We start from the raw sequence: 57032 nt of genomic DNA, 5'->3' as shown, positions 1-57032 counted from the left end.
CGGAGTGGATCGGCCCCGAGAACCCCGAGGCGGAGGCGCGCGGTTTCACCGAGGCGGCGCGCGAGGCGGACCGTACGGCGGTGCTCGTGCTGTACAACATCCCGCACCGCGACTGCGGACAGTTCTCGCGGGGCGGCGCGGCGGACGGCGACGCCTACCGGGCGTGGGTCGCGGCGGTGGCCCGGGGGATCGGGGACCGACGGGCACTGGTGGTGCTGGAACCGGACGCGGTGCCGCACATGGTCGACGGCTGCACACCGCGCGAGCTCCACGAGGAGCGGTACGACCTGCTGAACGGCGCGGTCGCCACGCTGGTGGGGCTGCGGAACACCTCCGTCTACCTCGACGCGGGAAACGCGGGCTGGGGCCGCCCCGACCGCGTCCCCGCCGCGCTGCGCCGGGCCGGGATCGGGCGGGCGGACGGCTTCGCGGTCAACGTCGCCAACTTCTACCGGACGCGGGAGTCGGTGGCGTACGGCAAGGAGCTGTCGGCGAAGGTCGACGGCAAACCGTTCGTCGTCGACACCAGCCGCAACGGCAACGGCCCGTACGAGTCCGGCGCCCCCACCGAACGCTGGTGCAACCCCCCGGGCCGAGCCCTGGGCACACCCCCCACGGTCCGGACGGGCGACCCCTCGGTCACCGCCTACCTCTGGATCAAACACCCCGGCGAATCGGACGGCACCTGCAAGGGCGGCCCGGCGGCAGGCGCCTGGTGGCCGAGCTACGCCTTGTCCTTGGCCCGGGCGACGCCCCGCTAGAGGCGCCCCGTCAGGGGCGGCAGGGGCGAAGAAAACCCCCCAGCCCCCCACGCCCCCAACAACCGCAGCCCCTCCTCGGAAGCCGACCCCGCCCGTGCCCCGTACGCGTACACCCACCGCTCCCCGTCCTCCAACCGCAGCGCCTCCACGTGCAGTTCGAGCGCCCCCACCACCGGATGACGGAACCGCTTCATCCCCCGGCACCGCACCTCCACCTCGTGCTCCGCCCACCACCCCCGGAACTCCGCGCTGGCCAGGGACAGTTCCCCCACGACCTCCCGCAACCGCGCATCCCGCGGATACCGGCCCGCCGCCTCCCGCAGCACCCCCACACTCACCCGCGCGATCACCTCCCACTCGACGAGCAGCTCCCGCGCCGCGGGATCCAGGAACAGCCAGCGCACATGGCTCGACGCCTGCGACGGCATCGGTTCGAGCCCCACCAGCAACGCCCGCCCCAGCCGGTTCATCGCATGCACGTCCCCGCGCGAGTCGATGACCATCGCCGGCATCGGCATGCTGTCGAGCATCATCCGCATCCCCTCGTCCAGGGGCGGCAGCCGGGGCCCGTCGGGCGCGGCCGCCGCGACGGACGACCGCACGAGGCGGTGCAGATGCCGCCGCTCGACGTCGGCCAGCCGCAGCGCGCGGGCGAGCGCGTCGAGGACCTGGTCGGACGGCTGCATCCGGCGCCGCCCCTGTTCGAGGCGGGTGTAGTAGTCCGTGCTCACCCCGGCCAGCATCGCGACCTCCTCGCGCCGCAGCCCCGGCACACGGCGCCGCCCGCCGGTCTCGATCCCGACGTCCTCGGGCCGCACCCGCGCCCGCCGGGTACGCAGGAACTCCCGCAGCTCAGCGTTGTTCGCCATGCCTCCACGGTACGGCCGGGGTGCGGTGGAGAAGGGGGGTCCCCGCGTCCGAGGGTGGGTCTGTGCGTCCCAGGTTGCGGCCACCACTGGTGGGTGCGGCGCCCGCGTCCGACAGTCGAGGCATGAACGAGATCAGCAGGATCAGCCAGACCGCCCCCCTCGGCGACCGCACCGTGCGCCGCGTCGGCTTCGGCGCGATGCAGCTCGCCGGACCCTGGGTCTTCGGCCCGCCGAAGGACCCGGACGCCGCCCGCGCCGTACTGCGCCGCGCGATCGAGCTCGGCGTCAACCACATCGACACCTCGCAGGCCTACGGACCCGACGTCGTCAACGAACTCGTCGCCGAGGTGCTGCACCCCTACCCGGACGACCTCGTCATCGCCACGAAGGTCGGCGGGGTCCGGGACGCGGAGGGCGGCTGGGTGCGCGCCTCCCGCCCGGAGCAGCTGCGCCGGACCGTCGAGCAGGACCTGCGCACCCTGCGGGTGGAGCGGATCGACCTGGTGAACATGCGGTTCGGCGTCGGGGGCGGCGGCCCGGACCCCGTACCGCTCGCCGAGCAGCTCGGCGCCCTGACCGAGCTGCGCGACGAGGGCAAGCTCGACCTCATCGGGCTCTCGACCGTCTCCGCCGAGGTCGTCGAGGCCGCGCTCGCGCTCACCCCGGTCGCCGAGGTGCAGAACGCGTACGGCATCGCCAACCGCACGGACGAGGCGGTCGTCGACCTCTGCCGGGAGCACGGCATCGCCTACGTGCCCTACTACCCGCTCGGCTCGGCGTTCACGGGCGGCCCGAAGGCGCTCGCCGCCGACCCGGCGATCGCGTCGGTCGCCGCACGGCACGGCGCCTCGGCCTCGCAGATCGCGCTCGCCTGGCTGCTCGCCCACTACGACCGCATGCTCCTGATCCCCGGTACCGGCTCGGTGGCCCATCTGGAGGAGAACCTCGCGGTCGACGCCCTCCGGCTGGACGCCGAGGACCTGGCGACGCTGGAGAAGGTGGCCCATGTGAGCGCACCGGGCTTCTGATCCGGCCCCGGCGAGCCGGCCGCCCGGCCATGCCACACGCACGCCCCCCGCTTGCGAAACGGAACATCGTTCCGTAAAGTAATTGGAACAACGTTCCGCTTACTTCCGCCCGAAGGGGTACGCCATGATCCTCGTCACCGGAGGCCTCGGCTTCATCGGATCCCACACCGTGCGCGCGCTGCTCGACCAGGGCGAGAAGTGCCTCGTCGTCCAGCGCAACGCCCGCCCGCTCCCCTCCTTCCTGGACGGGGAGGGGGTGGTCGTGGAGCAGGCCGACGTCACCGACCGCGAGACCCTGCTCGGGCTCGGGGACCGGCACGGGATCACGGGCATCGTGCACCTGGCGGGGTCGTACCCCTGGCAGCCAGCGCCCGAGGCGGCGGTCGAGGCGACCCGGCGGTCGCTCGACGGGCTGCTGAACATCGTGCAGGCCGCGCAGGAGTGGGGCGTCCGGCGCCTCGGCCTGGCCAGCACGATCGGGGTCTACGGCGGCATCCCGCACGACCGCCCGCTGCGCGAGGACGCCCCGCTGACGCTGAGCGCGCCCGTCTCGATCCCCACCTTCAAGAAGGTCGGTGAGATGCTGGGCGGGTACCTCGCCGACGCCGCGGACCTCGACATCGTCAACTACCGGATTTCCGGCACCTGGGGCCCGCTCGGCCACTCCGACCCGTTCTTCGCCGCCCCCGCCCTCGTCCACGCCGCCGCCCGCGGCACCGCGCCGGACCTGTCCGGGCTCATGGGGCCGGCCCACGCCGAGGACGGGCTCGACCTGAACTACGTCAAGGACACCGGCCGGGCGATCGCCCTCCTCCAGCTCGCGGACCGGCTCAACCACCGTACGTACAACGTGGGTTCGGGCCGGGCCACGACCAACGGCGAGATCGCCGCGGCGATCAGGAAGGTGGTCCCGGACGCCCGGGTCGACCTCCCGGCCGGGGGCGGGGCGCCGCACATGGTCTTCGACATCGACCGGCTGCGGCAGGACACCGGCTACCGGCCCGAGTACGACACCGAGCGGGCCGCCGCCGACTACCTCGCCTGGCTGCGGGCGGGCAACGCGCGCTGAGCCGGGGGGCGGGCGTGCGCAGGGGCACGGCATCGGGGTCCGTCACGGCACCCGGACCCACCGTGCCCTCGACGGCGTGCCCAGTGCGTCCGTGGCGAACAGCATGTACCAGCCGGACGGCACCACGTTCCGGCTCCGGGGAACCGTCACCGTCACCCGGTTCCCGGACACCTTGAGGTCCACCGCGACCGACCGCTGGTCCACGTCCGTGACGTGCGTCGACGCGCTCGGGCGGATCAGCCGGGCGGCCCGGACCGCCGACGCGTCGGCGCTGCGGAACGTCCCCGACCCGCCCCGCCGGATCGTCGTCGGCCCGCCGGACAGCTCCGGCCGCGCCCCCTTGCCCCGCCGGTACAGATACGGCGGCGTATAGATCTCGATCCGCTGCTCGAACCTGCCCGGCTTCGTGTTCGCCCGGTCCGCGTACAGCGAGTCCGAGCCGAAGAACATCACCCGCCCGTCCGGCAGCAGGATCGACCCCGAGTGGTAGTTGCGGCCCACCAGGGGGTCGGCCACCCGACGGAAGGAGCGCGTGTCCGGGTCGTAGATCCGGGCCTGGAGGATGTCGGAGCCGCCGCGCCCCCGGTAGTCCTCCGAGCCACCGGAGATCAGCACCGTGTCGTCGGGCAGGATCGAGGACTGCGGATAGCGCGTCCCCTTCTCCAGCGACGGCCCGTCCACGAAGCGCGGATGCCGCGCGCGGAGGTCGACCAACCGGGTCCGCCGGCTGGACCGCTTCGACTCGCCGACCCCGCCACCCCCGACGACCAGGTACTTCTCCTCCTGCGCCGGTGGCAGCAGCACCGTCCCGGAGGTCTCCATCAGCTCCGGATCGCTCAGCCCCGGCACCGGTGTGAAGGTGTTCGAGGCCACGTCCCACAGGCCGGGTTCCCGGCCCACGTCGTCCGGGCCGTACCCCGCGTTGGAACCCGAGTAGAAGATCTGTCCGGTGCGGGTCAGGAACAGCGCCGGGTAGGTCGGGAACTGCCGGGTCCGCCTGGTGTACGTCCACTTCCTGGTGCGCGGGTCGAAGATCTCGTTCTTGCCGGGGACGAGCTGCCCGATGTCGTCGAGCCCGGAGACGCCGAGCACCTTGCCGTCGCTCAGCGTGGTGAGCGTCGGGTACCAGCGGGCCTCGTGCATCGGGTCGACCTTGATATACCTCTCGGCGACCGGGTCGAACTCGTAGGCGTCCCTGATCCCCTGGAAGTCCTTCTTGTCGAGGGCGAGTTTCTGCGCGATCCCATAGGTGTTGCGCGCGTCGGCACCGGTCAGCCCCCGCACCCGGTAGTTGTCCTGCGTGCCGGTCTCGTACTTCGCGCCCTTGTGCGGCGCCTCGACGTAGACGCGGCCGAGCCCGGCGTCGTTGTGCAGGAACGTCCCGGTCCTGCGGTCGAACACCTTCTTCGCGCGGGGCACGAGCACCGGGTCCTTCGAGAGATACGTCTTGTGGTGGGAGCGCCCCGTGAACACCGTTCCGGCGGGCAGGGTGATCGGCCTGTCCGGGTTCTCGTTGTGGACGATCATCAGACCGCCCGCCTTGGTGACGTCCCCCTTCAGCTTCTCGTACCGCTTGGTGCCGCCCGCGATCAGCAGACGGCCGTCGGCGAGCTGGGTGTGACCGGTGCAGAACAGGTCGGTGGGGGTGGGGACCTTTTTGATGGTCCCCTTCACCGGGTCCCACAGCCGGGTGTCGAACCTCTTGGCGTCGAAGTTCTCCTGCTTGTTGCCGGACCCGGCGACGAGCAGCACCTTCCCGGTGTGCAGCAGCGCCGCGTGGATGGTGTCCTGCCGGTACTCCTCGGGGAACTCGACGATGTCCCAGTGCCCGTTCTCGGCCTTGTACGACGACCGGTTGATCGCGTACTCGTGGTAGCGCGCCGTTCCGTACCGGTACAGCCAGGGGCCGTTCATCCCGGCGAGGGCGAGCACCACCACCGCGCCGAACCCCAGCCGGCGGGCGCGCCGGCGGAAGACCGCGTGACCGGTCATGCGCGTGCCCTCCCCTTCTCCCGCCGCAGCGACCAGCGCCAGACGAGGATCGGCGAGGCGGTGATCAGCAGGGCGAGACAGGCCCAGGTCAGCATGGCCGGGTGGGCGTGGCCGCGGACGATCCCCGCGGCGATCGACCCGCCGAAGACGGCGACGAAGAAGAGGTGGATGCGGAAGGTGCCGAACAGCGTGTCCGGGCTCGCCGAGTCGCCCTTCGGCGTCACCACGAACCGGCTGCGCCGGCGCAGCACCGCGTCCGCCAGCGAGCGCGCGTAGACGGGGGCCGACAGCGCCGACATCACCATGCCGGCCACCCCGCCCGACCCCTCCGGCTCGTGCGGCGAGACGTTGTGCCGGCGGTTCCAGACGTACAGCCCGACCTGGAGCGCGGAGGCGTTGCCGTACAGCATCAGCCACACCGTCGGGTCGATGTTCACACCGGAGGCGCCGAGCCCGAGGAACAGAGCGCAGCTCAGCGCCGCCAGAATCCAGTTGAGCGCCGACAGCGGATAGAAGACGATCATCATGGTGTAGTTGAGGAACCGGCCCGGCGGCAGCGAGTAGAAGCCCTTCCAGAACTGCTTGAGAATCGTTTCGTACGTGCCGCGCGACCAGCGCAGCTGCTGGGTGAAGAAGTCCGTCCAGGCGGCCGGGCCCTCGCCGACCGCGAGCACGTCGGGCGTGTAGACCGACCGCCACTTGCGGCCGGTGGCCGGGTTGCGGTGGCGGTGCATCTCGAAACCGGTGGCCATGTCCTCGGTGATGGAGTCGTACAGCCCGCCGATCTGCCGGAGCGCCCGGATGCGTACGGCGTTGGATGTGCCGACGAACATCGGGGCGCCGTAGCGGTTCCCGGCGCGCTGGATCAGGGCGTGGAAGAGGAACTGCTGGGACTCGGCGGCCTTGGTGACGAACGTGTCGTAGTTGCCGTAGACCTGCGGGCCGATGACGAAGCCGACGTCCGGGTCGCGGAAGTAACCGAGCATCCGCTCCAGGTAGTTGGGCAGCGGGACGTGGTCGGTGTCGACGGAGGCGAAGAAGTCGTACTCGGCGCCGTGCGCGTCCAGCCAGGCGTTGTAGTTGCCGTGTTTCGTTCTGGCGCGGTGGGCCCCGGTGGGGCGGTTCCAGCGGGCGACGCCCTTGCGGGTGAAGTGGTGCACGCCCAGGCGTGCGCAGACCTCCTTCACGCCCGGGTCGTCGCCCTCGTCGAGCAGCCAGACGTGCAGCAGGCCGCGGTGCCGCAGCCGGACGGCCGCCTGGAGGGTTCTCGTCACCATCTCCAGCGGCTCCTTGCCGGGCACGAAGCTGGTGAGGAACGCGACGCGGGTGCCGGTCTCGGGGACCACGGGGACGGGATCGCGGGCGACCAGGGTGGCGTGCGCGTTGGACAGCACGTTCAGGCAGCGGAAGAACTCGATCAGGCCGATCGCGACGAGCATCACGACGTCGAGGACCGGCAGGTAGCCGTGGGCGGGATGGTCGCGGCGGGTCCAGTGGGCGGGCTGGAGCAGCCAGCCCAGGAGGACGAGGGAGAGCAGGGGCGCCGCGCCCAGCATCAGCGCGGCGCGCAGACGGTGCGGCTCCTGGGCGAGGAGGGAGCGGTAGCGGACCCGGTAGGGCCGGTCGGGATCCGGCTGGGTCAGGGGGCCGGCGAGTCTGCTGTGGTGCTCGTAGTCGTACTTCGGCAGGGGGGTGGGTGTGGGTGTCCGGGGTTGGATGCGGGCTTGGGTTCGGTCTCGGGTGTGGGTGTGGGTGTGGTGATAGTGCTGCCGGGCGCCTGTCGGCGTCGACGTCATGAGTCATCCCCCTGCACGCACACGGGTGCGTGGTCTCGGTCGTGCACCGGCCGGCGTGCGGGACCCCTCTCCCGCGTGCGGTGACCGGTATCCCCCCAACTGCCGTGCTGAGACAGCCGTTTGGGCCGCCCGTGGGGGGCGGCCGCGTGTCGTGTACAGGGTTCTACGGTGTCCGGCATGAACGCAATACGCGGAACGTAGGGGTTTCCGGTCGTATGTTCGTATTGAGACGTCTATTCGTCTCGCTGCCGGGAAACGTGTCGCCCGGAAACGTGCCGGGCGCGTGGGACTCGTGGGAACGCGGAAAGGCCCCCCGCTCCCACGGGGGGCCTTTCCGGTCGTGCGCCGCCAGGGACTCGAACCCCGGACCCGCTGATTAAGAGTCAGCTGCTCTAACCAACTGAGCTAGCGGCGCCTGCTGACCCCGGAAACCTTACCGGACGCCGCGGGGTGCTCCGGACCACCGGCGAGTGCGTACACCGTTCGCGCGGTGGGCGTGCGGTTTGTCCGGAACGCCGGGAAACTGGCCGTCGTGCGGAGAGGGCACGCCCGTGGCGCGGAGGCTTGGAGGGCATCGATGAGTACGACGACTTCCCGGACGGAGGGGCCGCGGCACGGACGGGTCATCCACGGCGAGTCCACGTGGGAGATCCCCGTTCATCTGCTGTTCCGGGACGAGGCCGGGGGCGCGGGGGCCGGGGGAGTGGCGGAGGTGCCCCGGCCACCGGTGGTGCCGCCACCGCCGGTGGGTGAGGGCGGGGGCGGTGGTGAGCGGTCCGTACGGGTGTTGCCCGGGGCGCTCGGTGTGCTGGCGGGAGTGTGCGGGGCGACGGGGTGTGTGCTCACGTCCTGGTGGGCGGGGGTGCTGCCGCCGCTGGCGGGGCCGGTGTGGCGGGCGGGTTCGGGGCTCGGGCCGGCCCAGTGGGTGGCGTACGGCGGGGCGGGACTGCTGGGCCTCGTCGGGTGCGGGGGGCTCGCGCGCGGGCGCGTGGGGCGCGCGGGGTGGATGCGGGTGCGTTCGTGGGTGCCGCGGCGCCGGGTCGAGGCGCGATTGCGGCACTGGCGGAGTGGCCCGGTGCCGGTGTGCGACGCGAACGGGCTGGAGCTGTCGGTGACGGTGTGGGTGACGTGGCGGGTGCGGGACGCCGCGCGCGCGGTGCGCGGCGTCGAGGACTACCGGCGCTATCTGGAGGAGTGCGTCGAGGCCGCGCTGGCGCGGGTGGTCCCGAGGGTGCCGGTGGGCGGCTCGGCCGTACGGGGCGGGGTGAGCCTGCGGGACGGGGGCGCGGTGGGGGATGCGGTGACCAGGACGGTGGCGGGGGATGCGGAGGCGGTGGGGGTGGAGGTGTGCGCGGTGCGGGTGGTGGGGGTCGCGTATGCGGAGGGGGTCGCGGAGTGGCTGCGGGGGCGGAGGATGGCGGAGCTGGAGGGGTAGGGGGTCCTGACTGCCGGCTTACGAAAGAGGCCCCCCGCTGTGCGAGGGGCCTCTCTTCGGTGCGCCGCCAGGGACTCGAACCCCGGACCCGCTGATTAAGAGTCAGCTGCTCTAACCAACTGAGCTAGCGGCGCATGACTCCCGCCGTCGCGCTTTCGCGTTCCGGCGACGAGAAAAATAGTACCTGGTCCGTGGGGGTGCTGCCGACCACGGGCGGCCCGGCGGCCGGCTCAGAGCGTCAGGGAGAGCAGGACCGGTGCCGCGCTCCGGTTCAGGCGGTCCGCCGCCTGGCGCAGGCGGTGGGCCTGGCGGGCGGGGAGGGACAGGGCCAGGCAGCCCACCGCGGACCCCGCGGTGATCGGCACCGCCGCGCAGACCGTGCCGACGGCGTACTCCTGGAGGTCGAGCACCGGCACCGTCGGCGGCTGGGCGGCCAGCCGGGACAGCAGGGCGCGCTCGCTGGTGATCGTGCGCGAGGTGAGCCGGGCCATCCGGTGCCGGGAGAGGTGGTCGCGCCGGCCGCCCACGTCGAGCTGGCCGAGCAGGCTCTTGCCGATCGCGCTGGCGTGGGCGGCGGAGCGGAAGTCGACCCACTCGTGCACCGCGGGCGCGGCCGGGCTCTGCGCGCACTGGGTGATGCGCACCTCGCCGTCGATGTAGCGGCTGACGTAGATCGCCGCGCCGACCGAGTCGCGCAGCCGGTCCAGGGTGTGCTGGAGCCTGACGCGCACCGCGCGCTCCCGGCCGTGCGCGGTGCCGAGCAGGCCGAGGGCGGCGCCGGTGACGTAGGCGCCGTCGGCGGTGCGGGCGACGTAGGACTCGTCGCGGAGCATGCGCAGCAGCGCGGCCAGCCGGTCGCCGCCCAGGCCGGTGCGGCGGGCCAGTTCCGCGGCGGTGACCCCGGCGGGGCGCCGGGAGACGGACTCCAGGACGCGCAGCGCGTCCTGGGCCGAGCGGTACGGGGCGGTCGGTTCCTGGGTCAGCGCCACGGTCTCCCCCTGCGCTCCGGGCCATTCTCCGGACGGCTTGTGCCCTCCACGATAGGGCCGGAGCGGGGGCGGGGGTGCGGCTGTTGCGGAGATTCGCGAGGGCGTACGGGCCTCTCAGCAGCGGCGCACCACCCTGGCACATGCCGCGGTCATCCCCGGTCGGCCGTGACCTCGGACGACCGCCCTTCCCGCGCGGCCGTCCCCCTGCCGCCCCCGCGCTCGGCCGTCACCGCACCGCGCTGAGGAATTCCCTGGTGCGCACGTGCTCCGGTTCGCCGAAGAGCTTCTCCGGCGGGCCGGACTCGATGACACGACCGGAGTCGAACATCAGCACCTGATCGGAGATGTCCCGGGCGAAGCCCATCTCGTGGGTCACGCACAGCAGGGTGATGTCGGTGGTCCGGGCGATCTCCCGGAGCAGGTCGAGCACGCCCGCCACCAGCTCGGGGTCGAGGGCCGAGGTCACCTCGTCGAGGAGCATGATCTTCGGCCGCATGGCCAGCGCCCGGGCGATCGCCACCCGCTGCTGCTGGCCGCCGGAGAGCTGCGAGGGATGCGCGTCGATCTTGTCGGCGAGCCCGACGAGCTCCAGCAGGCCACGCGCCCGTTCCTCGGCCTCCTCGCGGCCGAGGCCCAGGACGCTGACGGGCGCCTCGGTGATGTTCCGCAGCACGTTCATGTTCGGGAACAGGTTGAACTGCTGGAAGACCATGCCGATCTGCGCGCGCATCCGGCGCAGATGCTTCTCGTTGGCGGGCTTCAGGGTGCCGTCCGACGCCCGCATGTGCGACAGCGGCTCGCCGTCCACCCAGATCACGCCGTCGCTGACGCGCTCCAGGGTCATCAGCAGCCGCAGGATCGTCGTCTTGCCCGAGCCGCTCGGCCCGATCAGCGTGACGTGCTCGCCCTGCTGGACGGCGAAGTCGAGGCGGTCCAGGACGGTGTGGTCCCCGAAGCGCTTGACCACGTGGTCGAAGCGCACGAGGTCGCCGGGGGCGTCCGCCGCGCCGGGAGCGGGCTCGGAGGCCGGAGTCTTCTGCAGGGGGTCAGTGGCCAAGGCGCTTCTCCAGTTTTCTCATCAGAAGCGAGGTCGGATAGCTCGCCGCCAGGAAGATCAGCCCGGCCAGGGTGAACGTCTCGGCGTAGGTGAAGTGGGTGGCGCCGTACTCGCGGGCTCCGGCGACCATCTCCTGGACCGTGATGACGGCCAGGAACGGGGTCTCCTTGAACATGGCGATGGCGTAGTTGCCGAGCGCGGGCAGCACGTTGCGCACGGCCTGCGGCAGGATCACGGCCTGCCAGGTGCGGCGCGGCGACAGGGACAGCGCCCGGCACGCCTCCCACTGCCCCTTCGGCACGGCGTCGATGCCCGCCCGGTACACCTCCGACATGTACGAGGCGTAGTGGATTCCGAGCACCACGATGCCGATGGTCAGCGGCTCGACCGTGTGGAAGACCGCGTAGGCGCCGACCAGTTGCACCAGCAGCGGCGTGGAGCGGACGAACTCGGTGAGCACCCGCACGGGAACGCTCACCAGCCGGGTCGGCGCCCGCCCGGCCATGGCGACCAGCAGCCCCAGCACGGTGGCGACCACGGTGCCGAGCACCGTGGCCAGCAGGGTCGTCTTGAAGCCGTCCCACAGCAGTGGCCAGGAGTCCCCGACGGCCCCCCAGTCCCAGTCGTAGTTCACAGGGAGCCTCCCGCCATCTCGGACGCGCGCGCCGACTCGGCGCTGCGGGTGCGCAGCAGGCCGCGGGCGTCCGGGCGCTGCCCGAGCCGGACCTTGGCGCGCCGCTCCAGGACGTTCATCAACAGGGTCAGCAGATAGGCGAGGACGAAGTACATCACCAGCAGCGTCAGATACGCCCAGGTCGTCGCGCCGGTGCGGTCACGCATCTGCTGGACGACCATCGTCAGATCGGCCGCGGTGATCAGCCACAGCAGCGGCGTCGCCTTCAGCAGCTGGATCAGCAGATTGGTGAACGGCGGGATCATCTGCACCCACGCCTGCGGCAGGATGACCCGGCGCATCCGCTGGACCGGCGTCAGATTGAGTGCCACGGCGGCCTCGAACTGCGCCTTCGGCACGGCCTTCAGCGCACCGCGCACCACCTCGGCCCCGTAGGCGCCGTAGTTCATGCCGAACGCCACGACACCGCAGAACAGCGGTGCGAGCTCATAGCCGAAGAGCAGCGGAAGCGCGTAGTAGAGCCAGAACAGCTGGACGTACAGCGAGGTGCCGCGGAAGAACTCCACGATCACCCGTGCCACCCCCCGCACCAGCACGAGCCGGCTGTCCGCCATGAAACCGAACACGAAGGACAGCACCAGGGCGACGGCCGCCCCGAAGACGGTGGCCTCGACCGTCACCGCCAGCCCCGACCACACGTTCGACAAATGGTCGAAGAAATAAGAGTAGAAGTCACCCATGGGCAGCGGTTCCCGTCAGGCCTTGCAGAGCTGGGCGGTCTTCAGGTTGGCCGGCGGGATCGTCTCCTTGCCGAAGCCGTACTCCCCGATGAGGTCGACGTAGCGGTCCGCGTCGGACGTGATCTTCTTCAGCTGCTCGTTGAACGCGTCCCGCAGCTCCTCGGCGCCCTTGCGGAAGACGGCGCCGCCCGGGCTGTACTGCTTGGTGCCGTCGATCTCCGGGACGAACGCCTCGGTGACCTCCAGGCCGCTGTTGTTCTTGGCCAGCCAGTTCAGCGAGATGCTGGTGAGCAGGAAGGCGTCGATCCGGCCACCCTTGACCGCGTCCGCGCCGTCCTGGGGCTTCTGGAGCGTCTTGATGTCGCCGTCGGAAATCCCGGCGGAGGTGGCGTAGCCCTTCTCCACCGCGCCCGACATCACACCGATGGTGACCCCGGCCTTCTTCGCCGACGCCAGGTCGGTCAGGTTCTTCGGGTTGCCCTTCTTCACCATCATCGCGGTGGGCGAGATGAACTCCGGCTCCGAGAACAGCGCCTTCTCGCAGCGCTCGGGGATGATCGCCATACCGGCGCTGATCACGTCGTACTTGCCGGCCTGGAGACCGGGGATCAGGCCGTCCCACTCCGAGAACGTCGGGCGCAGCTCGTCCACGCCGAGGGCCTTGAATATCTCGCGGTGCAGGGTGGGTGCCTCACCCTTGAGCTTTCCGTCCTCTTTGTAGCCGTAGGGCGCCTCGTTGGCGTAGGCCACCTTCACGTAGCCCTGCTTCTTGAGCTGCTCCAGCTTCGAGCCCTCGCCGTCGCTGCCGGTGTCCGTCTTGCTGCACGCGGTCAGCAGTCCGGGGACGGCGATCAGGCCACCGACGGCAGCGGTTCTGGTGAGAAAACCCCGGCGGGACAGGTTGGGGAACTCCGATGTGGACACTCGGCCTCCTGGGAACGGCTACCACTGGCCTGCCGGACGCAGGCCAGTAGTGGCCCCTGCCCGATCTCCGCGAGGCATGCGGGCCGACCGGGAGATGTGATCCAACGTTGTCCGAAAGGAGACCGTTCCGTTTCGCGCCAAACGGGCAGAGGGCAGGGACGGGCCAGGGACGGGCAGCAGCAGAAAGGTTGGGCATGACCGCACTCGGACTCCTCTATCCGGGCCACTCCGCCGAGGACGACTACCCCCGCATCGAGCAGCTTCTGGGCAGCGACGTCCGGGTCGACCTCGTGCACACGGAGATCGGCGAGGACGCCCACCACGTCGGTGCCCTCCGCGAACTCGGCTCCCCGGAGCACCTCGCCGCCGGCATCGAACGGCTGCGCCTGTCCGGTGCGGAGGCCGTCGTCCTCGCCTCCACCAGCGGCAGCTTCGTGCACGGCTGGGACGGCGCGCGCGACCAGATCCGCGACCTCGCCCGCGCGGCGGGGATGCCGGCCTCCGCGACGTCCTTCGGGTTCGTGCGCGCCGTCCAGGAGGTCGGCGCGCAGCGTGTCGCCGTCGCGGCGACGTACCCCGAGGACGTCGCCGGGCTGTTCGCGGACTTCCTGGGCGCGGCGGGCATCGAGGTCGTCGCCGTACGGGGCGCGGGCGTCGGGACGGCGGCGGAGGTCGCCCGGTGGGGCCCGGAGGACGTCCTGCGGCTGGCCCGCGAGGGCGACCACGCGCAGGCGCAGGCGGTACTCCTGCCGAACACGGCGCTGCACACGGCGGCGTGCGTGGAGGAGCTGGAGCAGGCGCTCGGCAAACCGGTCCTCACGGCGAACCAGGTCACGGTGTGGGAGGCACTGCGCCTGGCCGACCGCCGGGTGAACGCGCCAAGGCTGGGCGCGTTGTTCACACGAGAACCGATCGTGCAGGTGTGAGGGGTGCGGCGCCCCCGTAAGGGGCGCGGGGCTGTACCTTCTGCGCGGCTCCGCCGCGGTGGGCGCGAGTAAGGGCGGCGGGGGCGGAAAGCCCCTGCGGCCGGAATAACCGGGGACCCCCTCCTGTTACGCACACGGTCACAGCGTGACGCGTACGCGTACGAGCAGCAGGAGGTACCCGGTGGCAGACGGCACGGCGGCGGACGGAATCCGCGGCACCGCACACGGCACGGCCCCCGTGCCCCTCTCCGTACTCGACCTGGTCACCGTCGGCGCCGGCCGCACCGCCTCCGACGCACTGCGCACCGGCGTCGCGCTCTCCCGGCTCGCGGAGTCGCGCGGGTTCCACCGCTACTGGGTCGCCGAGCACCACTCCATGCCCGGCGTCGCCTCCTCCTCGCCCGCCGTGATCCTCGCCCACCTCGCCGCCCACACCGAGCGCATCCGCCTCGGCTCCGGCGGCGTCATGCTGCCCAACCACGCCCCGCTGGTCATCGCGGAGCAGTTCGGCACGCTGGAGGCGCTCGCGCCGGGCCGCGTCGACCTCGGCCTCGGCCGCGCCCCCGGCACCGACGGCGCCACCGCCGCCGCCCTGCGCCGCACCGACCGGCTGAACGAGGGCGCCGACGACTTCCCGCAGCAGCTCATGGAGCTGACCCGCTTCCTCGACGACGACTTCCCCGACGGCCACCCCTACCGCCGCATCCACGCCGTGCCCGGCCCCGTCCAGGCGACCTCGCCCGGCGGCGTGCAGTCCCCGCACCGGCCGCCGATCTGGCTGCTCGGCTCCTCCGGCTTCAGCGCCCGGCTCGCCGGCACGCTCGGACTGCCGTTCGCCTTCGCCCACCACTTCTCCGCGCAGAACACCGTCCCCGCGCTGGACCTCTACCGCGAGACGTTCCGGCCGAGCGAGGTGCTGGCCGAGCCGTACGCGCTGATCGGCGTCTCCGCGCTCGCCACGGACGACGAGAAGGAGGCCCGCCGGCAGGTGCTGGCCGCCGCGCTCAACATGGTCCGGCTGCGCACCGGCCGCCCCGGCCTCGTGCCCACGCCGGAGGAGGCGGAGGCGTACGACTTCAGCCCGATGGAGCGGGACTTCCTCGACTCCTGGAACGCCAACGTCGTGCACGGCACCGCCGACGAGGTCGTCTCCGGCCTCAACGACCTCCAGAAGCGCACCGGCGCCGACGAGCTGATGCTCACGGCCAACGCGCACAGCGGCGACGTACGGGTGCGGTCCTACGAACTGATCGCCGACGCGTACGGGTTGCCGACGGCCGGCTGATCGCCGACGCGTACGGACTGCCGACGGCCGGCTGACCAACCCGTGGGCGGCGCCTACGCGTTGCCCACCGCCGCCGTCGCCAGCAGGTCGGAGATGCGGTCCGGCGGGACCGGGCGGGAGTACAGCCAGCCCTGGCCGGTGTCGCAGCCGATGGCGCGCAGACGGGCGGCCTGCGCCGAGGTCTCCACGCACTCGGCGATCACCGTCAGCCCGAGCCGGTGCGCGAGCTGCACCATCGCCTCGACGATCACCTCGTCGGCGGGGCTGGCCGACGGCTCGCCGGGCCCGGGGCCCGGTGTGCCGGTGCCCGCGCCGGGGGCCTCGTACTGGAACCCGCGGACGAAGGAGCCGTCCAGCTTCAGGACGTTCACCGGGAGCCGGCTGAGATAGGCGAGGTTGGAGTAACCGGTGCCGAAGTCGTCGATGGCGATGCGTACGCCCATGTCGCTGAGGGCTTCGAGGGCCTGGAGCGGGCGGCCGGCCGAGCCCGTCAGCGCGGACTCGGTCAGTTCGAGCTGGAGCAGATGCGGGGGCAGGCCCGTCTCGGCGAGCGTCCGGGCCACGTCGGCCACCAGGTCGGAGTCCCAGATCTGGCGCACCGCCACGTTGACGCTGACGAAGAGCGGGGGCGCGTCCGGGTGGTCCAGCTGCCAGCGGCGCGCCTGCCGGCACGCGGTGGTCAGCACCCAGCGGCCGAGCTGGACGATCGAGCCGTCCTCCTCCGCGAGTGAGATGAACCGATTCGGCGCGAGCGCCCCGAACTGCGGGTGGTGCCAGCGCACCAGTGCCTCGACGCCGTGCACGCGGCCGTCCGTCATGCCGACGAGCGGCTGGTACTCCAGCGCGAACTCGCCCTGTTCGATGCCGGGGCGGAGGGTGGAGGCGAGGGCCTGACGGGTCATCCGGTGCGCGTTGCGCTCCGGATCGAACAGCGTCCAGCGCGCCCGGCCGTCGGCCTTCGCCCAGTACAGCGTCGTGTCGGCGTCCTGCATCAGCGCGGTCGCGGTGGTCCCGGCGGCCCGCCGCTCGACGACGCCGATCGAGGCGGACACGGACACCCGGTGCTCCGCGAGCTCGAACGGCGCGCGCAACGCCTCCAGCGCCGACTCGGCGAGCTCGGCGAGCTGATCGGTCCCGGTGGACCCCTCCACGAGCAACGCGAACTCGTCCCCACCGAGCCGGGCGACGAGGGGCGCCCCGCCGGCCACCGGCGCGCCGCCCTCGGCGTTCGCGGTGCCGGCGGCGTCGCCCTGGCGGCCCCGGACCGTCTCCGCCGCGCAGCGGGTGAGGCGGTCGGCGACGGCGGTGAGGAGGCGGTCGCCGAGGCGATGGCCCAGGGTGTCGTTGACCGCCTTGAAGCCGTCCAGGTCCAGGTAGCACAGGCCGATCCGGCCGGTGCCCTCGGCGTAGGACTCCGCCTCCAGCGCGGCCGTCAGGCGTTCGAAGAACAGGGTGCGGTTGGGCAGCCGGGTCACCGGGTCGTGCAGTTGCAAGTGCCGTAGCCGGGCCTGGAGTTCGCGGCGGGCGCTGATGTCCGTGACCGACAGCAGGACCGCCCGCCGGGCCGGCGGCAGCGGGGTGACGGTCACCTGGACCCAGAGCGAATGGCCGTCGGGGTGCTTGAGCCGGCGCGTGCAGCGCAGCCGGGACTGCCGGCCGCGCAGCACCTCCCGGTAGGTGTGCCAGGTACGGGCGTCGGAGGCGAGGTCGACGAGGTCGGCGGCGGCCCGGCCGGTGAGGCCGTCGTCGGCGTCGTCGCCGGCCCAGCGCTCGGCGGCGCTCCCGCCGTCGGCCCTCGTACCCGTGCCGGGCGCGGCCCTGCCCAGCAGGGCGGCCAGCGCCCTGTTGGCGGTGACCACCCGCCCCTCGCGGTCGACGACCGCCATCGCCAGCGGCGCCTCGGCGAACGCGGCGACGGATCCGTTGTCGTCACACTCCGTGACGTCGGTTCGGCCGGGCTCTGCCGCGGGTGCCGGTCCTTCGGACGTTCCGCTCACCGCTCGCTCCCGCAGTGCACTCGTTCATCGTACGGATCTCGCAGGAAAGTGTGCCGATCATAGAGGTTGTACCCCCTGCCTTCCAGCCGCCGTCCGGGGCCTTCCGGGGTCGGCCGAACCTGGGGGATCGTTTCTGCTCGCCGTTGGTCCGGTTCGTTCACATGCCGACCGCATGTGACGTTCCGTGAGCCTTCGGTGCATCGGGGCGCGGGTCGGGCGTGCGTGCGGAGGGGCGCCCGAGCGTCCACCCCGCGCGCCGGGAGGACGAGCGGGGCGCACGCCGTCGCCCGGTCGTACGGCGAGGCCCTGCCGTGCGCCGACGCCCTCTCGTGCGCCGTCGCCTTCGTCGTGCGCCACCACCCCCGCAAGTCGCCTCACTCGTCCGGTGCAGGCAAACAGGCAGAAATACGACTAATCACCCCAGGCTGGGTGCGACTCCCCCCTCGCACCCGGAGGTCGCCTTGCCGCGCCTGCTGCCCCTCGTGGGGCCCCTGAAGGGATTCGTCCGTGACGGGGCGCCCCGTCTGCGCAGCACCGCGGCCGTGTTCACCTCGATGACCGCGCTCGCCGCGACCTCCCTGGTCACCGGCCCCGCGCTCGCCGAGGCCGGCGCCACCCCCTGCGCGTTGCAGCGCACCGAGGCGCACCACTCCGAGGGGCTCGACTCCTGGAACGCCGCCTATCCGCGGCCCACCCGCCCGCTCGACGCCGTCATGGTGTTCCTCTCCTTCCCCGACGCCGGCCCCGAGACCACCCCGAAGGAGCTGACCGACGACTACTTCCCGGCCACGAACCGCTTCTTCGAGCGCGCCTCCTACGGCCGGTTCTCTCTGCGCACGCACCCGCTGCCGCACTGGATCCAGATGCCGCACCCCTCCACCGCGTACGCCATACGGCGGGACTGGAGCCCCGGCCGCCGGGCCGCCTATCTCCGCGACGCGCTCGCCGCGGCCGACCGGCACGTGGACTTCTCGCGCTACGACGTCGTCTACTTCGTCGCCGACCCCGACGCGCCCGGCGTCGACTCCGACGCCACCAAGGTGGTCAACCTGGACCGGCCGCTGCGCGCCGACGGTAAGGACATCCGCCGGGTCGTCACCGTCTTCGAACGGCACCCGCCGGACCGGCTGGTCCTCGCCCACGAGACTGGGCACGTGTTCGACCTGCCCGACCTCTACCACCGGCCGGTCGACGGCAAGGGCGACTGGGACACCTACGTCGGCGACTGGGACCTCATGGGCAGCCAGTTCGGACTCGCCCCGGACCTCTTCGCCTGGCACAAGTGGAAGCTGGGCTGGCTCGACCCCCGCCAGGTCGTCTGCGTGAAGGGCCCGGGCAGCACCCGGCTGACTCTGGAGCCGGTGGACGCGGGACCGTCGACGGGGACCGCCGGGGCGGCGGACGTCTCCACGCTGGCGGACGTCTCCACACCGGCGGGAGCCTTCACGTCGGCCGGGACCCCGGTGGTCTCCGGCGCGATCGGCGCCGCCGGCGCACCCGCGGCGGCGCCCGGCATCGGGGCGCGCCCCCTCGCCGCGGCGGGGCGCGGGACGAAGCTCGCGGTGGTGCGCACCGGCCCCGACCGCGTGCTCGCCATCGAGGCGCGCGACCCGGTCGGCAACGACGCCGCCGCCTGCACCCGCGGCATCCTCGTCTACCGGGTGCGCAACGAGGCCGAGTCCGGCGACGGCCCCGTCCAGGTCGTCGACGCCCACCCGCGCACCGGCGCCTGCTGGGACGAGTCGGTCTACCCGCCGCTCGCGGACGCCCCGGTGTCCCTGGGGGAGACCTTCACCGTGCCGGGGGAGGGCGTACGGGTGGCGGTGGAGGGGCGCACGGCGTCCGGGGAGTGGACGGTGTCCGTCACGGCGGCGCCGGAACAGTGAGCCGGACGATGGTCCCGGGCATGCGAAAGAGGCCCCTCGCCGAGCGAGGAGCCTCTTTCCGTCGTGTGCGCCGCCAGGGACTCGAACCCCGGACCCGCTGATTAAGAGTCAGCTGCTCTAACCAACTGAGCTAGCGGCGCCTGCTGACGTCGTAGACCTTAGCACCCTGATCGACGGGAGGAAAAATCGAAATCCGCACCGCCGCCGAGGCCGCCGCCCGGGCCGCCCGCATCGCCGCCCAGCACACCGCCTCGGCCCCCGGCAGCCACGGATCACGGGTGTCCGGGGCGACCAGCCAGCGCGAGGCCGGCGGCCGCCCGGCACCCGACGCGGGGCGCAGCGCGGGCACGGTGACGGCGTCGCCGGTGCCGTGGCAGAGCAGCGGCGGCACGGCACCGCCGCCGTCCCACTCCTCGGCGTCGAGCAGTGACGGGAGGCGGCGGGCGGTGCCGGGGGCGGTGAACAGGAGCGTGCGCCCGCGGTGGACGGCCACCGGGCCGGAGCCGGGCCCCTCGTCCCACAGCCGGTCGAGCAGGCTCCGGCCGAAGACGGCGGGCACGTTGACGACGTCGAACACCGTGCCGCAGGGCAGGACGAGCGGCGCGTCCGGCCGCTCCTCCCAGAGGGCGAGCGTGCTGCGGGGGTACGGGCCGGCCGAGGCCAGCCAGGCGGCGCCCTCCGCGGTGACGCCCGCGACGTCGGACGGGTCCGGGAACGGGTTGAGACTCATGCCGTCCATCTGTACCCCGCGTGACTCACCCGATCCGGTGAGTTGCGGGAATCGGGGACGGGGGAAGCGGGGGCGGGGTACCGTGCGCCCGGCAATTGCCCCACGAGGGCCGACGGGGCCCGCGCGACGCGCGTGCGGGGTTCGCGCGACGCCCGTGCGAGGGCCCCGCGACGGATCGTCTCTCAGCCCAGGTCCGCCGGGCCGTGGGCCTCGACGCCCCGCAGCAGGTCCTGGCCGAACTCCACCATCTTCTTGGCGTAGTCCTCCGTCCACTGCGCCCGCTCGGCGATGGCCGCCGGTGTCAGCCGGTCGAAGCGGCGCGGGTCCGCCAGCTGTGCCGCCGCGATCGCCTGGTACTCGACCGCACGGTCGGCGGCGGCGCGGAACGCCTGGGACAGCTCGGTGGCCCGGGAGAGCAGGGCGCGCGGGTCGTCCATCGACTCCAGGTCGAAGAAGTGCTCGGGGTCGGCCGTGTCCTCCGCGGGCTCGAAGAGCAGGGGCGCGGGGCGTAGCCGCGATTCGTTCCGGCGCGGCGTGGGCTCCGCCATGACGTCTCCTCCTCGTACGTACGTCCGGTCCCCGCCCGGCAGGGAGAGGGCCACCGTCCATTGTCTCGTGGGCGCGCAAGAGGGCGGGGACCGTCAGGGAGGGCCCCCGCCCACCCCACGTTCAATGCACGGGCGGGCCCGGGTGTTCCCACGCGTCAGGGCCTCCAGGTCACCCGGTGTTCGTGCAGGTGGGACAGGACCGCGTGGTTCGCTTCCCAGCCGTCCGGGGCTGCTTTCGTCTGCCGCCTCCGGCGGCGTGCCGGGCTCCGCCCGGCGGAGGGGTGGGGGTGTGGTGATCGCCTGTTGGTCAGGCCTCCCAGGTCACCCGGTGTTCGTTCAGGTGGGACAGGACCGCGTGGTTCGCTTCCCAGCCGTCCGGGGCTGCTTTCGTCTGCCGCCTCCGGCGGCGTGCCGGGCTCCGCCCGGCGGAGGGGTGGCGGTGTGGTGATCGCCTGTTGGTCAGGCCTCCCAGGTCACCCGGTGTTCGTGCAGGTGGGACAGGACCGCGTGGTTCGCTTCCCACCCGTCCGGGGCTGCTTTCGTCTGCCGCCTCCGGCGGCGTGCCGGGCTCCGCCCGGCGGAGGGGTGGGGGTGTGGTGATCGCCTGTTGGTCAGGCCTCCCAGGTCACCCGGTGTTCGTTCAGGTGGGACAGGACCGCGTGGTTCGCCTCCCACCCGTCGGGGAACTTCACCGTGACGCCGAGCTGGACCGGCTCCGTGGACGGGTGGGCGTCCAGGAGGTCGGGGACGCCGGCGCGGCAGACCACGATGCAGGCGTGCCGGTGGCGGGAGGCGAGGACGCACAGACGGCCCGTCTCCAGGTGGAACGCCGTCGCGTCGGGGCGGCCCGAGAGCGGGTGCAGTACGACCGTCACGTCGAACTCCCGGCCCTGGAGCCGGTTCGCCGTGTCCACGGTGACGTCCGTGACCCCCAGCTCCGCGAGCGCCGCGCGCACGGCCGCCGCCTGGTCGCGGTGGGCGGTGCCGACCGCGATCCGGTCGGCGGTCAGCGGCACCGGCTCCGCCGCCCGCTCCGAGACCGACGCCCCCTCCCGGTCCAGCAGCCGGCGCACGACCAGCGCGAGTGCCCGTACCGCCTCCGGGTCCGTGCGCGGGGTGTGCCGGGGCGGCAGCTCGAGCAGGCCCCAGCCGGAGCGCGCCGCCTCGTCGAGCACCGCGTCCGGGCCCGAACCGTCGGCCGGCACGCCGAACGCGAGCCGCCGGTCACCGGGCCCGGTGCCGCTGCGGAACGGCGTGTACGGGTAGAACGCGTCGGACACCAGCGGCGCCGCCGACGCCGGCAGCCGCCAGGACACCGGGAGCCGGTGCTGCGGCAGCTCCGGGTTGTGCGCGAGCAACGTGCTCACCGCCGACGCCGACGGGTCGTACGACAGCCCCGCCCACTGCTCCGCGCCGACGATCGCGAACGGGTCCAGCTGCCCCGGGTCGCCCACGAACAGCGCGCGTTCGAACAGCCCGGCCACGGCCAGCAACGCGTCGGAGCGCATCTGGTACGCCTCGTCGACGATCGCGTGCCGCCACGGCTCGACGTTCTTCACGTGCGCCCACTTCGCGGCCGTCGACAGCACGATGTCCAGGCCCGCGAGGTCGCCCGCCTTCGCGGACTTGCGGACGCCGGGCAGCGCGTCGAGCGCCTTGTCGTACGGGTCGGCGTCGCTGCTGTGCAGCCGGCCCACCGCCGCGTCGGGGTTCTTCTCGGCGAGCCGGACGACGAGGTCGTCGACCTGGGCGTTGGTCTGCGCGATCACCATGAGCGGGCGCCCGGCGGCGGCCAGTTCGAGCGCGGCGCGGACGACCAGCGTCGACTTGCCCGCACCGGGCGGCGAGTCGACGACGACGCCGCGGTGGGTGCCGTGCAGCGTGTCGCGCAGGATCGCGTCGGTGGCCCGCGCGGCCTCGGCGCCGGGGTCGAAACCGGCGACCGCTTCGTGCACCGTCGTCACAGGACGTCCTCCTCGGTCACCGCGTCCGGGCGCTCCGCCGTCGTGGCCGCGGACTCGCCCGGCGGACCGCCGTGCGTCCACGGCGTGTCCTCCGGGTCCGGCAGCTTGGCGCCGCCGCGCTGCTCGTGTTCGAACAGGGTGAAACAGAGCCGGTCGCCCTTCTCGGGGACGGAACCCTCCTCGGGCTCCCGCCCGCGCCCCATCTTGTCGAGGATGCGCAGGGTCACCGACACGCCCTCTTCCTCCTCCGTGAGCCCCACGAACTCGGCGGTCTGCGGCTTGCCGCCCAGCGAGCGGTACACCTTGGCGCGCTCCCCGAGGTGCGGCCGGTCGTCCGTGCGGACGGTCACCAGGGGGCGGGGGCTCGGCCGCTTGCTCTCGCTGTACGCCATCACCACCTCGACGACCTCCCCGGCGAACGCCTCCCCGGCCAGCCGCCGACCGGCCATGACCAGCGGGTCGTCCAGTGCCTCCTGGGCCTCCAGGCGGGCCTGCTCGCGCTCGCGCGTGGCGAGCTTGTTGGCAGCGGTGACCGCGTCGTCCAGGCGCGGCTGCGGGGGCTCGCCGGCCAGGACGCGGTCGCGGTGGCCGGTGAACGACCAGCGGTCCCGGGTCCAGCGGTCGGCGACGTGCGCCCCTTCCGGGAGGGCGCGCAGGAGGTCGATGCCGTGCCAGACCGCGTCCCAGGTGGGGCGCGTACGGCTCTCCACCAGGGCGCGGATCTCGCGCTCGGCGGCGGTGAGCTCGCCGAGCCGGTCGTCCGCCTCCAGGCCGTCCTCGGCGGCGGCCAGCCGGGTGCGGGCGCGGTCGTAGCGCTCGATGGCGGGGGCGAGCAGTCTGTTGTCGAAGGCGGGGTCGGTGGCGGGGCCGGCGGGCGGGTGCAGGAGCTGTCCGGCGGCGTCCCTCGCCAGCTCCGCGCGCAGGGCGGCCTCGGCGCCGGTCGTGCCGTCCGGCGGGTCGATCCAGGCGAGGAGTGCGCCCAGGTGCTGGTCCTCCAGGTTGCTCTGGCCGGTCGCCCAGTGCCGGGACAGCAGCTCGGTGAGGGCGGGCAGCAGGGAGGAGCCGGGGACGCGGGCCCGCTCCGCGAAGTGCGTGAGCCAGCGGCCGAGCAGCGGCACGCGGGGCGGTGCGGGGTGCGGGGTCTCGGGGTCCTGCTCGGCGGTGCGGCGGAACCGCATGGAGCGGCCGAGCAGCCGTACGAAGTCGACGCCCGCGCGGCTCGGCACGATCAGCTGGGGTGCGTCCGCGCACAGCTCGACCTCGACCTTGACCCGCTTGCCGGTCTCCGGGTCGGCCTCGGTGCGCTCGGCGGGCTCCACGGCGTCCGCGAAGCCGTCGATGTACGGCAGGACGACGTCGGCCAGCTCGGCGAGGAACGCGAAGCGCAGGTCACGGTCGCGGGGCTGCGGCACGACGAGCAGCCGCGGCGCGTCCCGCTCGGTCCCGACGAGCGCCCCGAGCGGAGCCCCCGCCTCACCGGCGGTCGTCAACGGCACGATGACCAACGGCCGAGCGGACACGTACCGGTGCCGCACGGTGGCCAAGGCCTGCGCCCGTCCCTCCCGCACGGCCTCCAGCCGGGCGAGCGTGGAGATCAGAGACATGGGACACCTCGACGGAGTACGAGCCGACCGGCTCCGGGCACGGGGCGGAAAGCCCGCGCCATGCGGGCGTGTCCGGGCGCGGGGCGTGACGCCCGCACCGCGCAGGCGTGGTCGGGTGCGGGGGATGACGCCCGCATCTCCCGCGTCAACATGCCGCACTCCCCGTCGCCGCACCCGCCGCATGGCGCAGTGCCTCTGCCCGCAGGTCCGCCGCACGGCGCAGCGCCGCGACCGCGGGGTCCGCGGGGTCGCCCGCCTCGCCGTGTGCCGCGGCGAGGACCTCGTCGACCGTCGTGAGACCCCCGAGCTCCGCCCGCGCCGCCCGGCCGAGCGCGGTGACCGCACCCGCCGCGCGCGAGCGCTCCCGGCAGTGGAACGCCAGCTCGCACGTGGACAGGCACTCCGGCGCGTACGTCGCCGGAACCGACTCCACGGCGGCCGAGAGCCGCTCCGGCGGCAGGTCGAGGCCGAAGCACGTGCCCTCGGGCAGCGCCCCGGCGATCTCCTCGATGCGGGTGAGCCGGGCGAGCTGCCGCCGCGTCACCGACCGCTGCTTGCGGACGTCGACCGCGGCGGCCGTGGCCAGGTTGGAGAAGTCCTTCGGGCACACCAGCAGGATGCGGTGGCGTACCACGGGCACCGGCTCCAGCCGCGCCGCGATCTCCTCGAGCGCGAGCACGTACACCGCGGACTGCCGCGCCGCCGCCCCCACCTTGGCCGCGTCGGCCGAGCCGTCCAGCATCGGGAAGGACTTGATCTCCACGACCGTCCAGGACCCGTCCGGATGGACGACCACCGCGTCCGGCTCCAGGAACGCGGGGGAGCCGGCCACGTCGAGCGCGAGCATGGGGTGGTCGAGCAGCGTCCAGCCGCCCGCCGCGACGGCCTCCCGCAGCGCCAGCGCCGTACGCGCCGTGCGCCCGGCCGGGCCGACCGCCGTCAGGTCGGGCACGGAGGAGGTCTCGGGCGGCGGGGCGCCCGGATCCAGCCGCTCGTGCACCAGCCGGAGCAGCTCCGCGCCGCCGTCCGCCTTGACCCGCTTCTCGAACGCGTTGCCCCGCGTGAGGGCGAACTGCGACTGGCCGAAGGACGACGGCGCGCCCAGCGCGTCCGCGAGCGCCGCCTTGTCCACCCCCGCGCCGTCGAGCAGCGCGCGCCGGTCGCAGCCCGGGTTGGCGGCCAGCGCGGCGAGCGCCCGGGCGTCGAGCGCCTTGGGCGGCGGCGGGGGCTCACCCGCCCCGGGGGCAGCCGGCCCCCGCAGCTCAGCGAGCAGGTGCCGCAGCGCCGTCCCCGGCGTCCGCGGGGGCGGCACCCGGTTCGGCTCCCGGCCCGTGGCGGGTTTCGCGCTGTCGGGGAATTCGCTCACCCGCCGAAGTCTGGCATCCACCACTGACAACCGGGGAACCGCCACCGCGCGCGGCCGCCAGGACCGGCGCAAGCCGCGCCACCAGTGCCGCCCGCAGCATGGCCGCGACCCGCATCACCGGCCCGGCCAGCAGCAGTCCGACGCCCATCACGGCGACCCCGGCGAGCGCGTCCAGCAGATAGTGGTTGGCGGTGCCCATGACCACGATCGTGGTGAGCAGTGGATAGGCCACACCCGCCACCTTCAGCGTGCGTGTGCGGCCGTAGCGCCACAGCATCACCCCGCACCACAGCGCCCACCCCACGTGCAGGCTCGGCATCGCCGCGTACTGGTTCGTCATGCCGCCCATGCCGCGCGGCGCGCTCGCCTCGCCGCCCCACCAGCCGTACGAGCTGTACTGCGCCATCGTGTCCACGAACCCGTGGGCGGGGTGCAGCAGCCGGGGCGGGCACGTCGGCAGCAGCGTGAAGCCGATCAGACCGAGGAACGTGGACGTCATCAGCCAGGTGCGGACCATGCGGTACTGCTCCGCGTGCGCGCGGAACATCCACACGAGGATCGCGGGGGTGACGACGTAGTGCAGCGACGCGTACCAGAAGTCGGCCGGGACGCCGAGCCAGGCGTGGTCCGTGAACAGCCGGTTGAGCGGGTGCTCGGCGTTGATGTGGAGGAACTTCTCGATCCGCAGGATCGCCAGGCCGTGGTCGACGGCGCCGGGCACGTCCCCGCGCACGATGAGCCGGCCCGCCGAGTACGCGGCGTAGACCACGATGATCAGGGGCAGTTCCGTCCACCAGCGGGCACGGGGCGCGGAGGCGTCCTCCTGGCGCGGCCGGGGCCGCGGGCGCTCCTCGCGCTCCGGCCCGGGCTGCGGACCCGCCTCGATGCCCGGAGACTCGGTCTGCGGCATCCGATCGCCCTCCCCCTTCTCGTCGCTACGGGTGCCCGGTGGCATGACGGTCCACCTTACGGTGCCTGCGCACGTCCCCGTGGGTCCCCCCGGCACTCGAAGACGCAGAGATCCCTTCCCGGGTTGCCCGACCGGTTCCCCGAGGAGGTGCCCGGGGTGCCTCCGACAGGGTGAGCGATGATGGAGGAAACCGCCTCTTCTTTTGTCATCGAACCCTGCGTCGGCCCCGCGTGATTGCGCGTGGACGCATCCTTTGTCATCGAAAGGTCCCTCATGGCACCGCGCATCCTGCTGGCCCGGCACGGACAGACGGAATGGTCCCTGCTCGGGAAGCACACGGGCCGGACGGACATACCACTCCTGGAGGAGGGCCGGCAGGGCGCCAAACTGCTGGGCGAACGACTGCACCGGGCGCCGCTGGACGGCCTGTCCGAGGCCGTGGTGCGCACGAGCCCGCTGCTGCGCGCCCGGGAGACGTGCGAACTGGCCGGCTTCGGCGAGCGCGCCGAGCCCTGGGACGCGCTCCTGGAGTGGCACTACGGGGCCTACGAGGGCATGACGCCGGACGAGATCCAGGGCGTACGGCCGGGGTGGCTGATCTGGCGCGACGGCGTCCCCGAGGGCGAGGCCGCGGCGGAGGTGTCCGCGCGCGCGGACGACGTCGTCTCCTGGGTGCGCGGCCAGGAACGGGACGTACTGCTGTTCGCCCACGGGCACATACTGCGGGCGATCGGGGCGCGGTGGCTGGGGCTGCCGCTGTCGTTCGGAGCCCGGGTGCGGCTGAGCCCCGCGTCGCTGTCCGTCCTGGGATGGGCGTACGGGGAGGCGGCGATCGAGTCGTGGAACGACGTGGGGCACCTGGTGGGGTGACGGCCGAGCCCTGAGGGGCGCGGTACGCCCGGGGTCACCGCGCCGGCCGCGCGACGTCGGCGTGGCGGTCGAGGAACGCCGCGACCTCCGCCGTCCCGCGGTGCGGCAGCAGCAGCCCCGTCGTGGCGGACAGCATGGTGTGCACGCGGGAGGACCGGACCTCGTCCAGCAGGTCCAGGGCGCGGTGGCCCGCCGCCGCGGCCTCGTCGGGGCGGCCGTCCCGGGCCAGGTCGTCGGCCAGTTCCGCCGTGTACAGGACGATGTTGCGCGCGAAGTGCGGGTCCTGGAGGCGCGCCGCCCGCCGCGCGTGCCGGGCCGCCCGCGAGAAGTCCCCCAGCGTCGACCAGCACCGCGCCTCCAGGCTCTCCAGCTCGGCCTCGCCGTAGAAGGACATCCACTCCGGGTCCGCCGGCGCCGGGCCCCGGGCGAACAGCGCCTTGGCCCGGTCCAGCGCCCGCTCGCACTCCGTACGGTCGCCGAGCCCCGCCCGGCCGCCCGCCTCGCGCAGCGCCAGCAGCGACAGCAGCCGGTGCGAGCCCAGCGGCCGGGCCGCCCGCCGGCCCGCCTGCGCCGCCCGTACCGCCTCCCGGGGCCGGCCCGCGTCCCGGGCCAGGAACGAGGTGTTGCAGAACGCGTGCGCCTCCAGGGCCGGGTCCCCGGCCATCCGGGCCGTCGCCAGTGCCTCCGCGTAGTGCGAGCGCGCGTCGTCGAAGCGGCCCGAGTCGTGCGCCAGCCAGCCCACCGAGAGGGCCAGTTCACCCGCCCCCGCGTACAGCCGGTCCGCCGTCGACCGGCGTGCCGTACCGGCGTCCAGCAGGGCGTACGCGGTGCGCAGCGGGGCGGCCGCGTGCCGGTGGAGGCCCTCGGCGCCGTGCCGGTCGTCGAGCAGCCGGATCCGCCGTACGGCCTCCTCCAGGAGGTCCGCCTCGGCGGCGCCCGCCCGGCGGGCCGGGCGTCCGGCGGCGGCCGCGGCGTCGGGGACGAGCCCGAAGGGCCCCAGGGAGACGGCCGCCACGGTCGCGGTGCCGCCTGTCATGAATGCGCGACGTTGCACGTCGCTCTCCTCGTGGTTCGGTCGGTGCGGGCCGTCGTACGCGCGCGTGCCGTACGACGCCGTGTGCGTGGGTGTACTGATGTCCGGTTCAGCGGGCGGGGGCGCCTCGTCGGCCGGGCGCGGGGGCCGGCCGCGTACGGAGGAGCGGGGGGCGAACCCCAGATCGGTCAGCGTCCGGCCGGGGAACATGTGCAGGAACACCCGTTCGTAGGCGTAGTTGGGGCAGCGGATCTCCCCCGCCTCCACCCGTCCGATGTACCGGGCGTCGCAGCCCACCCGCTCGCCGATCTCCCGGGCGGCCCGCCGCACCGCCGCCGCGAACTCGCCCGGCGAGCGCTGCCCGCGCAGCCGCCGGAAGGCGAGGTTCGGCCTCGGTGGCCTGGGGGACTGGGACGAGGTCACCGCTGACGACGCCATGGCCGGGCCCTCTCTCGCACTCCGTCGAACCGTCCGACGGAGCAGGACCGTACCCGTCCGCCGGATCCCGTCATGCGAGGTTTGGCTACAAACCGGATATCTCATCCCTGATCTGCCATGAAGTGCCATCCTTTGCGCGGTGTGTGCGCCGTAGCCGTTGACGGACTCGCGCGTTGAACCCCGTGGACCGGGAGCCGCCCGTGCTCCCGACCGCTCAGCCGTCAGGAGGGGTACGCCGTGTGGGAGGCCGGGATGAAGAGGATCGATCCCCGTAGGTCGCTGTCGTCGCCGGGCGGTCCCGATGTGGTGACCGTTCCCGCGCGGCAGGGACTCGAGGCCGTCGACATCCTGCGCCGCGGCACCGGCGACCGCGTCGGCCCCGTCCTGCACGACGACGACTGCGACACCCTCGGCTTCCTGGTGCCGCCCGGGACGGCGGACGCCTGGGACGTGCCGGGCAGCACCTGTACGCAGACGGACGGCCGGGGCGCGGCCCTGGCCGCCCCCGAACCGGCCGGCGCGGGCGGCGGGTGGCTGCTGCCGCCGGGCGGCACCGAGCCCGCCACGGACCCCGCGGTGCTGCGGGACGCGCTCGGCGAGGCCGCCCGGCTGCTCCGGGCGGCGGACAGCTGCCGGTGACCTGCGCGGACGGTCGCCCCGGGCGGGGGCCCTCCACGCCGAGCCGGCGCGCGCCCCGTCGATAATGGACGGATGGCGAGGAGCGCGAAGGCGGCAGGAACCCCGCGGGCCGACAGGGCCGCGAAGGCCGCGGAACCCGGGCGCGGCGGACGCGGTGAAGGCGGTGGGCGCGGCGGACGCGACGGGGGCCGGGACGGCGGCCGGCGGGCCGGAGCCGAGGTCGAGGAGGCCGTCGACGGCGGGCTCGCCCGGCTGACGCCCGACCGCGACCGCCCCCGCGCCTGGAGCCTGTTCCTCGACGGCGCCCCGCAGTCGCACGTCGACCTCGACGACCCCACCCGCCTCACCTTCGACTACCAACGCCGCCTCGGCCATGTGATCGACCTCGCCGCCCCGCCCGGCCGGCCGCTGCGCGTCGCCCACCTCGGCGGCGGCGCCTTCACCCTCGCCCGCTACACCGCCGCCACCCGGCCCCGCTCCACCCAGCAGGTCGTCGAACGCGACGGCGCCCTGGTGCGGTTCGTGCGCGAGGCGCTGCCGCTGGACCCCCGGGCGCGGATCCGCGTCCGCACCCTCGACGCCCGCGAGGGGCTCGCCAAACTGCCGGACGACTGGGCCGACGTCGTCCTCGCCGACGTGTTCGACGGGGCGCGGACACCGGCCCACCTCACCTCGACGGAGTTCCTCACCGACGTGCGCCGGGTGGTGCGCGCCGGCGGACTGTACGCGGCCAATCTGACGGACGGTCCGCCGCTGGCCCATCTGCGCGGGCAGATCGCCACGGCCGCCGCCGTCTTCCCGGAACTCGCGCTGGTCGCCGAACCGGCCGTGCTGCGCGGCCGGCGCTTCGGCAACGCGATTCTCGTCGCCTCCGGCCTGCCCCTGCCCGTCGCCGAACTCACCCGCCGCGCCGCCTCGGACCCGCACTCCGCGCGGGTCGAACACGGCAGGGCGCTGATCGACTTCACCGGCGGGGCGCGCCCGGTCACGGACGCGGACGCGGTGGCCTCGCCGGCCCCGCCGCCCTCGGTGTTCGATTAAGAGGGTGCAGGCGGGTCAGTAGGTGCCGATGTCCACGTGCGGCGGTCCGTCGTGCCAGGTGCAGAAGACCGAGACCTTGTCCGCGCCCGAGGTGAACTCCACGCGGATCCACGACTCCGTCTTCCACACCTGCATCGACCAGCCGGCCCCCGGCGTCGCCGACACCAGCGTCGCCGAGGTCTCGCCGATGTCGAACACCACCCGGCCGCCGTCGGTGTCGTAGCCCTTGACCTGCCCGGACGTGTCCGGCGGCGGCGAACTCTTCGACGAATGCGCCGGTGCGTGCGAGGAGGACGGGGCGGAGGCGGGGGCCGAAGTGCCGGACGGCGCGGGCGACTTCGGCTCGCGGGACGGCGACGGGCTCTTCGTCGGCTTCGGCGCGCGGCTGGTCGCGCTGGCCAGCGCCCGGGCCTCCTGCGTCGCACCGGCCGCCGTGATCGGCAGGGCGCGCGGCGGGTCGTAGGCGGTCCCCGCCATGACCGTGTGGACACCCCACCACGACAGCGTGACCGCCGCGCCGGTGGCGAGCGACCACGCCAGAACGTGAACGAGTCCTCTGTACATCGCTGTCATATTGCCTCACCCGCCCCACGGGTGTCTCACCAGTCGCACACAGTCTCGAATGTCCGTTGTGCGTCGTGGAGTTGTCCACAGGCTCCGGACGGCCCCGCACGCATGGCGTACGGTGCGGCGCATGGCAAGTGTGCTCGTGGTCGAGGACGACCAGTTCGTACGCTCCGCGCTCATCCGGCATCTGACCGACGCCGCGCACACCGTGCGCAGTGTCGGCACCGCGCTCGCGGCGCTGCGCGAGGTCGCCCACTTCTCGTTCGACGTCGTGATACTCGACCTCGGACTGCCCGATCTGGACGGCTCCGAGGCGCTGAAGATGCTGCGCGGCATCACCGACGTACCGGTGATAGTGGCCACCGCGCGGGACGACGAGACGGAGGTCGTTCGGCTGCTCAACGCGGGCGCCGACGACTATCTGACCAAGCCGTTCTCCGTCGAGCACCTCTCCGCCCGGATGGCCGCCGTGCTGCGCCGGGCCCGGTCCGGCGCGGGCGAGGCACCGGTGTCCACGGTGATCCGGGTCGGCGGGCTCGCCATCGACCCCCTGCGCCGCCAGGCGGAACTCGACGGGGTCCGACTGGACCTGACCCGGCGCGAGTTCGACCTGCTCGCCTTCCTCGCCGGCCGCCCCGGCGTGGTCGTCCCCCGCAAGGAACTGCTCGCCGAGGTGTGGCAGCAGTCCTACGGCGACGACCAGACCATCGACGTCCACCTCTCCTGGCTGCGCCGGAAGCTGGGGGAGACGGCGGCCAGGCCCCGCTATCTGCACACGCTGCGCGGCGTGGGCGTGAAGCTGGAGCCGCCGAGAGCGGAGCCGCTGTCATGAGGTGGGCACTGGTCAAGGTGTGCGTGGCGGTGACCACCATGGTCGTGGTCGCCTTCGCGGTGCCGCTCGGCCTGGTCATCAAGGAGATGGCACGCGACCGCGCCTTCTCCAACGCCGAGCGGGAGGCGGCGGCGGTGGCGCCCGCGCTGTCCATCACCACCCAGCGGGACCAGCTGGAGCGCGTCGTCGCCTCGGCCGGCTCCGACGACGAGGGCATCGCGGTGCACATACCGGCGGCGTCACCGACCGACGACAGCGGTGCCGGCGTCAGCGGCGAGGGCGGGGCCGGCGGTGAGGGCGAGGGCGCCGCGAAGGCGCTCGACCTCGGCCGGCAGCGCGCCGCCGACAAGGACATCGAGGCCACCCGGAAGCTGGGCCGGGCCTCCACCAGTGAGGTGGCGGGCGGCTTCACCCTGCTGCAACCCGTCGCGATCGGTTCCGGGGCCATCGCCGTGGTCGAGGTGTACGTGCCCGAGGCCGAGGTCACCAACGGCGTCGGCACGGCCTGGGCGGTGCTCGCCGCCGTCGGCGCCGCGCTCGTCGTCGGCTCGGTCGCCGTCGCCGACCGGCTCGGCGTGCGCATGGTGCAGCCCGCGCAGCGCCTGGTCGAGGGCGCGCACGAACTGGGGGAGGGGAAGCTGGGCGCCCGGGTGCCCGAGGAGGGGCCGACCGAACTGCGGCTCGCGGCGGTCGCGTTCAACTCCATGGCCGATCAGGTCGTCCAACTGCTCGCCAACGAACGGGAACTGGCCGCCGACCTGTCGCACCGGCTGCGCACCCCGCTGACGGTGCTGCGGCTGAACGCGGCCTCGCTCGGCGAGGGTCCGGCCGCCGACCAGACCCGGGCCGCCGTCGCCCAGCTGGAGCGCGAGGTCGACACCATCATCCGCACGGCCCGCGAGGCCAAGCCGCAGACGGCCGCGCCCGGCCCCGGGGCGGGGTGCGACGCGGCGGAAGTGGTGCGCGAACGCATGGAGTTCTGGTCCGCGCTCGCCGAGGACGAGGGACGCAAGGTGCGCACGGCCGGCATCGACCGGCCGGTACGCATACCCGTGGCCCGCGCCGACCTGGCCGCCGCGCTCGACGCCCTGCTCGGCAACGTCTTCCGGCACACCCCGGAGGGCACCGCCTTCGCGGTCGACGTGCACAACGCGGAGGACGCGGTGATCGTGCTCGTCTCCGACGCCGGCCCCGGCATCACGGACCCCGACGCCGCGATGGCCCGCGGCCGCGGCTCGGGCAACGACGGCTCGACGGGGCTGGGCCTCGACATCGTGCGCCGCCTGGCCGAGTCGACGGGCGGCGACGTCCGCATCGGCTCGTCGGTGCTCGGCGGCACGGAGGTCCGCATCTGGATACAGCTCGACGGCTGCGGCACGACGACGGGCGGCCGCCGAGGGCACCGGGCCCGCATGCGCAAGCGCAAGCGGAGCGCCCCGTCAGGGGCGCGGGGAACGGCGCGAGCAACCACGACGAGCCCGCACCCGCCGAACAACGCCACGCACCCGAGCTCTTAGGCACCCCGAACGAACCCTCCGCGCCGAGATTGGTCTCTACCTTTAACCCCCTCCGATCCCTTCCTTAAGCGCACCCTAAGATCCCCACCCCCCGTCCGGATTCGGGCGATCCGCCGGAATCCGGCCCGCTAGCTTTCTGCCGCACCCCCACTCCCGTGAGCAGTCGAAAGCAGGCACCTGATGAGCAGTACGCACCGGCGCAAGGTCAGCGGCAGGAACAAGGTGATCGGCGGCGTCGTCGCCGCGGCCGTGGCGGGCGGCGGCGCCTTCGCGCTCACCGGTACCGCGCACGCGGCCGGCGTCGGTGCCGTCTACACCAAGTCCAGCACCTGGGAGACCGGCTACACCGCCCAGTACGTCGTCACCAACGAGAGCGGCTCCAAGGAGTCCGACTGGACGCTGGAGTTCGACCTGCCCTCCGGTGCGAAGATCAGCTCGCTGTGGAACGCCACGTCGAAGGTGAGCGGGCAGCACGTCACCGTGACGGCCCCGTCCTGGGACAAGGACGGGCTCGCGGCGAACGAGTCCGTCACCGTCGGCTTCGTCGTCAACGGCAAGGGCGACCCCACCGGTTGCCGCATCGACGGCGCGAGCTGCTCCGCCGACGACGGCGCCACCCCCGAGCCGAGCGGGCGCCCCTCGGAGACGGCCACCTCCGAGCCGACCGCGGAGCCCACCAAGAGCACGCCGTCGCAGAGTTCCGACCCCAAGCCGAGCTCCAGCCCGTCGACCCCGGACACCGGCAACGGCAGCGCGGGCAGCGCCGGCTTCGCCCCGTACGTCGACACCTCCCTCTACCCCGCCTTCGACCTGCTCGCCGCGGCCGACGCCACCGGGGTGAAGGACTACAACCTCGCCTTCGTCACCGACGGCGGCGGCTGCACCCCCAAGTGGGGCGGCGTCAGCGACCTGGGCAGCGACGCGGTCGCCGCGCAGATAGGCAAGCTGCGGGACAAGGGCGGCGACGTCCGCGTCTCCTTCGGCGGCGCGTCCGGCTCCGAGCTCGGTACGACCTGCTCCTCGGCCGACGCGCTGGCGGCGGCGTACGGCAAGGTCGTGGACACGTACAAGCTGACCAAGGTCGACTTCGACATCGAGGGCGGTGCGCTGCCGAACACCGCGGCCAACACCCGGCGCGCCCAGGCCATCGCCAAGCTCCAGCAGTCGCACTCCGGGCTCGACGTCTCCTTCACCCTGCCCGTCATGCCGGAAGGGCTGACCCAGGACGGCGTCAACCTGCTGTCCAACGCCAAGTCCAACGGCGTGAAGATCTCCGCCGTCAACATCATGGCGATGGACTACGGGGCCTCGTACAACGGGGACATGGGCGGTTACGCGATCCAGGCGGCCACGGCCACCCAGGCCCAGATCAAGAGCGTGCTCGGGCTGTCGGACAGTGCGGCCTGGAAGGCGGTCGCGGTCACGCCGATGATCGGCGTCAACGACGTGTCGACGGAGGTGTTCAAGGTCGACGACGCCACGCAGCTGGTGGACTTCGCGAAGTCGAAGGGGCTGGGGTGGCTGTCGATGTGGTCGGCGACGCGGGACAAGCAGTGTGCGGGTGGGGCGAAGAACACGGCGGACGCGACGTGCAGCTCGATCACACAGGGGGCGTTCGACTTCTCGAAGGCCTTCGGGGCGTACAAGTAGGGGGCCGGCTGTGACCTGCGGGAGTTCTCCCTGAGGCCTCCTCCGGGAGAGGAGCTGCCCGGCGCCCTCCGCCGGGCAGCTCCCGTTCAGCGCGGGGCGCGGTCCGCTTCCCCACGAAACCCCCCCACCAGGACCGCGCCCCGTCCCCCGTGACCGGCCCGGCCGGCGTCCGCTTACGCCGGCCGGGCCGGGGCTTTTTTCTTCGCCCCCGCCGCCCCTGCCCTGCGCGTTCCTTGGGCCGCGGGGGTGCGTGGTCGGCTGACGGCCGGTGGGGGCTTGTCGCGCAGTTCCCCGCGCCCCTTACGGGGCGCCCCTTCAGGGGCGCCCACCGCGGGGTGCGATGACCGTGCCCGCGCCGGGCGGGGCGGGTTGTGGCGCGGGCACGGTGGTCTAGGGGTGAGGCGGGAGCGTGCCGGTGCGGGCGGCCCGGCCGTACCAGTGGGCGCTCGACTTCGGGGTGCGGGCCAGGGTGTCGTAGTCCACGTACACCGCGCCGAAGCGCTTCTCGTAGCCGTACGCCCATTCGAAGTTGTCCATCAGGGACCACAGGTAGTAGCCCCGCACGGGGGCGCCCTCGTCGATCGCGCGGCGCACCGCCGAGAGGTGGCCGCGCAGGTAGGCGATGCGCTCCGGGTCGTGCACCGTGCCGTCGGCGTCCGGGACGTCGTCGTACGCGGCACCGTTCTCGGTGATGTACAGCGGCAGTCCGGGTGCCTCGCGGGCGTAGCGCATGACCAGTTCGTGCAGCCCGGTCGGGTCGACCGTCCAGCCCATCGCCGTTCGGTCGCCCGGCGTCTGGTGGAAGGCCACGTCGTCGGCGCCCGGCCAGGGGGCGTGCTCGCTCGCGCCGTGGCCGTCGGCACGCGGACCGGACGGCGCGTTCTCCGCGGCGCTCACCAGGGCCGGCGTGTAGTAGTTCAGGCCGAGCGCGTCCAGCGGCTGGTGGGTGAGGACCAGGTCGCCCTGCTGGATGAAGCCCCAGTCGGTGACCGACCGGGTCGCCTTGATCAGCGTCTCCGGGTACGCCCCGTGCAGCATCGGGCCGTGGAAGACGCCGTTGGCCAGGTCGTCGATCCGCTGCGCCGCGTCCAGGTCGGCCGGGTCCTGCGACAGCGGGCGTATCACCTGGGAGTTGAGGCTGACGGCGACGGTGTTGCGGGCCGGCATCGTGGCCCGCAGGGCGGTCGTGCCCAGGCCGTGCGCGAGGTTGAGGTGGTGCGCGGCGCGCAGCGACGCCTCCGGGTCGGTGCGCCCCGGGGCGTGCACGCCGGAGCAGTAGCCGAGGAAGGCGCTGCACCAGGGTTCGTTCACGGTGATCCACTGCTCGACGCGGTCGCCGAGCGCCAAGCCGAGGATCGCCGCGTACTCGGCGAACCGGTAGGCGGTGTCCCGCTCGGGCCAGCCGCCGGCGTCCTCCAACTCCTGGGGGAGGTCCCAGTGGTAGAGCGTGAGGGCCGGCTTGATGCCGTGGGAGAGCAGTTCGTCGACCAGACGGCGGTAGAAGTCCAGGCCGCGCTGGACCGCGGGGCCGCGGCCGGTGGGCTGGACGCGGGACCAGGAGACGGAGAAGCGGTACGCCTTCAGGCCGAGCTCCGCCATCAGCGCGACGTCGTCGCGGTAGCGGTGGTAGTGGTCGACGGCGGTGTCGCCGTGGTCGCCGCCGGCCGTCTTCCCCGGGGTGTGGCTGAAGGTGTCCCAGATGGAAGGCGTACGGCCGTCCTCCGCGACCGCTCCCTCGATCTGGTACGCGGAAGTGGCCGCTCCCCAGACGAAGGCGGGAGGGAAGGACACGGACATCGGCTCGGTCATGGAATCGCTCCCACGGGTCGGTTGCGCGGCCCATTATGCATGGGAGCGCTCCCACGGCGAAACCCCTCGCACACGGATACGGTTTTTGCGCGCCGTGAGGGGCGCGCCGTAAGGGGCGCGGGGAACTGCGCGGGCGACCATGACGCACCCCGCACCCGCCAACGCGCCGAACCTCCACCCCAGTGGGCGCCCCACGGCTTTCTCGCCCCCGCCGCCCCTACCCTTCCCATCCCTTCAAGGGGCTCCGCCCCTTTGACCCCGGGAGAGCTCGGGTGGGTGGGGACGGAGGGGGAGTGCGGGTGGGTGGGGACTTCTCGCGCAGTTCCCCGCGCCCCTTACGGGGCACGGTTGCTCGCGCCCGCGCGGCGGAGCCGCACGCGCAGGGCCCCGCCCCTTCAGGGGCGCGAGGAACTGCGCGGGCGACCACGACGCACCCCGCACCCGCCAACGCACCGAACCCCCACCCCCGTAGGCGCCCCCGCCCACCGAAACCCCCCGCCGGAGGCACACGCACCCCCCACCAGAGCCCCCCGCCCCCCGCCGCCGGAGGCACACGCCCCCCCACCGAAGACCCACCCACGCCGGCATCGGCGGGCGGGCGGCGGGGGGAGGGGCCCCTCACGCCGACTCCCGGACCACCAGTTCCGTCGGCAGGACGACCCCCCGGTGTCCCGACCCCCGCTGCGCGATCTCGTCGAGCAGCAGGTCCGCCATCGTCCGGCCCATCTCCTCCAGCGGCTGCCGCACACTCGTCAGCGGCGGGTCGATGTGCCGCGCGACGATGGAGTCGTCGAAGCCGATGACCGCGACGTCGTCCGGCACCCGCCGCCCCGACGCCCGCAGCTCCAGCACCGCCCCCGACGCCGTCACGTCCGACGCGGCGAACACCGCGTCCACCTCCGGCCGCCGCCGCAGCAGCTCCCGCATCGCCCAGCGGCCGCCGTCCTCCGTGAAGTCGCCCTGGACGATCAGGTCCTCGTCGACCGTGAGCCCCGCCCGTTCGAGCGCCCCCCGGTACCCCTCGAGCCGGGACTGCGCCACGTCCATGTCCAGCGGCCCGGTGATCGTGCCGATGGTCCGGCGGCCGCCCGCCAGCAGGTGTTCGACCGCGCTGCGCGCCCCGCCCCCGTTGTCCGCGCGGACGTGCCCCAGCGGCTCGCCGTCGCCGCGCCGGCCGGCCAGGACCGTCGGCACGGACAGCTCCTCGAGCCGGTCGGGCAACGTGTCGTCGCTGTGCACGGCCATCATCAGCACGCCGTCCACCCGCTGCGCGGACAGATACGTGGCGAGCCGCGCGTACTCCTTCTCGTCGCGCACCAGCACCAGCAGCAACTGCATCCCCGCGCCGGCCAGTCCGGCGGAGACCCCGCGGATGATCCCGGAGAAGTACGGCTCGGAGAAGAGCCGGTTCTCCGCCTCGGGGACGACCAGCGCCACCGAGTCCGTGCGCTGGGTGACCAGGGAGCGGGCGGCGCGGTTCGGGATGTAGCCGAGTTCGTCGATGGCCCGCTCCACCGCGGCCCGGGAGCGGTCGCTCACCTTGGGGGAGCCGTTGATCACCCGGGAGACGGTGCCGCGCCCGACGCCGGCGAGGGCGGCCACGGCGTTCAGGGTGGGGCGCCGGACGTCCGTGCTCTTCGCCGGCTGTTCGGCAGGGCTCATCGTTCACCTCTCGGCGATCAGTGGGGGGCGGGCCTCATTCTGACCCAGAAATTTCCCGAACCGGCTCCGCGGACCGTCCGGGTACCCGGGCCGGGGGGCCCAAGGCACCGGTGACCTGCGGGAATCCGGCGTGTGTCGGCCGTATGTCGCGCTGGTTACACGTGCTGTGACGACACATAAACGTGACGCCTACAACACGCTTGCGCAACGACGCCGTTTTCAAGTCTTGACACTGGGCCCGGCAGGAACCAGTCTTCCGGCATGCCGCGTGGGAGCGGTCCCACGGGTCCTCGGGGGGTTACTCCCGTGTGGACCAGAACACCAAAGGCCCTTCCCTCTACCTCGCAACACCCACTGTTGACCAGCATCTTTTCACCGCACGCCCAGTGTTGTGAACTGGCCGCTGCTCGAACCGAGAGGGCAGGTCCGGACTGCCGGTTCCCCGGCAGGCCGATTCCTGAGGTCCCGTTCCCCACTGGAACAAGGAGTAGTGGAATGCGCATCACCCGTACCGGCGGCGGTCGAGGCCGCAGAGCAGCGGCCGTGACCACAACGGTCCTGACGGCCTCCGCGCTGCTGCTGACCGGCTGCAGCAGCGACGACGACTCGGACAGCTCGGACTCCAACGGGAACATCACCCTCAAGCTGGCGGACTTCGGGCAGTTCGGCTACAAGGAAGCCAAGCTGTTCGACGAGTACCACAAGCTGCACCCGAACATCACGGTCAAGGAAGAGACCACGGCGAAGGAGGAGGACTACTACCCGAAGCTGCTTCAGCAGCTGAACTCGAGCAGTGGTCTTGGGGACGTCGTCGGTATCGAGGTGGGCCGCACCAAGGAGGTCACCACCACTCAGGCGGACAAGTTCGTCGACCTGAGCAAGGTCATCAACGTCGGTGACTGGGTGGACTGGAAGGAAAAGCAGGTCACCACCGACGGCGGCCAGGTGATCGGGGCCGGCACCGACATCGGCCCGATGTCGCTCTGCTACCGCCGCGACCTGTTCGAGAAGGCGGGTCTGCCGACCGACCGCAAGGACGTCACGAAGGCCGTCGCCGGCGGCTGGGAGGACTACATCAAGCTCGGCGAGAAGTACCAGAAGAACGCTCCCGACAAGACGTACTTCATGGACTCCGCGAGCGCGATGTACAACGCGGTCGTCTCCTCCTCGCCGGAGCAGTACTACAGCACCGACGGCAAGGCGATCTACAAGGACAGCGCGTCCGTGAAGGACGGCTGGAACCTCGCGGTCGAGGCCACGGACAAGAAGCTGACCCAGGGCCTGGCCCAGTTCGACGACCCGTGGGTCGCCGCGCTGCGCAAGGGTTCGATCGCCACGATCGCGTGCCCCGCGTGGATGGCCGCGCAGATCTCCGTCAACTCCGGTGACGACTACAAGGGCAAGTGGGACATCGCCCGTGCGCCCGGCGACACCGCCGCCAACTGGGGCGGCTCCTTCCTCGCGGTGCCGAAGGCCGGCAAGCACGTGAAGGAGGCGCAGGAGCTGGTCAAGTGGCTGACGGCGCCCGAGCAGCAGGCCAAGGTCTTCAAGACCATCGGTGTCTTCCCGTCGAACACGAAGGCCTACGACCTCCCCGACGTGAAGAGCGCGAAGCTCCCGTACTTCAACGACGCCCCGATCGGTGAGATCTACGCCGAGGAGGCCAAGGCCATCCCCGCGGCGGTGCTCGGCCCGAAGGACGGCGTGATCAAGGACACGATCTCCCGCCAGATCAACAACATGGCGCAGCGTGGCACCAAGCCCGACAAGGCGTGGAGCGACGCGGTCGACACCATCGACAAGGCGATCGGCTGAACCACGGCGGCGCGGGTGGCCCCCAGGGGCTGCCCGCGCCGCACCGGCGGCTTCGGCCGCCGACGGCATCCGCACCACCGGGCCGGCGCTCACCCGCCGGCCGGGTGTGCGCCCCGGTGACGGGGCCGTCGTACCCGGGCGGTACGGAGGCCCCTGCCCGAGCGGCAGGGGGCTCGCTCGTCGTACCGGACCGGCGCGGGGGAACGGTGCCGGTACGACGGGGGAGCCCCGGCAACGTTGTCCGCCCCGCCGAGGGCGGACGACCGCGCCGGGGGCCCGTCCGTCACCGGACGGCGGTCCCTGACCGGCTTGCCGTCCGGTGACGGTCGGGGGCGGCCGTCGGCGGCCGACCGGAGCCGTCACCGTTCGACCCCGACCTCCGTCCACCCACCGGCCCCGTACCCCGACCGTCCGTCGACCCCCGTACCCCGAGCCCCGCCGGCGCGGGGTGGATCCGGTTCCGTCGGCGGAAGACAGGGGCAGGCCGCTGCGCGGGCGGCCCGATACCGTACCGAACAGCGCAGGGAGCGGCGGGACGGTCGCCCGTGCACGCGCATCCCGCCCCCTACCCGGCCGCAACCTCCCAGGGAAGGACTCCCTCCGTGGCAACGACAACCCCCACAAAGGCCTACAGCCCGCCGCCCGGCGGCTCCGGCGCGTCGAAGGAACGCAGCGCGTGGCGCTCCCGCCTGTGGCGCTTCGACGACAAGGCGTCCCCGTACGCCTACATCGCGCCCTTCTTCCTGATCTTCGGCGCCTTCGGTCTCTACCCCCTCATCTACACCGGCTGGATAGCCCTGCACCGGGTGGAGATGACGGGCCTCAACCAGTCCGAGTGGGTCGGCTTCGACAACTTCACCAAGATCCTCCAGGACTCGGAGTTCTGGACGGCCGTCTCCAACACGTTCGTCATCGGCGTCATCTCGACCGTCCCGCAGCTGCTCGTCGCGCTGGGCCTCGCCCACCTGCTCAACTACAAGCTGCGCGCCAGCACCTTCTGGCGGACGCTCATCCTCACCCCGTACGCCACCTCGGTGGCGACCGCCGCCCTCGTCTTCGCCCTGGTCTTCCGGGCCGACGGCGGCATGCTCAACTGGGTGCTGCACTTCTTCGGCGCCCCGAGCGACACCAACTGGGGAGACGGGCACTGGACGTCCAAGATCGCCATCTCCATCATCATCATCTGGCGCTGGACCGGCTACAACGCCCTCATCTACCTGGCGGCCATGCAGGCGGTACCGACCGACCTCTACGAGGCCGCCTCGATCGACGGCGCCTCGCGCTGGCAGCAGTTCCGCAAGGTGACCATCCCCTCGCTGCGGCCGACCATCCTGTTCACCATCGTCATCTCGACGATCGGCTCCATGCAGTTGTTCGGTGAGCCGCTGCTGCTCCAGGGCGGCACCCTCGGCTCCGTCGGCGGCAGCGACCACCAGTACGAGACGCTGAGCATCTACCTCTACAACTACGGCTGGAAGCTCGGGCACCTGGGCCCGGCGGCGGCCGTGGCCTGGGCCATGCTCGTCCTGCTGCTGCTCATCGCCCTGATCAACTGGATCATCAGCCGGTTCGTGCGCAAGAGCGCGGTCTGACGGGAGTGACATCGATGACCACGACAAGTCCCACCAGGCCCGCCGCGCCGGGGGTCCCCCCGGCGCCCCTGCACGCCACATCGAGCAAGGGCCGCAACCGCTTCAAGATCGGCGCCGGCCAGCAGCTCAAGGGCGGCCCGCTCACCTACATCTTCCTGATCATCGTCGGCCTGGGCTCCGTCTTCCCGCTGTACTGGACGCTGGTGGCCGCCTCGCACGACCAGCAGCGGGTCCTCGACACACCGCCGCCGTTCATTCCGGGCGGCAAGCTGTTCGACAACCTCCAGACGGCCTGGGAGCAGGCCAACCTCGGCGAGGCCATCGTCAACACGGCGATCGTGGCCGGCTGCATCACCGCCGCCACGCTGTTCTTCTGCACCCTGGCCGGCTACGCCTTCGCCAAGATGCGCTTCCGCGGCCGGAACGTGCTGATGACCGCCGTCATCGCGACCCTGACCATCCCGCCGCAGCTCAGCGTCGTGCCGCTGTTCATGATGATGTCGGACATCGGCTGGAACGGGAAGCTGGAGTCGGTGATCTTCCCGACCCTGGTCGGCGCGTTCGGTGTGTTCTTCATGCGCCAGTACCTCGTCGAGGCGCTGCCGTACGAGCTCATCGAGGCGGCCAAGGTGGACGGGGCGAGCAACATCCGCATCGTCTGGAACATCGTTCTGCCGGTGGCCCGGCCCGCGATGATGGTGCTCGGCATGCTGACCTTCGTGCAGGCGTGGAACGACTTCTTCTGGCCGTTCCTCGCGCTGAACCAGGAGAACCCCACCATCCAGGTGGCGCTCGGCCTGCTCAGCGCCTCGTACACGCCCGACCAGAGCATCGTCATGGCGGGCGCGCTGATCAGCACCCTGCCGCTGCTGCTGGTGTTCGTGATCTTCGGCAAGCAGATCGTCGGAGGCATCATGTCGGGCGCGGTCAAGGGCTGACGCCCGGCACACCGACCGCCCGGCACACCCGTCCGGCACGCCACCGTCCGGCACACCCACCGTCCGGCGCGCACCGTGCGGCCGCCCCCGCACGGTACGTCCCGGCCGTACGGCCCGTCCCGCACACGGGCCGTACGGGGGCGGGGGCGACGCTGCCTGCCCCCGCCCCCTCCGCCACCCGCCTTCCCCCCCACCGCCGGATCACCGTCCGGCCCTTCTCACGCCACTTTGGGAGCGTTCTCACCATGACCGCCGTACGACCCGAGACCACTGCCCGGCCGGCCGCCACCACCTCTCTCTCCTTCCCGACCGGCTTCGTCTGGGGCGCCGCCACCGCCGCCTACCAGGTGGAGGGCGCCGCCGCCGAGGACGGCCGCACCCCCTCCATCTGGGACACCTTCAGCCACACCCCCGGCAAGGTGCGCAACGGCGACACCGGTGACATCGCCGCCGACCACTACCACCGGTATCGCGACGACGTGGCGCTGATGAAGGACCTCGGCCTGAAGGCGTACCGCTTCTCCGTCTCCTGGTCCCGGGTCCAGCCCACCGGCCGCGGTCCGGCCGTCGAGCGCGGCCTGGACTTCTACCGCCGTCTCACCGACGAGCTCCTCGAGGCGGGCATCACCCCCGTCGCCACCCTCTACCACTGGGACCTGCCCCAGGAGCTGGAGGACGCGGGCGGCTGGCCGCAGCGCGACACCGCCTACCGCTTCGCCGACTACGCCGAGATCATGGCCCGCGCCCTCGGCGACCGTGTCGGCGTGTGGACCACCCTCAACGAGCCCTGGTGCTCGGCTTTCCTCGGCTACGGCTCCGGCGTGCACGCCCCCGGCCGCACCGACCCGGCCGCCACCCTGCGCGCCGCCCACCACCTCAACCTCGCCCACGGCAAGGCGGTCGGCGTACTGCGCGACAACCTGCCGGCCACCGCGCAGACCTCGATCACCCTCAACCTGCACCAGGTCCGCCCGCTCACCGACAGCCGCGAGGACGCCGACGCCGCCCGCCGCATCGACGCCGTCGGCAACCGCGTCTTCACCGGGCCGATCCTGGACGGCGCCTACCCCGAGGACCTGATCGCCGACACCTCGCACCTGGTGGACTGGAGCGAGCTGGTGCAGGACGGCGACCTGGCGGAGATCTCCCGCCCGATCGACGTCCTCGGCGTCAACTACTACTCGCCGACCGTGGTCTCGCACCCCGTCGACGGCGCCGGCACCACCAAGAACGACGGCCACGGCGCCAGCGAGCACTCCCCGTGGACCGGCTCCGACCACATCGCCTTCCACCTGGCCAACGACAACCTCACCGCGATGAACTGGGCCATCGACGCGGGCGGTCTGCACACCCTGCTGACCGGCCTGGCCAAGTCCCACCCGTCGCTGCCGCTGATGGTCACCGAGAACGGCGCCGCCTTCGACGACTACGTCTCGCCCGAGGGCAAGGTCAACGACCCGCAGCGGATCGCCTACCTCCACGCCCACCTGGACGCCGTCCGCCGGGCCGTCGCCGACGGGGCCGACGTACGGGGTTACTTCCTGTGGTCGCTGCTGGACAACTTCGAGTGGTCCTACGGCTACTCCAAGCGGTTCGGTGCCGTCTACGTCGACTACTCGACCCAGCGCCGCATCCCCAAGGACAGCGCCCACTGGTACGCGGGCGTGATCCGCGACAACGCGCTGCCCGGCACCGAGGGCTGACACCCGCCACCCGAGAGAGGGGGCGTGGCCGGACACCGGCCGCGCCCCCTCCCGGCTTTTTCCGCCGCCCGGAGGGGGTCGTATCCGGTCCGACAAGGGACGATGAGCCGTGACGGGTGACGACGGGCCCGTACGAGGCGCCGCCCCAGGCTGTTACATTCCTGGCCTGATGGCGACAGAACAGGAGGCGTCGACTATGGCGGTCAACGGTGGGCGGAGCCGGGGCGGTCGACGGCCCACCCTGGAGGAGGTCGCCGCCCGGGCCGGCGTCGGCCGCGGCACGGTCTCCCGAGTGATCAACGGCTCGCCCCGGGTCAGCGCCGCCACCCGCGCCGCCGTGGAGGCGGCCGTCGCCGAACTGGGCTTCGTCCCCAACACCGCCGCGCGCGCCCTGGCCGCCAACCGCACCGACGCCATCGCGCTGGTCGTCCCCGAACCCGAGACCCGGTTCTTCGCCGAACCGTACTTCTCCGACATGCTGCGCGGGGTGGGCGCCGAACTGGCCGACACCGAGATGCAGTTGCTGCTCATCTTCGCGGGCGGCGACCGCGAGCGCCGTCGGCTCGCCCAGTACCTGGCCGCCCACCGGGTGGACGGGGTACTGCTGGTCTCCGTGCACGCCGACGACCCACTGCCCGACCTGGTCTCGCAGCTGGAGATCCCGGCCGTGATCAGCGGCCCGCGCTCGGTGGCGGAGACGCTGGCCTCGGTCGACTCCGACAACTACGCCGGCGCCCGCTCGGCCGTCGAACACCTGCTGGCGGGCGGCCGCCGCACGATCGCCCACATCACCGGCCTGCTCGCCGTGTACGGCGCCCAGCGGCGCCTGGACGGCTACCGGGAGGCCCTTCAGGACGCGGGGATCCCGGCCGACGGGCACCTCGTGGAGCCGGGCGACTTCACCGAGGAGGGCGGCCGCCGCGCGATGACGCGGCTGCTGGAGCGCAACCCCCGGCTCGACGCGGTCTTCGCCGGCTCCGACGTCATGGCCGCCGGCGCCCGCCAGGCACTGCGCGAGGCGGGCCGCCGCATACCCGAGGACGTCGCCCTGGTCGGCTACGACGACTCCGCGATCGCCCGCCACATGGACCCGCCGCTGACCAGCGTGCGTCAGCCGATCGAGGAGATGGGCCGCGCGATGATCGACCTCCTCCTCCACGAGATCGCCGACCACCGCCCCCCGCCCACGACCCCCGCCGAACGCCGCCACGAGGTCCTGCCGACGGAACTGGTGGTCCGGGCGTCGTCCTAGGGCCTGGCCGGTGCCCGGCGTCCCCCGTCGGTGGGTGGACATTCCCCGACGTCCCCCGAGCGAGCTATCGGCAAGTGTCCACCGAGCGGTGATGTGCCGCACCGGTGCTCTCGCGTTGACTCGTCCCCGACAGCACAGCGGTCGGATCGAGCGGTTCGGCCCTGCCGAGCAGTGGAGGGCGACGTCATGGAACGAGTGCGCAGTGCGGAAGGGCCCCGTCTCGCCGGAGGCCGCCGGTCCGCCGCGGCCCTGGTCGTGTGCGCGCTGGCCGGTACCGGACTGGCCGCGGGCGCCGTCGGGGGCCAGGACACCGCGCGGGCGGCGGAGGCCGTGGCGGCCGGGAAGGCCGTGCACCGGACCGCGATCACCTGGGGCGCCTGTCCGCGGCCGGCCGAGGGGGCGAGCCGGGATCCCCGGCTGACCTGCGGAACGCTGAAGGTCCCGCTGAACTACCGCAAGCCGGGCGGCGAGAAGATCGAGGTGGCGGTCTCCCGGCTGTCCACCGCCAAGCCCGGCAAGCGGCGCGGCGTCCTGCTGCTGAACCCCGGAGGACCGGCCCTGGGCGGCCTCGACATGCCCGCGACCATGGCGCCGACACTGCCGAAGTCCGTGCGGGACCGCTACGACCTGATCGGCTTCGACCCGCGCGGCGTCGAGCACAGCACCCCGCAGAGCTGCGGTCTGAAGGACCCCACGGTGACCGGTCTCTTCCCCTTCCCCGCGGCGGACGGCTCGATCACCAGGAACGTGGCCCTCGCCAAGGCCGACGCCAAGCAGTGCGCCACGGCGGTGGGCGACGACCTGAAGTACTACACCACCGCCAACACCGCCCGGGACATGGACCGCATACGCGAGGCGCTCGGCGAGCGGAGGATCTCCTACTGGGGCCAGTCCTACGGCACCTACCTCGGCGCCGTCTACAGGTCGCTGTTCCCGCGGCGGACCGACCGGATGATCCTGGAGGGCAACGTCAACCCGGCGAAGGTCTGGGCCGACGAGGTGGCGGACACCTGGGGCAAGGGCATGGCCGACCGGTTCCCCGACGCGGCACGCGTCGCCGCGGCGCAGGACGCCACCCTCGGGCTGGGCGGCACCGTCGAGGAGGTGACCCGCACCTATCTCGCGCTCGCCGACCGGCTCGACCGCGAGCCCGTCCCCGTCCCCGGCACCTCTCTGTCGCTGGACGGGGCGACCCTGCGGAACGTCACCTACGGCCTGCTGCTGCACAACGACACCCTGCCGGTGCTCACCCAGGTCTGGAAGGCCGCCGACGACCTGGCCAAGGGGAGCCTCACGGACACCGACCGCGCGGTGCTCGAGCAGGTGTTCGCCGGCACTCCGTCCTCCCCGGGCGTCCCCGCGGACAACCAGGCCACCATGTTCCTGGCCCTCGTCTGCGGCGACGCCGAATGGCCGCACGGCGCCGACGGCTACGCCGCCCGCACCGCCGCCGACCGGAAGAAGTGGCCGCTCACCGCGGGCATGCCGGCCAACATCTGGGCCTGTGCCTTCTGGAAGAAGCCGGTGGAGGCGCCCGTCACCGTGACCGGCACCGGCGCGCGCAACACCCTGATCCTGCAGAACCGCCGCGACAACGCCACCCCGTGGGAGGGGGCCCTCGGACTGCACAAGGCCCTCGGCCGCAAGTCCGTCCTGGTCGGCGTCGACAACGGCGGCCACTACGTCTACAACGAGGGCTCCGCCTGCGCGGACAGGGCCACCGTCGACTTCCTGACCACGGGCCACCTGCCGGGTAGGGACGTCTACTGCACCGACGTCAAGCAGAAGTGACCCCGGCGCCCGACGCACCACCGCGGCGGAGGAAAAGAAGAAAGACCAAGGGGTTGCCCCGCAGAAGCGGGGCAACCCCTTGATCGAAGAGGGTGAGTGACGGGACTCGAACCCGCGACATCCTGGACCACAACCAGGTGCTCTACCATCTGAGCTACACCCACCATGACCGACGGTTTCCCTGGTGTTCCACCGACCGGCCGAGAAAAAGTGTACAGGGTCCCGAGGGGTGCTCGCGCACGCCTTTTCGCGGGGGGCGTCCGGACCCGCCGCGGGGGCCGGAGACGCAGGTCAGGGGCTGGGGAGGACGTGCTTCGCGGCGATCGTACGGGCCGTGTCGGAGTCCGGTCCGGGCTGGGGGACGAAGACCGCCTCGCGGTAGTAGCGCAGCTCCGCGATCGACTCCTGGATGTCGGCCAGCGCCCGGTGGTTGCCCTTCTTCTTCGGACTGTTGAAGTACGCCCGCGGGTACCAGCGCCGGGACAGCTCCTTCACCGAACTGACGTCCACGATGCGGTAGTGGAGGTATCCCTCCAGCGTCGGCATGTCCCGGGCCAGGAAGTTCCGGTCGGTGCCGACGGAGTTGCCGCACAGGGGCGCCTTGCCGGGCTCCTTGACGTGCTCCCGCACATAGGCGAGCACCCGCTCCTCCGCGTCGGCCATCGTCGTACCGGACGCCAGTTCGGACAGCAGGCCCGAAGAGGTGTGCATCTCGCGCACCACCTCCGGCATCGTCTCCAGGGCCGCGTCCGGCGGCCGGATCACGATGTCCACCCCCTCGCCCAGTACGTTCAGCTCGGAGTCGGTGACCAGCGCGGCCACCTCGATGAGCGCGTCGGAGGACAGCGAGAGTCCGGTCATCTCGCAGTCGATCCACACCATGCGATCGTTCATGCGCCTTACCTTATGGCCCGCGGCGGCGCGGCGGACCCGCCGTACACCGGTCACGCGCGCGGGCGGGACGGGACCGCCGTGCCGGACCGGGTCCGTACGGCGTGCCCCGCCCCGCCCTTCGGCGCGTGCGGACGCGTTCCGCGGCGGTTACGGCGCCCCGCGTGAGCCCGGGGCGCCCGCGCGGCCGCTGCCCGCGTAGTACATCTCCTGCGCGTGCCGGCCGAGCCCCTGCCCGTGCCCGTGCCCGTGCTCCGGCACGGGTGCCGGGGCCGAGACGGAGGCCGCGGCGCCCAGCGCGCTCGCCGCCGCGGTGCGCCGCGACTGCATCGGCACCTGCGCCGGCGGCTCCTGCGACACCGGCTGCGGGCCGCCGGGGCCCGCGACCGCCGCCGGGGCGCCCTCGGCGTCCGCCGGGCGGTCGCCCTGCGGCCGGCGCGCCCGGTAGGCCGCCCGGTACGCGGCCGGGGACGAGCCCAGCTGCCGCCGGAAGTGCCCGCGCAGCGCCACCGGCGAGCGGAACCCGCAGCGGCCCGCGACCTCGTCGACCGAGTAGTCGGAGGTCTCGAGCAGCCGCTGCGCCTGCAGCACCCGCTGGGTGATCAGCCACTGCAGGGGCGCGCTGCCCGTGAGCGAACGGAACCGGCGGTCGAACGTGCGCCGGCTCATGTACGCGCGGGCGGCCAGCGTCTCCACGTCGAACTGCTCGTGGAGGTGCTCCAGGGCCCAGGCGACGACCTCGGCGAGCGGGTCGGCGCCGATCTCCTCTGGTAAAGAACGGTCCAGATAGCGCTCCTGGCCGCCGCTGCGGCGCGGGGGCACCACGAGCCGGCGGGCCAGCGCGCCGGCCGCCTCGTTGCCGTGGTCCGACCGCACGATGTGCAGGCAGAGGTCGATGCCCGCGGCCGTACCGGCGCTGGTCAGCACGTCGCCGTCGTCCACGAAGAGTTCGCGGGGATCGACGTGCACCGACGGATAGCGCTTGGCCAGCGTCGGCGCGTACATCCAGTGGGTGGTGGCCGGGCGGCCGTCCAGCAGTCCGGCGGCGGCCAGCACGAAGGCGCCGGTGCACAGCCCGACGATCCGCGCGCCCTCCTCGTGCGCCCGGCGCAGTGCGTCGAGCGCCTCCTCCGGTGGCGGTGACGTGATCGAACGCCAGGCCGGCACGACGACCGTGCCGGCGCGGGATATCGCCTCCAGCCCATGCGGTGCGGTCAGTTCGAGGCCCCCCGTGGTCCGCAGCGGGCCCTCCTCGCCGCCGCACACCAGCAGGCGGTAGCGCGGTACTCCGGCGTCCTGGCGGTCGATCCCGAACACCGACAGCGGTATGGAACTCTCGAAGATGGGGCCACCGCTGAACAGCAGCACCGCGACGATCTCCTTGCGGCGGCGCCCGGAGAGTTTCCGGGACGCGGCTTCCGGCGCGGCAGTGGAGTCGTGGCTCATACTGCTAAGCCCCCCTCGGTGGTCGCGGCGCCCTCCATGCTTCGGGTCTGTCGCTCCAACACGTTTCCCCTCGGTCCAGCACGAGTCCCCCGCCGTAAGACAGTCATGATCGAATCTACTGTGTCGTGTGGCGCCGGCGTGGCCGGTTCACCATCCGGCAGATTGTCGACATGGCAACTTGGCGTAAAGCATTCGATCACGAAGCGTTGCACTCGCGGACCGTGCAGGGAAGTGCGCCTCGTCCCGGTGGCCGGTCCCCATAGGGTGCGCGCGCCTCGCCAGACCCTTTCGGTGCAGGTCGAACGGGCTGTGGAGGGGTCTTCGGGGGGTGCATGCACATGGCTGGGAAGTTGGCCGAAAACATGCGGGCGCGTGCGCGGAAACCGGTCAGTCGACCGGCGTATTCCGGCGGGGCCGGCGACCGCCCCTGTGCGCCCCCTGGGACGCCCCGGCGTGAGCGGGCTGCCGGGTGCGCGCGTGGGCGGCCTGGCGCCCCCCTGAGCTGCCGCGCGACTCCTGATACCCCCGTGGCTCGGGGGATGCGTGGGCGGGGCGGGGCCGCTGTGACTCAAGGGCCTCCAGGGCCGCCTGGGCGGCGTGCCGTTCGGAGCGGCGGAGCAGGGCCCGGCAGACGGCGGTGACGGCCGCGAGGCCCAGGGCGGCGCCGGTGGCGCCGGCCAGCGAGGTGCCGTACCAGACGAGGACGACGGGCACGAGGACGCAGCTGAACGCGGCCCAGCGGACGAGATCGCCGACGGTGTCCTGTGCGGGGGCATGGGTGGGACGGGTGCGGCCGCGCGGGCGGCGGCCGTGGGACGGACGGGGTGCGGGCAACAAGGGCTCCCTGGGGCGATGGCTCACGGGGTTCAACGCGGGGTGCCGCCGGCGGTCACTGCGATGATCGGGTTGCGTTTGCGGGGAAGGCGGCCGTGTGTGTGCGGGCGGGTGTCCGGAAAACGGCGGATGTCCGGGAAGATGCTGTGAAGTCGCCGTGAAGCCGCCGTGGTGACGCCTGTAGGACACAGGAACCGTTGCGCCGGGGGCGGTGGCTCGTGCATGCTCCGGGGAACCCCGCGCGGCCAGTGCGGGATCCGGGCCCGTTCCCTGGGCCGGGAAGGCGTGCCGCCGTACCCTTTGGGGTATGGGCCGGGAAAGAGGTTTCCCGGACACGGGCTCAGCCGCGCACCGTCGTCTTCCCGCACACCGCCGTCACCGACGAGGATCACAACGCCGAGACACCCATGGCCGGTCACGAATTCTTCGAACCCGCGGACCGCAAACGGTCGGTCGCCGAGCCCGCCTCGGCCGACCCACTGGCGTCGGACGAGAGCCGCGCGTCCTGCGATCCCGCGTTTCAGCACGGTGTCGTCGTCGGCTTCGACGGTTCCACCTCCAGCGAGCGCGCCCTCTCCTACGCGATCGGCATGGCCCAGCGCTTCCGCTCCGGCCTGATCATCGTGCACGTCGCCAACCGGCTGCCCACCACGGTGTGGGCCGGCTGCGAGCCACCGGTCTTCGTCGACGTCCCGGACCACCGCACCGAGGTGCTCGGGCTCGAACTGGCCTGTGCGGACTATCTCTCCGAGGTGCCCTGGATCCTGGTCGAGCGCGGCGGCGACATCTGCCACGAACTCGAGGAGGTCGGGCAGGAGTACGAGGCCGACGCGATCGTCGTCGGCTCCACGCACGGGCTCGTGGGCCGTCTGTTCGGCTCGGTCGCCGGCCGTCTGGCCAAACGCGCCCGCCGCCCGGTGGTCGTCATCCCCTGAGGGGCCCCTGGGCCTCCCCTGGCGCGGGCGTTGCGGAGTCCCGCCCTGACGCGCTGTGAAATTACCCGCGCGTAGAGGTGTTCGTGTGCATGTGAAGGGCATATACCGGTCACCGCACAACTTCACAAGCACGCATGAAGGGAGCCCGTCGTGGACAATGACGTCTCCGCGGGAAGTAGCACGACCACCGTCGCCGGTCGACTCGCCCTGGGCATCACCCTGTTGGCCTTCGGCCTCGGAAACACCGGCGTGATCGACGGCGTGACGGCGGCCAACGCCGTGTCACTCGCCCACTACGTCGGGGGAGTTGCCCTCTTCCTCGTCGGCCTGCTGGCCTTCCGCGACCATGACACCGGCAGCGGCACCGCGTTCGCGGCGCTCGGCGCCCTCTGGTTCACCTGGGCCGTCTCGGCCGGTGACCAGATCTCCGACAACGCGGCCGGACTGTTCCTGCTGCTCTTCGCCCTCGTGGCGCTCACCCTGACCCTCGGCGCGGCCGGCAACGGCGTACTCGACCAGGGCACCTACGGCCTGTTCTTCGTCTCCCTGGTCCTGCTCGCCATAGCCGTCCTCGCGGACAGCGACGCCCTCGGCAAGGTCGGCGGCTGGTTCGCCGTGGCGGCGGGCGCGGTCGCCTGGTACGCGGCGACGGCGGCCCTGGCCCACTGGCCGACGACCGTACGGCGCGGGGCGGCCGGCCGTCGTGTGACGGCGACGGGCTGAGTGCCGCCCGGCCCGGGGAGGGGCGGTCCCCGGGACCACCGCCAGGACGGTTCCCGCGCGGCGCCGTGCGCGCACGGGGGAACCGTCCTGAACGGGGTCAGGCCCCGGCGGGCAGCGGCTCGTGCAGGAAGAGGATCGTGCAGCCGGTCCTGCTGAAGGTCTGGTGCTCGATCGGGAAGGGGTAATCGACGAAGTCGCCCGCGGCCCGGCGCGCGGTGTGCCGGCTTCCGTCGGGGAGGACCCACTCGTCGTCGGCCTCGCCGTCCAGGAACAGGAACCGGTGTGCCGTGCGGTGCGGATGCCTGGGAGCGAAGGAACCCGCCTCGAAGTGGGCCAGCCCCACGACCCGCTCGTCGAAGCTCTCGTCGAGCACCACGTCGAGGAGCAGCCGGGACCACTGCCCCGGCCCCGTCCGCTGCCACCCCTGCGGACCGAAGACGTCCTCTGCGGGGGGTCCCAGCCGGCGGCCGGAGAGCACCAGGGCCAGCGCACCTCCGGCGCTGGTCACGGTCGTCCCGCCGGTGGCCGGCAGGGCGGCGTACGCGCCCTTGTGCAGCGTCCGGCCGCCCGGTCCGTCGCCGTCCGCGAACGACAGCGCGCCGTCCAGCACGAGTATCCGGTCGTCCGCGGAGCCGGCCGGCCGCGAGGTGCCCCCCGCGGCCAGCCGCAACAACGAGAAGGCGTCCCCCTCCCCGGAGTTCAGCAATTCCTTCGTCCAGGCCCGCTCTGGTCCGTCCCCCGTTCCGGGGACCGCCACCCAGTTGCCGGGGCCAAACACCGACGTGTGACTCGCCATCGTTCCGTTCCGTCCTCGCGCACCTGTCAGGGGCGCGGGGCACTCCCCGGAAGCCCCTACTCCACCGTCACCGACTTCGCCAGGTTACGCGGCTTGTCGATGTCCCGGCCAAGCGCCAACGCCGTGTGGTACGCCAGGAGTTGGAGAGGAATCCCCATCAGGATGGGGTCGAGCTCGTCCTCGTTCTTCGGGACGACGATCGTCTGGTCGGCCTTCGCCTGCTCCTGGTGCGCCACCGCCAGGATCTTCCCGCTGCGCGCCTTGATCTCCTCCAGCGCCGCCCGGTTCTTCTCCAGCAGATCGTCGTCCGGCACGATCGCCACCGTCGGCAGCGCCGGCTCGATCAGCGCCAGCGGCCCGTGCTTCAGCTCGGAGGCCGGGTACGCCTCCGCGTGGATGTACGAGACCTCCTTCAGCTTCAGCGAGGCCTCCCGGGCCACCGGGTATCCCCGCACGCGGCCGATGAAGAGCATCGAGCGGGCCTGCGCGTACTGCTCGGCCAGCCGCTTGATCTCCTCCTCCTGCTTCATCACCTCGTTGATCTGCCCCGGCAGCCGCCGCAGCCCCTCGATGATCCGCTTGCCGTCCCGCACCGACAGATCCCGGGTACGCCCCAGGTGCAGCGCGAGGAGCGCGAACGCGACGGTGGTGTTGGTGAAGCACTTGGTGGACACCACGCACACCTCGGGCCCGGCGTGCACATAGATGCCGCCGTCCGCCTCGCGCGCGATCGCCGAGCCCACCACGTTGACCACGCCGAGCACCCGCGCACCCTTGCGCTTCAACTCCTGCACGGCGGCCAGCACGTCGTAGGTCTCGCCGGACTGCGAGACGGCGACGTACAGCGTGTCCGGGTCCACGACCGCGTTGCGGTAGCGGAACTCGGAGGCCGGCTCCGCGTCGGCGGGGATGCGGGCCAGCTCCTCGATCATCTGCGCGCCGATCATGCCGGCGTGGTACGACGTGCCGCAGCCCAGGATCTTCACCCGCCGCACCGCACGCGCCTCGCGGGCGCCGAGGTTGAGGCCGCCCAGGTGCACGGTGGAGAACCGGTCGTCGATGCGGCCGCGCAGCACGCGGTCGACCGCCTCGGCCTGCTCGTGGATCTCCTTGTGCATATAGGTGTCGTGGCCGCCCATGTCGTACGACTCGGCCTCCCACTCCACCGTGGTGGGCTCCGCCGTGGTGCGGGTGCCCTCGGTGGTGTAGGTGCGGAAGTCGTCGGCCTTGAGGGTGGCCATCTCGCCGTCGTCCAGCGTGACTATCTGCCGGGTGTGGGTGACGAGCGCGGCCACGTCGGAGGCGACGAACATCTCCTTCTCGCCGATGCCGAGCACGACGGGGGAGCCGTTGCGGGCCACCACGATGCGGTCGGGGAAGTCGGCGTGCATGACGGCGATGCCGTACGTGCCCTCGACGACGCGCAGCGCCTCGCGCACCTTGTCCTCGAGCTTCGTCGCCTCGGAGCGGGCGACGAGGTGGGTGAGGACCTCGGTGTCGGTCTCGGAGAGGAACTCGACGCCGTCCGCCTCCAGCTTCTTCCGCAGGTCGGCGGCGTTGTCGATGATGCCGTTGTGGACGACGGCGACCTTGCTGTCGGCCGACATGTGCGGGTGCGCGTTGGCGTCGGACGGGGCGCCGTGGGTGGCCCAGCGGGTGTGGGCGATGCCGGCGGTGCCCTTGAAGCGCGCGGGGACCTTGGCCTCCAGGTCGCGCACCCGGCCCTTGGCCTTGACCATCTTCAGGCCGGTCGCCTTGGGGCTGGTGACGACGATGCCGGCCGAGTCGTAGCCGCGGTACTCCAGCCGCTGCAGACCCTCAAGCAGCAGGGGCGCCACATCGCGCTTACCGATGTATCCGACGATTCCGCACATATGTAACCTTTTGTCCCGTGAGGTTCGTTGACGTTCGTTGAGATGCGTTGAGACGAGTTGAGGGATCCGGAAGGACGGGGCCCCGGCTCAGCCGTAGACGATGCGGCGCAGTTGCCGGAGCGTGAGGTCCGGCGGGGAGACCGCGCGGTACTTCAGGTCCGCCTCTATCCGTTCGAAGATGGACGCGTTCACCAGGCCCTGGGCCTGGAGTTCGCGGTGCCGGCGGCGGACGTACGCCTCGGTGCTCTCGTCGAAGTAGGCGAGCACGTCCTGGACCACGCGCAGCGCCTCGCCCCGACTGAGGGGCGTGGAGCGCGTCAGATGGTCAACAAGTTCGTCGTGCACCCGCTAGATCCTGGAGTAAGCCCGACGGATTCGCAAGATTCCTGCCCGATTTCGGGCACGGTGCTGTGAGATCTGATATGGGAGTCCTCCGGGAAGGACACGGCCGACGGCGCGCTCGTCGCCCCCTTCGGCCGCCACCTCGCCTACGGCACCGATCCGCGCACCGAGATGACCGTCTCCTGGCAGGTCCCGGCCGCGGTGAAGGACCCGTTCCTCCGGGTCGGCGCCCACCCCTGGGACCTCTCGCGCAGGATCAGGGCCGAGGTCCGCACGCTCTGCACCCCGGCCCCGCGCGGCCACTACGCCACGCTGAAGGTCCGCGGCATCGCGGAGACGGTCGAGCAGGTCGACCACTTCACGGTGGCCCGCCGGGCGCGCTGAACGAGGGTCGGCCCGGGGCATTTCCCGCCCCGGGCCGGCCAACACGCGCGGTCGCTCGTACCGTCGGGGCGCTCAGCTCACCTTCTTCGCGCTCTCGATCGCCTTGGCGAGGTCTTCGAGCAGCGGTGCGCACTTGTCGTACGAGAGGATCGGCTCGGGGTTGCGCGGGATGACCTGGCCCGCCTTGACCGCGGGCAGCTTCTTCCACGTGGCCTCGGTGATGTCGGCCGGCTGGATTGCGGAGGTCCGGTTGTCCATCATGATGAGGTCGGCCGGGTGCTTGTCGACGTTCTCCCAGCTGAGGTTCTCGAACCACCCGCCGCTCGCCTTCTTGGCGGCCTCGGCCGGCTCGACGAAGTTGACGCCGAGGGCCTTGAAGTACTCCAGGTCGATGGAGAGGTTGGTGCCGGAGACGTAGAAGATGTCCTGGCTCGCGGAACCGACCAGGACCTTGATGTCGGGGTGGGCCTTGGCCGCGGCGCGCAGCCGGGCGGCGGCGTCCTCGAACCGCTTCTTCGCGGCGGCGATCTCGCTGGAGGAGGTGTCCGCGCCGAGCGTCTTGGCGAGCGCCAGCATCCGCTGGAGCGGCTCGGGCAGCTGGCGGTCGTAGACGGAGATGCCGACGCTCGGCGCGCCGACGGCCTCGATCTTCTTCTTGGACTCCTCGGGGACGTACCAGAGGGTGCCGGCGTCGTCGAACATCGTGGAGACGAGGAGGTCCGGGCCGAGGGCCGCGTACTTCTCGATGTTGAACTGGCCCCACTCGTTGCCCAGGATGGTCACCTTGCTGACGTCCATGTCACCGGCCTGGACATCGGCCTTGCCGTCCTTGGTCTTCGTGGGCCCGAAGACGCCCTTCACGCTCACGCCGTAGTCGTGCAGCGCGGCGGCCACGCCGACGAACGCGACGATGTTCGACGGGACCTTGCCGGCCTTCGCGGCCCGGCCGCGGTCGTCCTTGAAGGTCCACGAACCCGACGTGCCCGCCCCGGACCCGTCGCCCGAGCCGCCGGCTTTCGCGTCCTCGTCACCGCAGGCCGCGAGCACGGCACCGAGGCCGAGGGCACCGCCGGCGGCGAGGACGCCGCGGCGGGTGGGACGGGAGACACGGGCGTTGAACATGCTGTGGCTGCCTTCGAACGGGGCGG

General features: G+C 72.6%; 47 protein-coding genes, 4 tRNA genes and 1 pseudogene (1 of these 52 only partly in view). 22 read left to right on the top strand and 30 right to left on the bottom strand.

What is annotated here, in order from left to right; translation table 11 throughout:
• Positions 1–761, top strand: partial view of a glycoside hydrolase family 6 protein gene (locus tag OIE12_RS11985; RefSeq protein ID WP_329134566.1) — the 3' portion only. It extends 268 nt beyond the left edge of the window; the window shows 761 of its 1029 coding nt (coding positions 269–1029); the start codon falls outside the window, past its left edge; its stop codon occupies positions 759–761.
• Here OIE12_RS11985 and OIE12_RS11980 read toward each other — a convergent pair.
• Positions 758–1630 (bottom strand): helix-turn-helix domain-containing protein, encoded by an 873-nt coding sequence (locus tag OIE12_RS11980; protein ID WP_329134564.1) that lies wholly within the window; start codon positions 1628–1630, stop codon positions 758–760. The genes OIE12_RS11985 and OIE12_RS11980 overlap by 4 nt on opposite strands.
• A 122-nt stretch (positions 1631–1752) precedes the next feature.
• On the opposite strand from OIE12_RS11980, the gene OIE12_RS11975 reads away from it, so the two are divergent.
• Positions 1753–2658: an oxidoreductase gene (locus OIE12_RS11975; RefSeq protein ID WP_329134562.1), complete on the top strand. Its 906-nt coding sequence runs from the start codon at positions 1753–1755 to the stop codon at positions 2656–2658.
• Between the two features lie 124 nt (positions 2659–2782).
• A complete protein-coding gene (locus tag OIE12_RS11970; protein WP_329134560.1) occupies positions 2783–3727 on the top strand; it encodes an NAD-dependent epimerase/dehydratase family protein in 945 nt (314 codons plus the stop codon).
• A 42-nt stretch (positions 3728–3769) separates the two neighbouring features.
• Here OIE12_RS11970 and OIE12_RS11965 read toward each other — a convergent pair whose 3' ends face one another.
• The 3 genes from OIE12_RS11965 to OIE12_RS11955 all read right to left on the bottom strand — a co-directional run bounded on the left by OIE12_RS11965 (position 3770) and on the right by OIE12_RS11955 (position 7930).
• Entirely contained in the window at positions 3770–5719 is a 1950-nt protein-coding gene (locus OIE12_RS11965) for a kelch motif-containing protein (protein WP_329134558.1), read from the bottom strand.
• Entirely contained in the window at positions 5716–7515 is a 1800-nt protein-coding gene (locus tag OIE12_RS11960) for a glycosyltransferase family 2 protein (RefSeq protein ID WP_329134557.1), read from the bottom strand. Before OIE12_RS11960 ends, OIE12_RS11965 begins: the two co-directional genes overlap by 4 nt.
• A 341-nt stretch (positions 7516–7856) precedes the next feature.
• Positions 7857–7930: transfer RNA gene (locus OIE12_RS11955), tRNA-Lys, on the bottom strand.
• 162 nt (positions 7931–8092) lie between these two features.
• On the opposite strand from OIE12_RS11955, the gene OIE12_RS11950 reads away from it, so the two are divergent.
• Positions 8093–8950 (top strand): SPFH domain-containing protein, encoded by an 858-nt coding sequence (locus OIE12_RS11950; RefSeq protein ID WP_329134555.1) that lies wholly within the window; start codon positions 8093–8095, stop codon positions 8948–8950.
• A gap of 60 nt (positions 8951–9010) precedes the next feature.
• On the opposite strand, the gene OIE12_RS11945 is transcribed toward OIE12_RS11950, so the two are convergent.
• The 6 genes from OIE12_RS11945 to ehuB form a co-directional block, all read right to left on the bottom strand.
• Positions 9011–9084: transfer RNA gene (locus OIE12_RS11945), tRNA-Lys, on the bottom strand.
• Between the two features lie 96 nt (positions 9085–9180).
• Positions 9181–9939, bottom strand: coding sequence for an IclR family transcriptional regulator (locus OIE12_RS11940; protein WP_329134554.1), 759 nt, complete (start codon positions 9937–9939; stop codon positions 9181–9183).
• Between the two features lie 226 nt (positions 9940–10165).
• Positions 10166–10996, bottom strand: coding sequence for an ectoine/hydroxyectoine ABC transporter ATP-binding protein EhuA (gene ehuA / locus OIE12_RS11935; protein ID WP_443053803.1), 831 nt, complete (start codon positions 10994–10996; stop codon positions 10166–10168).
• Entirely contained in the window at positions 10986–11630 is a 645-nt protein-coding gene (gene ehuD, locus OIE12_RS11930; RefSeq protein ID WP_329134550.1) for an ectoine/hydroxyectoine ABC transporter permease subunit EhuD, read from the bottom strand. The genes ehuA and ehuD overlap by 11 nt, the downstream gene beginning before the upstream one ends.
• Positions 11627–12370, bottom strand: coding sequence for an ectoine/hydroxyectoine ABC transporter permease subunit EhuC (ehuC, locus tag OIE12_RS11925; protein ID WP_329134549.1), 744 nt, complete (start codon positions 12368–12370; stop codon positions 11627–11629). The genes ehuD and ehuC overlap by 4 nt, the downstream gene beginning before the upstream one ends.
• 15 nt (positions 12371–12385) lie before the next feature.
• Entirely contained in the window at positions 12386–13294 is a 909-nt protein-coding gene (ehuB, locus tag OIE12_RS11920; RefSeq protein ID WP_329134547.1) for an ectoine/hydroxyectoine ABC transporter substrate-binding protein EhuB, read from the bottom strand.
• Between the two features lie 194 nt (positions 13295–13488).
• On the opposite strand from ehuB, the gene OIE12_RS11915 reads away from it, so the two are divergent.
• Both OIE12_RS11915 and OIE12_RS11910 read left to right on the top strand, forming a co-directional pair.
• The gene (locus OIE12_RS11915; RefSeq protein ID WP_329134545.1) at positions 13489–14220 is read left to right on the top strand and encodes a maleate cis-trans isomerase family protein; all 732 of its coding nucleotides are present in this window, start codon (positions 13489–13491) and stop codon (positions 14218–14220) included.
• A gap of 181 nt (positions 14221–14401) precedes the next feature.
• Positions 14402–15505 carry an LLM class flavin-dependent oxidoreductase gene (locus tag OIE12_RS11910; protein WP_329134544.1) on the top strand — a complete coding sequence of 368 codons (1104 nt, stop codon included), beginning with the start codon at positions 14402–14404 and terminating at the stop codon, positions 15503–15505.
• Between the two features lie 53 nt (positions 15506–15558).
• Here the strand turns inward: OIE12_RS11910 and OIE12_RS11905 are convergent, their stop codons facing one another.
• Positions 15559–17502, bottom strand: a complete 1944-nt coding sequence (locus tag OIE12_RS11905; RefSeq protein WP_329134542.1) for a putative bifunctional diguanylate cyclase/phosphodiesterase — start codon at positions 17500–17502, stop codon at positions 15559–15561.
• Between the two features lie 461 nt (positions 17503–17963).
• Between OIE12_RS11905 and OIE12_RS11900 the strand changes: the two genes are divergently transcribed.
• A complete protein-coding gene (locus OIE12_RS11900) occupies positions 17964–19388 on the top strand; it encodes a M6 family metalloprotease domain-containing protein (RefSeq protein ID WP_329134540.1) in 1425 nt (474 codons plus the stop codon).
• Between the two features lie 66 nt (positions 19389–19454).
• Here the strand turns inward: OIE12_RS11900 and OIE12_RS11895 are convergent.
• From OIE12_RS11895 to OIE12_RS11865, 7 genes are all read right to left on the bottom strand, one after another.
• A tRNA-Lys gene (locus OIE12_RS11895) sits at positions 19455–19528 on the bottom strand.
• Complete coding sequence (locus tag OIE12_RS11890) at positions 19519–20118, bottom strand: bifunctional DNA primase/polymerase (protein ID WP_443053802.1); 600 nt, start codon at positions 20116–20118, stop codon at positions 19519–19521. The genes OIE12_RS11895 and OIE12_RS11890 overlap by 10 nt, the downstream gene beginning before the upstream one ends.
• Positions 20119–20300: 182 nt before the next feature.
• Positions 20301–20666, bottom strand: coding sequence for a hypothetical protein (locus tag OIE12_RS11885; protein WP_329134536.1), 366 nt, complete (start codon positions 20664–20666; stop codon positions 20301–20303).
• A gap of 611 nt (positions 20667–21277) precedes the next feature.
• Positions 21278–22630, bottom strand: coding sequence for an AAA family ATPase (locus OIE12_RS11880; RefSeq protein ID WP_443053801.1), 1353 nt, complete (start codon positions 22628–22630; stop codon positions 21278–21280).
• Positions 22627–24234, bottom strand: coding sequence for a hypothetical protein (locus OIE12_RS11875; protein ID WP_329134534.1), 1608 nt, complete (start codon positions 24232–24234; stop codon positions 22627–22629). The genes OIE12_RS11880 and OIE12_RS11875 overlap by 4 nt, the downstream gene beginning before the upstream one ends.
• Before the next feature lie 145 nt (positions 24235–24379).
• Positions 24380–25546: a hypothetical protein gene (locus tag OIE12_RS11870; RefSeq protein WP_329141875.1), complete on the bottom strand. Its 1167-nt coding sequence runs from the start codon at positions 25544–25546 to the stop codon at positions 24380–24382.
• Positions 25497–26510 (bottom strand): phosphatase PAP2 family protein, encoded by a 1014-nt coding sequence (locus OIE12_RS11865; RefSeq protein WP_329134532.1) that lies wholly within the window; start codon positions 26508–26510, stop codon positions 25497–25499. Before OIE12_RS11865 ends, OIE12_RS11870 begins: the two co-directional genes overlap by 50 nt.
• Before the next feature lie 273 nt (positions 26511–26783).
• Here OIE12_RS11865 and OIE12_RS11860 point away from each other — a divergent pair, with 273 nt between their 5' ends.
• Complete coding sequence (locus OIE12_RS11860) at positions 26784–27380, top strand: histidine phosphatase family protein (RefSeq protein ID WP_329134530.1); 597 nt, start codon at positions 26784–26786, stop codon at positions 27378–27380.
• Between the two features lie 34 nt (positions 27381–27414).
• On the opposite strand, the gene OIE12_RS11855 is transcribed toward OIE12_RS11860, so the two are convergent.
• Positions 27415–28851 carry a tetratricopeptide repeat protein gene (locus tag OIE12_RS11855; protein ID WP_329134528.1) on the bottom strand — a complete coding sequence of 479 codons (1437 nt, stop codon included), beginning with the start codon at positions 28849–28851 and terminating at the stop codon, positions 27415–27417.
• Positions 28852–29103: 252 nt separating this feature from the next.
• Here OIE12_RS11855 and OIE12_RS11850 point away from each other — a divergent pair, with 252 nt between their 5' ends.
• On the top strand, positions 29104–29490 hold the full coding sequence (locus tag OIE12_RS11850) for a hypothetical protein (RefSeq protein ID WP_329134526.1): 387 nt from the start codon (positions 29104–29106) through the stop codon (positions 29488–29490).
• Positions 29491–29562: 72 nt separating this feature from the next.
• A complete protein-coding gene (locus OIE12_RS11845) occupies positions 29563–30531 on the top strand; it encodes a spermidine synthase (protein ID WP_329134524.1) in 969 nt (322 codons plus the stop codon).
• 15 nt (positions 30532–30546) lie between these two features.
• On the opposite strand, the gene OIE12_RS11840 is transcribed toward OIE12_RS11845, so the two are convergent.
• Positions 30547–31095 carry a hypothetical protein gene (locus tag OIE12_RS11840; protein WP_329134522.1) on the bottom strand — a complete coding sequence of 183 codons (549 nt, stop codon included), beginning with the start codon at positions 31093–31095 and terminating at the stop codon, positions 30547–30549.
• A 130-nt stretch (positions 31096–31225) separates the two neighbouring features.
• On the opposite strand from OIE12_RS11840, the gene OIE12_RS11835 reads away from it, so the two are divergent.
• The 3 genes from OIE12_RS11835 (at position 31226) to OIE12_RS11825 (ending at position 35097) form a co-directional block, all read left to right on the top strand.
• Positions 31226–31930 (top strand): response regulator transcription factor, encoded by a 705-nt coding sequence (locus OIE12_RS11835; protein ID WP_329134520.1) that lies wholly within the window; start codon positions 31226–31228, stop codon positions 31928–31930.
• Positions 31927–33447 carry a sensor histidine kinase gene (locus OIE12_RS11830; RefSeq protein WP_329134518.1) on the top strand — a complete coding sequence of 507 codons (1521 nt, stop codon included), beginning with the start codon at positions 31927–31929 and terminating at the stop codon, positions 33445–33447. The genes OIE12_RS11835 and OIE12_RS11830 overlap by 4 nt, the downstream gene beginning before the upstream one ends.
• A gap of 180 nt (positions 33448–33627) precedes the next feature.
• The gene (locus tag OIE12_RS11825) at positions 33628–35097 is read left to right on the top strand and encodes a glycoside hydrolase family 18 protein (protein WP_329134516.1); all 1470 of its coding nucleotides are present in this window, start codon (positions 33628–33630) and stop codon (positions 35095–35097) included.
• Between the two features lie 390 nt (positions 35098–35487).
• Here OIE12_RS11825 and OIE12_RS11820 read toward each other — a convergent pair whose 3' ends face one another.
• Positions 35488–36906 carry a GH1 family beta-glucosidase gene (locus OIE12_RS11820; protein WP_329134515.1) on the bottom strand — a complete coding sequence of 473 codons (1419 nt, stop codon included), beginning with the start codon at positions 36904–36906 and terminating at the stop codon, positions 35488–35490.
• A gap of 618 nt (positions 36907–37524) precedes the next feature.
• Positions 37525–38568, bottom strand: coding sequence for a LacI family DNA-binding transcriptional regulator (locus OIE12_RS11815; RefSeq protein ID WP_329134513.1), 1044 nt, complete (start codon positions 38566–38568; stop codon positions 37525–37527).
• 495 nt (positions 38569–39063) lie between these two features.
• Here OIE12_RS11815 and OIE12_RS11810 point away from each other — a divergent pair, with 495 nt between their 5' ends.
• From OIE12_RS11810 to OIE12_RS11785, 6 genes are all read left to right on the top strand, one after another.
• Positions 39064–40383: an ABC transporter substrate-binding protein gene (locus OIE12_RS11810; RefSeq protein WP_329134511.1), complete on the top strand. Its 1320-nt coding sequence runs from the start codon at positions 39064–39066 to the stop codon at positions 40381–40383.
• A 602-nt stretch (positions 40384–40985) separates the two neighbouring features.
• Positions 40986–41975 (top strand): carbohydrate ABC transporter permease, encoded by a 990-nt coding sequence (locus OIE12_RS11805; RefSeq protein ID WP_329134509.1) that lies wholly within the window; start codon positions 40986–40988, stop codon positions 41973–41975.
• 14 nt (positions 41976–41989) lie between these two features.
• Positions 41990–42913 (top strand): carbohydrate ABC transporter permease, encoded by a 924-nt coding sequence (locus OIE12_RS11800; RefSeq protein WP_329134507.1) that lies wholly within the window; start codon positions 41990–41992, stop codon positions 42911–42913.
• A gap of 245 nt (positions 42914–43158) precedes the next feature.
• Positions 43159–44616, top strand: a complete 1458-nt coding sequence (locus tag OIE12_RS11795; protein WP_329134505.1) for a GH1 family beta-glucosidase — start codon at positions 43159–43161, stop codon at positions 44614–44616.
• 196 nt (positions 44617–44812) lie between these two features.
• The gene (locus OIE12_RS11790) at positions 44813–45868 is read left to right on the top strand and encodes a LacI family DNA-binding transcriptional regulator (RefSeq protein WP_329141873.1); all 1056 of its coding nucleotides are present in this window, start codon (positions 44813–44815) and stop codon (positions 45866–45868) included.
• Positions 45869–46054: 186 nt separating this feature from the next.
• The gene (locus OIE12_RS11785) at positions 46055–47659 is read left to right on the top strand and encodes an alpha/beta hydrolase (RefSeq protein WP_329134503.1); all 1605 of its coding nucleotides are present in this window, start codon (positions 46055–46057) and stop codon (positions 47657–47659) included.
• 91 nt (positions 47660–47750) lie between these two features.
• Here the strand turns inward: OIE12_RS11785 and OIE12_RS11780 are convergent.
• The 4 genes from OIE12_RS11780 to OIE12_RS11765 all read right to left on the bottom strand — a co-directional run bounded on the left by OIE12_RS11780 (position 47751) and on the right by OIE12_RS11765 (position 50830).
• A tRNA-His gene (locus OIE12_RS11780) sits at positions 47751–47823 on the bottom strand.
• 127 nt (positions 47824–47950) lie between these two features.
• Positions 47951–48553, bottom strand: coding sequence for an oligoribonuclease (orn, locus tag OIE12_RS11775; RefSeq protein ID WP_329134501.1), 603 nt, complete (start codon positions 48551–48553; stop codon positions 47951–47953).
• 147 nt (positions 48554–48700) lie between these two features.
• Positions 48701–49996 (bottom strand): helix-turn-helix domain-containing protein, encoded by a 1296-nt coding sequence (locus tag OIE12_RS11770; protein ID WP_329134499.1) that lies wholly within the window; start codon positions 49994–49996, stop codon positions 48701–48703.
• A 387-nt stretch (positions 49997–50383) separates the two neighbouring features.
• Positions 50384–50830, bottom strand: a complete 447-nt coding sequence (locus OIE12_RS11765) for a hypothetical protein (RefSeq protein WP_329134497.1) — start codon at positions 50828–50830, stop codon at positions 50384–50386.
• Positions 50831–51237: 407 nt separating this feature from the next.
• Here OIE12_RS11765 and OIE12_RS11760 point away from each other — a divergent pair, with 407 nt between their 5' ends.
• Both OIE12_RS11760 and OIE12_RS11755 read left to right on the top strand, forming a co-directional pair.
• The gene (locus OIE12_RS11760; protein ID WP_329134495.1) at positions 51238–51765 is read left to right on the top strand and encodes a universal stress protein; all 528 of its coding nucleotides are present in this window, start codon (positions 51238–51240) and stop codon (positions 51763–51765) included.
• 150 nt (positions 51766–51915) lie between these two features.
• Positions 51916–52488, top strand: a complete 573-nt coding sequence (locus OIE12_RS11755; protein WP_329134493.1) for a GPR1/FUN34/YaaH family transporter — start codon at positions 51916–51918, stop codon at positions 52486–52488.
• Between the two features lie 97 nt (positions 52489–52585).
• On the opposite strand, the gene OIE12_RS11750 is transcribed toward OIE12_RS11755, so the two are convergent.
• From OIE12_RS11750 to OIE12_RS11740, 3 genes are all read right to left on the bottom strand, one after another.
• Entirely contained in the window at positions 52586–53284 is a 699-nt protein-coding gene (locus OIE12_RS11750; protein ID WP_329134492.1) for a hypothetical protein, read from the bottom strand.
• Positions 53285–53340: 56 nt separating this feature from the next.
• A complete protein-coding gene (gene glmS, locus OIE12_RS11745; protein ID WP_329134490.1) occupies positions 53341–55158 on the bottom strand; it encodes a glutamine--fructose-6-phosphate transaminase (isomerizing) in 1818 nt (605 codons plus the stop codon).
• Positions 55159–55245: 87 nt separating this feature from the next.
• Complete coding sequence (locus OIE12_RS11740; protein ID WP_030379848.1) at positions 55246–55503, bottom strand: hypothetical protein; 258 nt, start codon at positions 55501–55503, stop codon at positions 55246–55248.
• Between the two features lie 105 nt (positions 55504–55608).
• Between OIE12_RS11740 and OIE12_RS11735 the strand changes: the two are divergent.
• Positions 55609–55800, top strand: a pseudogene (locus OIE12_RS11735) (fibronectin type III domain-containing protein); the annotation flags it as partial.
• 156 nt (positions 55801–55956) lie between these two features.
• On the opposite strand, the gene OIE12_RS11730 reads toward OIE12_RS11735, so the two are convergent.
• Positions 55957–57006, bottom strand: coding sequence for an ABC transporter substrate-binding protein (locus OIE12_RS11730; protein WP_329134487.1), 1050 nt, complete (start codon positions 57004–57006; stop codon positions 55957–55959).
• Positions 57007–57032 lie beyond the last annotated feature (26 nt).

Origin of the sequence: Streptomyces sp. NBC_00670, from assembly GCF_036226765.1 — a bacterium.
Classification (GTDB): Bacteria; Actinomycetota; Actinomycetes; order Streptomycetales; family Streptomycetaceae; genus Streptomyces.
This window is presented reverse-complemented; position numbering and strand designations above follow the sequence as displayed.

Bases quoted from the DNA above. Each gene is read 5' to 3' on its own strand.
- OIE12_RS11835 (WP_329134520.1), top strand. From the start codon at position 31,226: ATGGCAAGTGTGCTCGTGGTCGAGGACGACCAGTTCGTACGCTCCGCG.
- OIE12_RS11890 (WP_443053802.1), bottom strand. From the start codon at position 20,118: ATGAGTCTCAACCCGTTCCCGGACCCGTCCGACGTCGCGGGCGTCACC.
- OIE12_RS11785 (WP_329134503.1), top strand. From the start codon at position 46,055: ATGGAACGAGTGCGCAGTGCGGAAGGGCCCCGTCTCGCCGGAGGCCGC.
- OIE12_RS11730 (WP_329134487.1), bottom strand. From the start codon at position 57,006: ATGTTCAACGCCCGTGTCTCCCGTCCCACCCGCCGCGGCGTCCTCGCC.
- OIE12_RS11885 (WP_329134536.1), bottom strand. From the start codon at position 20,666: ATGGCGGAGCCCACGCCGCGCCGGAACGAATCGCGGCTACGCCCCGCG.
- OIE12_RS11850 (WP_329134526.1), top strand. From the start codon at position 29,104: ATGAAGAGGATCGATCCCCGTAGGTCGCTGTCGTCGCCGGGCGGTCCC.
- orn (WP_329134501.1), bottom strand. From the start codon at position 48,553: ATGAACGATCGCATGGTGTGGATCGACTGCGAGATGACCGGACTCTCG.
- glmS (WP_329134490.1), bottom strand. From the start codon at position 55,158: ATGTGCGGAATCGTCGGATACATCGGTAAGCGCGATGTGGCGCCCCTG.
- OIE12_RS11875 (WP_329134534.1), bottom strand. From the start codon at position 24,234: ATGTCTCTGATCTCCACGCTCGCCCGGCTGGAGGCCGTGCGGGAGGGA.
- OIE12_RS11865 (WP_329134532.1), bottom strand. From the start codon at position 26,510: ATGCCGCAGACCGAGTCTCCGGGCATCGAGGCGGGTCCGCAGCCCGGG.
- OIE12_RS11965 (WP_329134558.1), bottom strand. From the start codon at position 5,719: ATGACCGGTCACGCGGTCTTCCGCCGGCGCGCCCGCCGGCTGGGGTTC.
- OIE12_RS11860 (WP_329134530.1), top strand. From the start codon at position 26,784: ATGGCACCGCGCATCCTGCTGGCCCGGCACGGACAGACGGAATGGTCC.
- OIE12_RS11950 (WP_329134555.1), top strand. From the start codon at position 8,093: ATGAGTACGACGACTTCCCGGACGGAGGGGCCGCGGCACGGACGGGTC.
- OIE12_RS11975 (WP_329134562.1), top strand. From the start codon at position 1,753: ATGAACGAGATCAGCAGGATCAGCCAGACCGCCCCCCTCGGCGACCGC.
- OIE12_RS11795 (WP_329134505.1), top strand. From the start codon at position 43,159: ATGACCGCCGTACGACCCGAGACCACTGCCCGGCCGGCCGCCACCACC.
- OIE12_RS11800 (WP_329134507.1), top strand. From the start codon at position 41,990: ATGACCACGACAAGTCCCACCAGGCCCGCCGCGCCGGGGGTCCCCCCG.
- OIE12_RS11810 (WP_329134511.1), top strand. From the start codon at position 39,064: ATGCGCATCACCCGTACCGGCGGCGGTCGAGGCCGCAGAGCAGCGGCC.
- OIE12_RS11770 (WP_329134499.1), bottom strand. From the start codon at position 49,996: ATGAGCCACGACTCCACTGCCGCGCCGGAAGCCGCGTCCCGGAAACTC.
- OIE12_RS11825 (WP_329134516.1), top strand. From the start codon at position 33,628: ATGAGCAGTACGCACCGGCGCAAGGTCAGCGGCAGGAACAAGGTGATC.
- OIE12_RS11980 (WP_329134564.1), bottom strand. From the start codon at position 1,630: ATGGCGAACAACGCTGAGCTGCGGGAGTTCCTGCGTACCCGGCGGGCG.
- OIE12_RS11855 (WP_329134528.1), bottom strand. From the start codon at position 28,851: ATGGCGTCGTCAGCGGTGACCTCGTCCCAGTCCCCCAGGCCACCGAGG.
- OIE12_RS11970 (WP_329134560.1), top strand. From the start codon at position 2,783: ATGATCCTCGTCACCGGAGGCCTCGGCTTCATCGGATCCCACACCGTG.
- OIE12_RS11830 (WP_329134518.1), top strand. From the start codon at position 31,927: ATGAGGTGGGCACTGGTCAAGGTGTGCGTGGCGGTGACCACCATGGTC.
- OIE12_RS11760 (WP_329134495.1), top strand. From the start codon at position 51,238: ATGGCCGGTCACGAATTCTTCGAACCCGCGGACCGCAAACGGTCGGTC.
- OIE12_RS11815 (WP_329134513.1), bottom strand. From the start codon at position 38,568: ATGAGCCCTGCCGAACAGCCGGCGAAGAGCACGGACGTCCGGCGCCCC.
- OIE12_RS11845 (WP_329134524.1), top strand. From the start codon at position 29,563: ATGGCGAGGAGCGCGAAGGCGGCAGGAACCCCGCGGGCCGACAGGGCC.
- OIE12_RS11790 (WP_329141873.1), top strand. From the start codon at position 44,813: ATGGCGGTCAACGGTGGGCGGAGCCGGGGCGGTCGACGGCCCACCCTG.
- OIE12_RS11750 (WP_329134492.1), bottom strand. From the start codon at position 53,284: ATGGCGAGTCACACGTCGGTGTTTGGCCCCGGCAACTGGGTGGCGGTC.
- ehuC (WP_329134549.1), bottom strand. From the start codon at position 12,370: ATGGGTGACTTCTACTCTTATTTCTTCGACCATTTGTCGAACGTGTGG.
- OIE12_RS11960 (WP_329134557.1), bottom strand. From the start codon at position 7,515: ATGACGTCGACGCCGACAGGCGCCCGGCAGCACTATCACCACACCCAC.
- OIE12_RS11915 (WP_329134545.1), top strand. From the start codon at position 13,489: ATGACCGCACTCGGACTCCTCTATCCGGGCCACTCCGCCGAGGACGAC.
- OIE12_RS11820 (WP_329134515.1), bottom strand. From the start codon at position 36,906: ATGACCGAGCCGATGTCCGTGTCCTTCCCTCCCGCCTTCGTCTGGGGA.
- OIE12_RS11840 (WP_329134522.1), bottom strand. From the start codon at position 31,095: ATGTACAGAGGACTCGTTCACGTTCTGGCGTGGTCGCTCGCCACCGGC.